We start from the raw sequence: 54,333 nt of genomic DNA, 5'->3' as shown, positions 1-54,333 counted from the left end.
GCAAGTACGTCAAGAACGGCACCGTCGACGGCTTCGAGCTGTGGGACCCGGCGAAGCTCGGCGCCCTCGCCGCGCAGACGGCGGTGGCGCTGGTGTCCGGGCAGATCACCGGCAAGGAGGGCGAGACCTTCACGGCCGGCGGGACCTCGTACACCATCGGCAAGGACGGCGTGATCAACCTCGGCAAGCCGACCGTGTTCGACGCGAAGAACATCGACCAGTTCAACTTCTAGCAGCTCAAGGGGTGTTGATGCAGCGCGTGTGTTTCCTGCTGAAGGTCCGGGCGGACCGCCTCGACGAGTACCGCGAGCGGCACGCCGCCGTGTGGCCCGAGATGCGCGACGCGCTCTCGGCCACCGGCTGGCACAACTACTCGCTCTTCCTGCGCGAGGACGGCCTGCTGGTCGGCTACTTGGAGACCGAGGACTTCGCCGCCGCCCAGGACGCCATGGCGGCCACCGACATCAACTCCCGCTGGCAGGCGGAGATGGCGCCGTTCTTCGAGTCCCTGGACGGCGCCCGTCCCGACGAAGCGATGAAGCCCCTCACCGAGGTCTTCCACCTCGCGTGATCCCCCCACAGGAGTCGCTGACATGAGAAGACGCACCGTGCTCACGACCGCCGTACTCGCCGCCGTGGCGACACCGGGCATCGCACGGGCGGCCGACCCCGGCCCGTCCGTCACCCAGCAGGGCAGCACCCAACTGGACGCCCAGGCCGTCTACTTCGTCTCCTACGACGGCCTGGTCAACAACAACTCGTTCCAGAAGAACGGGCTGTTGACCTACAAGGGCTACCAGTACGCGGCCTGGTACACCTCCACCAAGTACGCCGTCGTCGCCCGGCGCGTCCTCGGCGCCGCCACCTGGTCGACCGTCACCCTCTCCCACCAGCTCAAGAGCGACGACTCCCACAACGTCATCTCCATGGGCGTCTCCAAGGTCGACGGCCGGCTGCATCTCAACATGGACTCCCACAGCGACGGCTTCTTCTACGTCAAGTCGGTCGCCGGTCTCCTCGACGACCCGGCGTCCACCGCCTGGTCCCCGGCCGTCCTCGGCGCCGTACAGACCTCGCTGGACGGGGTGGCGCTCACCTCGCAGTTCACCTACCCGCAGTTCATCGCCACCCCCGAGGGCAGGCTCCAGCTCAGCTACCGCGTCGGGATCTCCGGCAACGGCCGCAACGCCCTCGCGGAGTACGACGGTTCGGCCTGGACCGCGCTGGGGGAGTGGAGCGCCTCGACCGGCACCTACACCAGCACGCACGGCTCCAGCACGGCCCGCAACATGTACCTCCACGGCATCGACTACGACGTCGCCGGCCGACTGCACGCCTTCTTCACTTGGCGCGAGCAGTCCGCCGCCGTGATGTGCAGCAGCGGCGGCATCACCAACCACGACACCGGCTACGTCTACTCGACCGACCGGGGCCGCAGTTGGCGCAACGACGCCGGAACCGTCGTAGGGACGACAGGCGGTTCGGACACCGTCGCGGTCACGGACGACGGACTCGTCGTCGACTCCCTCAATCCCGACCACTCCCTGATGAACCAGGAGAGCCAGGCCACCGACTCCACCGGCCTCCCGCACGCGATCATCAGCTACGTCCCCGGCCGCTTCGGCCAGTGCACCACGAACTACGTCACCGACCGCACCGCCAACGGCCGCGCCTTCCACGTGCGCAAGAACGCCTCGGGCACCTGGCAGAAGACCGAGATCCCCATCGCCCTCGGCTCCAGCCAGCGCACCAGACTCGTCCTGGACAAGTACGACAACGCCTACGCGGTCCTGCCCTACGGCCGCATCGCCGGCGCCTCGAAGGCCTCCGGGTACACCGACTGGGCGCTGCTGTACGACGCGAGCGACCTGAACGCGTTCGGCGAGGTCGTCATCGACGAACCGCGGGTGAGGGAGGACGGCGTGCTGTCGGTCATGTACCAGGAGAAGTCGAGCGGTACGACCCCCTCGGCCCTCCACGTCGTCGACTTCGCCCTGCCCGCGTGAGCGGGGCAGCCGCCGGAGCCGGCGAAGACCATGACGGTAATGTGAAGGTCTTCCCGCCGCCCCATGTCACCCTGGAGGTCTCCGCCTGATGGCCCAGCCGGTGGGTATCAAGGACGTCGCCCGTGTCGCCGGAGTCTCCGTCGGCACGGTCTCGAACGTCATCAACCGCCCGGACACCGTCGCCACGGAGACCCGGGCCCGGGTGCTGTCCGCGATCGACCGGCTCGGCTATGTCCGCAGCGAGTCCGCGCGCCAGCTGCGCGCCGGGCGCAGCCGGATCATGGGGCTGCTCGTCCTGGACATGGGCAACCCGTTCTTCGTCGACGTGGCCCGCGGCGCCGAGCGGGCCGCGCGCGAGGCGGGGCTCGGCGTGATGGTGTGCAACAGCGCGCAGAGCCCCGGCGAGGAGGCCGAGTACCTCTCGCTCTTCGCCGAACAGCGGGTGCGGGGCGTGCTGTTGACCCCGGCCGACGCCACCGGACGCAACATCGAGTCGTTCCGCAGGCACGGCATTCCGTTCGTGCTCGTCGACCGGGTCGCCGAGGGCACCACCGAGTGCTCGGTCTCCGTCGACGACGTCGCCGGCGGCGCGCTCGCCGTGCGGCACCTGATCGACGCCGGGCACCGCTCCATCGCGTACGTCAGCGGTCCGCCCGGCTTCAACCAGGTGCGGGACCGCCGTACGGGCGCCGAGAACGCGCTCGTGGAGGCCGGTCTCGACCCCGGCACGCTGCGCGAGCTGCCCACCGACCGGCTCGACGTGGCCGCCGGGCGGGACGCCGGCGCCCGGCTCCTCGGGCTCGCCGACCGGCCCACCGCCGTCTTCTGCGCCAACGACCTCCTCGCCCTCGGCGTGCTCCAGGCCATGTTCGCGGCCGGGGTCGGCGTCCCGGACGACCTCGCGATCGTCGGCTACGACGACATCGAGTTCGCCGCCGCGGCGGCCGTACCGCTCACCTCGGTCCGGCAGCCCGCCGTCACCATGGGCGCCCTGGCCGCCGAACTGCTCCTGGAGGAGACGGAGGCGGAGGGGGACACGGCGGCCCGCCCGCACGAGCACCGCCGGGTCGTGCTCCAGCCGGAACTGGTGGTGCGCCGCTCCAGCCTCGCCGCCCGCTGATCGGCCGGTCAGTAGGATTTCATGATCCAGGGGTCGGACATCGGACGCACATGTGCTGAACTGTGACGCGGCCCGTCTTCCCGTCCGTCCCAGGAGAACCGTTGTCCGTCAGCTACCGCCAGCCCGGCGTCGTCCTCACCGACCGCCGCTTCACCGTGCCCCTCGACCACGAGGACCCCACGGGCGAGACCATCGAGCTGTACGCCCGTGAGGCCGTCGCGAGCGACAAGGCGGACCGGGAGGACCTGCCCTGGCTGGTCTACCTCCAGGGCGGACCGGGTTTCGGGGCGAATCGTTTCGTCGGCAGGCAGGCCTGGCTCGACCGGGCGCTCGACGACTACCGCGTGCTCCTTCTCGACCAGCGCGGCACCGGCCACTCCACCCCGCTCAACCGCCAGACGCTCCCGCTGCGCGGCGGCCCCGCCGAGCAGGCCGAGCACCTCACGCGCTTCCGCGCCGACTCGATCGTCCGCGACTGCGAGACCATCCGCCCGGCCCTCACCGGCGGCGCCCCCTGGACCGTCCTCGGCCAGAGCTTCGGCGGCTTCTGCACGGTGAACTACCTCTCCACCGCCCCCGAGGGCCTGCGCGCCGCCGTCCTCACCGGCGGCCTGCCGTCGCTGGACGCGCACGCCGACGACGTCTACCGGGCCGCCTACCCGCGCATCGAACGCAAGGTCGCCGCCCACTACGACCGCTACCCGCAGGACGTCGAGCGCGCCCGCCGCATCGCCGAGTACCTCCTGCGCCACGAACCGGTCCTGCCCAACGGCTACCGCCTCACCGCCGAGGCCTTCCAGTCCCTCGGCATCATGCTCGGCGGCAGCGACGGCAGCCACCGCCTCCACTTCCTCCTGGAGCACGCCTTCGTCCGCACCCCGCGCGGCCACGAACTCTCCGACGCCTTCCAGGAAGAGGTCCAGAACTCCCTGTCGTACGCGGGACACCCCCTCTACGCCCTCGTCCACGAGGCCTGCTACGCCCAGGACGCCCGCCCCACCGCCTGGTCGGCCGAGCGGGTCCGCGGCGAGTTCCCGCAGTTCGACGCGGCCAAGACCCTCGCGGGCGACGGCCCCCTCCTGTTCACCGGCGAGAGCATCCACCCCTGGATGTTCGACTGCGACCCCGCGCTGCGCCCGCTCCGCGAGACCGCCGAACTCCTCGCCGCCCGCACCGACTGGCCGCCGCTCTACGACCCGGCGCGCCTGGCCGTCAACGAGGTCCCGGTCGCCGCGGCCGTCTACCACGACGACATGTACGTCGACACGGCCCACTCGCTGCGGACCGCGCGTTCCGTCCGGGGCCTGCGCACCTGGGTGACCGACGAGTTCGAGCACGACGGCGTACGGGCCGGTGGCCCGCGGGTCCTGGACCGGCTGCTGGCCCTCACCCGCGACGAGGTCTGAGCCGACCGACGCGAGCCGGGCCCGGCGACGAGATGTGACCTCGGAATTTCCGACATAAGGTTCATTTCGATGAATACCAAGTCACTCCGCCGGGCCCGCCCGGCCGCCCTGGTCCTCGCCGTCGTCGCGGCGAGCACGGTCGCCCTGGTCTCCTGCGGCGACGACAACAACAGCTCCGGCGGCAGCTCGCAGGCCCCGACCCCGGACAAGGCCTCCTTCTCGGGCATGACACCGTCGGCCCTGAAGTCGGCCGCCGCCTCCGCGGTCGCCTCGGCCCAGGCCAGGGCCTCCGCCCTGGCCTCCTCCGCCTCGGCCGCCGCGTCCTCCTTCGAGGCCTCCGTGTCGGCCGAGGTCGCCCGCGCGAGCAAGGACGCGCAGAACGAACTCAAGAACGTCAGCGGCCAGGGCAACGCGATGTCGGACGTCGCCATGACGGGCAAACCGCGCGCCCAGACCGGCGGACTCCTCGCCGTCCTCGTCACCATCACCAACAAGACCGACAAGAAGGCGTCCTACGCCGTCCAGGTCGACTTCCTCGACTCCTCGGGGAAGGTGGTGGAGACGCGCTACGTCGGCGCCGAGGACCTCGCGCCCGGCGCCAAGGCCCAGCCCGTCGTCATCAGCACCAAGCCGCCGGAGCCCGTGCTGACCCCCAAGTTGGCCAAGGCGCAACGCTATTGAGCGCGCTGTCCGGCAGCAGGGCGGGGCTGCGACCGCAAGGCTTCGCCAACAGGGGCTTCAGCGTTCGGAGTTGAGCGCGGCCACCGCGCCGCCCGCGTCCCCGATCGTCGTGTAGTCGACGGCGACGAAGTTCACCGGCCGACCGCGTTCCCGCTCACAGCGGTGGACGCGGTCGAGCACGAACCGGCGCGCGTTGACCTCGCCCGCGTCCAGGCGGCTGCCGCCGTCGATGGTGATGAAGTGGTTGAGCAGGAACAGCCGTTTGTCGCCGCCACCGCGATACGGTGCGCAACTCATCGCGTCCGGCGTGCGGAACGCGAACGGCGTCTCCATGCCGTAGTCGTAGAAGTTGCGGTACCAGGGCGCCGGACCGTCGGCCCGCTCGGCGAAGACGACGAGCCGGCGCCCGCTGTCGATCAGCTCGCCCAGCGTCGGCCACGGCTTCGCCGGGTCGGGGTCGGGGGTGTGGACGAGGTCGCCCAACCCGGCCTGCGCGAAGGCCTGTCGGGTGTCCTCGCCGCTGATCGCGTCCTGCACGATCAGGGTGATCACCTCGGTCGGATGACCGCGCATCCAGTCGCCGATCGCGCGCAGCGCGGGCACCAGGGCGACGGCTCCCGCCCGGCAGACGGAGTGGCACAGCCACAGTCCCTCGCGCGGCGGGTTGACCTTGTTGACGGCCGCGGCGACGAACTTCCGCTGTTCCGGGGTGAAGTCGGACTCGGCGAGCCGCGCGGTGATCTCGTCCGGGCGCTCCCACCGGTAGGTGTCGATCTGGAGGGCGCGTACCCCGTCGTCCAACTGGGCGGTGATTCCCGGGTCCTGGAGCGGGCCGATGAACCGGTCGACGGTCGTCGACATCGCGTTGTGCGAGGTGAGGTAGGCGACCTCGTCGTAGGACCGGTCGCACAGGTCCGCGCTGCCCTCGCAGGTGCGGGGCGCGGTGGGTGTGACGGCGTACGGCAGCAGCAGGACGCCGGCGAGGGCGGCGCCGCCCGTGGCGAGGGCCAGCCATCTGAGGCGGGGGAGCGCGGGGAGGTGCGGCCGGGCCTGGAGGAGCCGGGCCGCGCCGGTCAGGAGGGCACCGGCCAGGACCGGGACCAGCGCGGTCGTCAGGGCGGTGGCCGTGAGCCGGTCCAGCGCGGTGCGCTGCACGTCGTCGACCAGCCGGGCCAGGCTCGGCGGCCAGGACCCCGGCGGATCGATCACCCGCCCGCCGCTGACCAGCCGTAGGACGACGGTGACGAGCCCCGCCAGCAGTCCGCCGGCCGCGAGCGACCAGCCCATCGGGACGAGCCGGCGGCCCGGGGACGTCGAGCCGCCGCCGGTCCACAGCAGCGCCAGCGCCACCACGAGGAGCGCCGAGGCCAGCGCCTCGGTGAGGCCGAGGCCGACCGCCGTGTACGTGCGGGCGCGGTGCAGCGGGGCCAGGTCGTTGCCGGAGGCGGCGAGAGTGTCCGTGAGGTTCCAGGTCCCGCCCTCCACCGTCGCCCGCAGCCCGGCGGCGGCCGTACGCGTGCGGTCCGACACGGCGACGGGGGCCACGGTGGCGAGCGCGGTCGCCACATCGCCGTCCCGCAGCGCGGCCTCGACCGCCGGGCGCAGGGCGTCCCGGTCCGCGACGGGCAGCCCGCCGACCAGCGTGCGCGCCGCCTGGGCGGCCTGGGCCTCGGTCAACGGGAGCGCGGGCAGCCCGCTCGGCACATGTCCCGAGGTCACGGCCGCCAGGGCGGTGGACAGATCGGCCGAGAAGCGCTCGAAGTCGGGCTCGGGCCGGTGCTGGACCGAGGCGACGAGATCGCCGAAGTAGATCTGCGCGAGGTCGTTCAGGTTGGCCAGCACCGGCCGCAGGTCGACCTTGAGGACCAGGGTGTCGCGCTCGCCGCCCAGATAGCCGACCACGGCGTCGATCTGCTGCTCGGTGAGGTCACGGACCGTCTCCGGCGGCAGCACCAGCTTGAGATTGGAGGTGACCTGGGCTTCCGGCACCGGCAGCCGGGCCAGCAGCTCCCGGGTGACCGCGGCCGTCCGCGGGTCCACCAGCACCTGGCTGTAGAGCCGGTCGTAGGCGTGCTCCTCGACCAGTGCGGACCGGTAGAAACCCGGTGAGACCACGGTGGAGCGGGCCGTGGCCGCGAGGGTGAGGACCGCCGTCGCGAGGACGGCCAGGACCAGGACCGCGACACGCGGCGCTCTGCGGGACGCGACACCGACCGGGTCCATGACTCCTCATCGTGGTCCCGCCCCACCCGCCCCGCAAACGGACACGGGACGCCGGACATCGCGTGGCCGGGACGCGGCCCGGGGGAGCGCGGGCGCCGGGCCGCCGGGGTCAGTCGTCCGCCCGGTGCACCGGGCAGCGGGCGTCCGGGGTGACCTCGTCCGGGACCGCGACCGGCGCGGTCACCGGCCCGGACGGGACACGCCGGTCGAGATGGAGCCGTAGACCCTCGGGCATCAGCGTCAGGCGTTCGGTCACGCGCAGCCGGTAGGCGGGGTCGGGGCGCAGGTCGTAGCGGCGCAGCAGCAGGCCCAGGACGAGCATCGACTCGTGCAGGGCGAACTGGCGGCCGATGCACGCCCGCGCGCCCGTCCCGAACGGCTTGTAGGTGTGCGGGGCGCGGGAGCGGACCGCCTTGGCGTCGAAGCGGTCGGGGTCGAACTCCTCGGCGTCCGCGCCCCACACCTCGGGGTCGCGGTGCAGCATCGGCGTCAGGATCAGCGCCCAGGCGCCCCGGCGCACCGGGTGGAGTCCGGCGACCTCGGTGTCGCGGGTGGCCTCGCGGGCGTAGGCGGGCGCCGTCGGCCACAGCCGCAGCGACTCGTCGAGCACCCGGCGCACGTAGCGCAGCTTGGCGATCTGCTCGTAGCCCGGCACCTCGGTGTCGCCCCACACCTGGTCGATCTCGGCGCGGGCGCGGGCCGCGATCTCGGGGTGGCGGGCCAGGTAGTGCAGGGCGAAGGACAGTGAGCCCGAGGTCGTCTCGTGGCCGGCGACCAGGAAGGTGATGACCTGGCGGCGGACGTTCTCCGCGGAGAGCCGCTCGCTGGTCTCCGGGTGGGTCGTCTCCAGCATCCGGTCGAGCAGATCGCCGTCGCCGCCGCCCGTCGTACGGCGGGTGCGCACCATGTCGTCGACCGTGCGGTTGAGGTAGGCGATGTCGGCCTCGTTGCGCCGGGTCGCGGTGCGCAGCAGGAGCGGGGCCAGCGGTCCCGGCACGGAGTTGAGGCGCTGCGCGTAGCTGAGCGTGCCCACCATCGAGGTGACGAAGGGGTGCGGGCGGTCGCGCTCGAAGGAGCCGAAGTCATGGCCGAAGCCGGTGCGCGCGATCGTCTCCAGGGTCAGCTTGGTCATGTCGCCGGGCACGTCCACCGGCCGTCCGGCGGCCAGTTCGCGGTCCCAGTGGTCGGTGAGGCGTCGCGCCACGGCCAGCATCATCGGGTGGTAGCCCGCCATCGCCTCGCGGCTGAAGCCGGGGGCCAGGACGTCGTGCGCCAGCTGCCAGTTGGGCTCGTGGTTGTACGCCGTGAACAGCCCGTCCCCGGCGACCGGCCGCAGATTGGCGATCCCGAGGCCGACGTGCTTGGCGAACCGCGACTCGTCCGCCATGTCGGCCACCAGGTCGGCGCCCCACACGAACACAAACTCCTTGCCGAAGGCCTTCCGGCGGAAGATCGGGCCCAACTGGCGGGCGTAGCGCAGCGAGTCCTGCACGGGGGTGCGCCGGTCGGCGCCGACGATGTCGCCGAGGAGCGGGATGCGGCGCGGGGGGTGCGGGATGCGGTCGAGCCGGGGCCAGCCCTGCTCGGCGCCCCGGAATCCCTTCGGCAGCGCGGTCGGCGCCACCGTCGTCGTCTCCGCCATGACGCGATCTCCCTTGATCCACCCGCGGGTTCAGCCTGTTGTACGTGGGTTCAATAGCGCGTTCCAGTGTGGTCCCGCTGTTGAACCGGCGTCAAGTAAAGTGCGGGAATGGCCGCCAGTCAGGGAGAGCGCGCACGCCGCCGGCTCAGCACCGGTGAGCGTCGGGAGCAACTCCTCACGGTGGGTGCGCGGTTGTTCTCTGAGAGCCCCTACGACGAGGTGTGGATCGAGCAGGTCGCCGAGATCGCCGGGGTCTCCCGCGGGCTGCTCTACCACTACTTCCCGACCAAGCGGGACTTCTTCGCGGCCGTCGTCGAGCGGGAGAGCCAGCGGATGCTGCGGATGACGGCGGCCGTACCGGGCGTACCGGCGCGCGAACAGCTGGCCGCCGCCCTCGACACGTATCTGGAGTACGTGCACACCCACGCGCACGGCTACCGAGCCTTCCACCGCGCCGACGCGGCCGGGGACCAGACCGTACGGCGGGTCTACCAGCGGGCGTTGGCGGCGCAGGAGCGGCAGATCCTGGCCGCGCTGGCCGCCGACCCCGAGTTCGGGCCGGCCGTGGAGGAGCGGCCCGACACGAAACTCGCGGTGCGCGGGTGGCTGGCGTTCACCACCGCCGTCTGTCTGGAGTGGCTGCGCGGACCGGAGCTGAGCCGTGAACAGGTGCGCGATCTGTGCGCGCGGGCGCTGTTGGGGGTCATCGCGCCCTGAGAAAGGGTGTCCTGGAATTTACGTGGCGTGGTTGGCGCGCGCCCCGATCTTCGGTAAGTTAGGCAAGGCTTACCTAAGGAGGTTCAGGGATGGGTGACAGCCAGACGTGGACGGCCGTGCCTGCCGCGGCCGAGCGAGCCCGCTCGGTGCTCGCCGCCGCATGGTCCTGCGCGGTGACCGCGGAGGGCGGTCGCGAGGAGTTCGTCGGCGCGCACAGCGTCGACGACGACGGCCGGGTGCTCCTTCAAGTACCCGAGGACAGCGCCCTGTTGGCCGCCGCGATCTGCGCGCCGCGCGGCGAGCCGTCCGCCGTGCTGGAGTTCGCGGACGTCGCGCCCGTCCCCGTGCGCAACCGTATCCGGGCCCGCGTGTGGCTGGCCGGCTGGTTCGTCCCCGAGGACGGCGGACTCGCGTTCCGGCCCACCCGCGTGGTGCTGCGCCCCGCGACCGGCGCGGTGGTCATCGACCTCGACGAGTTCGCCGCCGCCGCACCCGACCCGCTGGCCCTGGCCGAGGCCCAGCTGCTCACCCACCTCGCCGACTGCCACTCCGACGCGGTCGAACGGCTCACCCGCCTCGTCGAGCCCGACAGCCTGCACGGCGCGGTCCGCGTCCAGCCGCTCGCCGTCGACCGGCACGGACTGACCCTGCGCATCGAGCGGGCCCGCGCCCACGGCGACGTCCGACTGCCGTTTCACGCGCCCGCCGACACGGTCGCCGACCTCACCGAACGGATGCATGTGCTGCTCACCCAGGCCAGCGCCGCGTCCTGCCCGCGTCCGCTACAGCGGCAGCGCACAGACCGCGACCGGTGACGCGAACGGCACGCCGGCGAGCCGCAGTTCACCGCTCGCGTCGTCCACGAGGAACACACTGACCGTGCCCGACCGCTGGTTCGCGGCGAACAGCAGCGCCCCGTCCGGCGAGAAGGCGATCTGCCGGGGGAAGTCACCGCTCACCGGCACCGTGCCGAGCAGCCGGAGCCGCGCGCCGTCCGCCTCGACGGCGTACCGCGCGAGGGTGTTGTCGCCCCGGTTGGCGAGAAAGGCGTACGACCCGTTCGCCGTCACCAGGATCTGCGCCGGGTAGTTGGTGGCGGTGCCGGTGCTCCCGCTGGGCTGCGGGTCGCCGATCGACAGGGCGCCCGTGGCCGGGTCGTAGGCGCACACCGCGACCGTGTCGTCGACCTCGTTGGCCAGGTACGCGTACCGGCCGCCGGGGTGGAACGTGAGGTGGCGCGGGCCCGCGCCCGGCCGGGTGTGCGCCTGGGAGACCTCGGTGAGCGTGCCCTTCGCGGTGTCCAGGCGGTAGGTGTAGACCGTGTCCGTGCCCAGGTCGACGGCGAGGACATGGCCGCCGTCCGGACTCGTCACGAACTGGTGCGCGTGCGGGCCGTCCTGGCCCGGACCCGGCCGCGGAGTGGAGTGCTCGACGAGCGCGGTGCGTTCGCCGAGCGCGCCGGACGCGGCGATGGGGTGCACGGCCACGCTGCCGGACGTGTAGTTGGCGCTGAGCAGCCAGCGCCCGGTGGGGTGCACCGACAGATGGCAGGGGCCCGCGCCGCCGGTGCCGCGCGCGCCGAGGACCTGGCGGTCCGCGAGGCGTACGGCGGTCACCGCGCCGGCTGGCCGCTCGTCGACCGCGTACAGCGTGCGGCCGTCCGGGTGCACGGCGAGGTACGACGGGTCGGCGATCCCGGTGACTGTTCCGGTGCCGGTGATCCGGCCGGTCGCCGGGTCGTAGGTCGCCAGGCCGATGCCCGTGCCGCCGCCGTCGACCGAGGTGTACGTGCCGAGGCAGAGCGGGCGGGGGCCGGCGGGCTCGCCGGTGCGGTGGGGGCGGTGGGTGCTGGGGGTGGGTGCCGGGCTCGCCGCGGACGTGGACCCGGGCTCGGCCGGGGCCGGAGCCGAGGCCGGTGCGGGGACCGCGACCACGGCCGCGGTCCCGCCCAGCGCGCCGAGGAAACGGCGCCTGCCCCAGCCCGCGCCGGACGCCTCCGCACCACTGCTCATGCCCACACCCTCAGGTCGTCGCTCGTCACGGTCGTCACGGCAACCTTGGCTCGGGTGACCCGCCGAGCGCAAGAACGGCAACGAGCGTTGCGTCAGGCGCAATGGGCGGGTGGCTCACCAGTCGCCGTCCTCCACCGGCTTGCCCTGCGCGTCCTTGAGGGGCTGCACCTGGCCGGGCGCGGGCTGCTGCCAGGGTTCGTGGTCGTCGCCCAGCCAGTCACCGACCGGCTTCACGGCTCCCAGGACGTCGGTGGGGGCGAGATCGTCCGCGTCCTGGTCGTAGTAGTCGAACCAGGGGAGACCCGCCCGGGTGTACGCGGCCCGGTCCACGGGCGAGGGCGGCGGCTCCTCGCCGGTGATCCGGCGCCACTCCGGAGGCGTCACGAGGTGCACGAACACCCGACCGGCCGGCTCCCCGGCCCAGGCCGTCAGCGGGCGGTCGTCCTCGTAGACCTCCTGGCGCATCGAACCGCCGACCCCGAGACCCATCCGGGGCGACGCCCCCGGAGCGCTGCGCATGGGAGCGGCCGGTGCGGCCATCGGCAGGGGAGGAGCGCCGTACCCGCCGGCCGGCGCGGTGATCGCGCGCGCCCGCTCCGAGCGGCGCCGCTCGTCCTCGCGCCACTTGGCCAACTCCCGTACGGAGAGCGGGAAGGACTGCAACTGGACACCGCCCCACACCTCCTCGCCCGTGACCTGCCCCTCGACGGTCGCGCCCAGCCCGAGCGGGACCGCCACGAACTGGCGGACCGTCCCCTTGCCGGAGTTGATGCCGTCGAGCCAGGGCTGACGCGGCAGCACGACATAGTTCTGCGGATCGCGGGAGAGCCGGTCGGTCCACGGTTTCCCGGACACCGCGCACACCTTGCCCACGCCGACCTGGAGGGCGGCCGGCTCCGCCGTGCCCGCGAAGCTCAGCCACATCGCCTCACGCAGATACACCGGCAGCATCACTCCGCCGCGCGCCAGCCACTCCCCGGGCGCCGTGTCCGGGAAGTCCGCGACCCGCCGGACCGGGAACTCGCCGAGCCCCGGCGGCAGCGGATGCGTGCCCGTCTCCGGCAGCCGCAGCGTACGGATGAACCGCACCGCCACCCCACCGGGCAACCGCAAGGTGTTCCCGTCGATCCGTACGGTGCTGTCGGTCGTGCGCCCGGTGCTGTCGGTCATGTGTCCGCCCCCATCGCCGTGCCCGGGAGCGGCGCGCCCCCGGTGACTCCGTCACCTAGAACGATCGGCGGCCCGGTCCCGGTTCCTGCGCAGCCGCTCCGGTACGCCCACCCGCTCCCGCAGCCGGGTCAGCCGCGGCAGGCGTCCGCGCTGCTCAGCGGTGCACCGGTCGAGTTCCTCCAGCAGCCGGCGCGAGCGGTGCTCGGTGTCCAGCTCGTCCAGCATGCGGTCGACCTCGGTCAGCATCGCGCCGAGCAGCTGCCACTGGGCCGCGTCGCGCTGGACCTCCTCCAGGAGCAGCTGCGCCAGCTTGTCGCGGGTCGCGGCGGCCGTGTGCAGCTCGGCGCTCAGCCGGGACTCCGCCGACTCGGCGCTCACGCTCACATCGGTGGTCACCAGCACCGCGAAGCTGACCACGGCGTCCCCGATCTCGGACAGCAACTGCTCCACGGCCGCGCCCGTGTGCGGCGCGAACAAGGGCTCCGGGTCGCGCTGTTTCGCCAGGTCGGTGAAGGTGCGGGCGAGAACGCGGAGGACGACCGTGCAGATCTCCAGGGTGTCCAGACCGGTCCGCAGCACGACTCGGTGCAGCAGCCCCTCCCGCACGCGCGGGTTGAGCCGCAGGCTGTCCTCCGCCTGCCGCAGGGCCGCGTCCACCTCGACGATGTCGTGGTCGAGCCGGCGCGCCTCGTGCAGCCGCGCGGTGGCGTGGTCCACGGGGGTACGGCCGGCCGCCTCCTCGCCCATGCGCCGCAGCAGCCGCCGCAGCCGGCGCGCCAGCCCCTCGATCGATTCGCCGGCCTCGTCCACCCACACCGGGGGAGCCAGCAGCAGATTGCAGCCGAAGCCCACGACCGCGCCGATCAGCGTCTCCACGACCCGTGCCCAGGCCGTGTTCCCGACCGTGGTGACCCCGAGGACCAGCATCGCGCTGATCGCCACCTCGGGGACGTACTCGTCGACCTTGACCAGCCGCCCCACGACCAGCGAGGCCACGATGAGCAGCGCCAGGCTCCACCAGGTCAGTCCGACCAGCAGGCTGAACGCGATGGCGACGAGCACGCCCGCGACCACGGCGTTCACCCGGCGGATGCCGTTGGTGAGGGTGGCGTAGAGCGTGACCTGGACGACGAGGAGCGCGGTGAGGGGAGCGGTCAGCGGCGCGGGCTCGGGGCTCAGCCGCAGTGCGACGACGTACGCGACTGTCGCCGCGGTCGCCGACCGCAGCGTCTGGACGAGCACCGGGTCCCGGTGCCGCCCCACGAACCGCACCAGTGGCGCGGCCCACTCCCGGACAGCTCGCATCCTTGGCCTATTCCCTCCTCGCGAATGCGCTGAACGCACCCATTGAGGACCGTAACTGTCCGCATGGCCGCCTAGATTGTGAGCGACGGACAGGACGAAGGGGAGGGGAACAGGCATGACGAACATCCAGGGCATCGAGGTGCTGACCCGCTCGCACGACTACCTGCGCGAGGTGACCGCCGCCGTGCCCGGGAGCGCCTGGTCGGCACCCACGCCGTGCAGCGAGTGGACCGTACGCCAGGTCCTCAACCACGCCCGCATCGACCAGCAGGCCTACGGCCTGGTGCTGACCGGTGACCGGCCCGACTCGGACCCCTTCCACCCCGAGGACGGCCTCGCCGGGGACCCGGTCGCCGAACTCGACAAGGTGCTCCGCGCGGTGGCCGACGCCTACACCGCGCTGCCCGCCGACGCCGATCAGGTGCCGACCCCGCTCGGCCCGATGCCCCTCGCGCTCGCCGCGGCGACGGCCGCCATGGACGCGGCCGTCCACGCCTGGGACATCGCGGTGGCCACCGGCCAGAACCGGCCACTGGCACCGGAGCTGGCGGACGGGATCTGGCCGGCCGCGGACCGCCTTGTCGATCAACTCCGCGACGCCTACCGGGTGTTCGCCCCGGCGCGCGAGGTCAGGCCCGAGTACGACCGCGCGGAGACGCTCCTCGCCTTCCTCGGCCGCGACCCGCACTGGACGGCTTCCGGGTCCTGAACGGGGACGGCCTCCGGGTCCTGACCCGGTCTCATGCGGTCACGGCCGCCCGGCCGCCCTGCCGCGCGACCGATAGCCCGCGATCTTCGCGAGGTTCCCGCAGCGTTCCATCGAGCACCAACGGCGGCGGCGGGCCTGGGAGTCGTCGAGGAACAGCAGGGAACACTCCGGGTTCTCGCACTCCTTGACCCGCTCCAGCAGGGGACCGCTCACCAGCAGGACGCCGTCCCGGGCCACCGTCGCCAGTGCCGCGCGGGCCGGACGGGCCGACTTCCAGCGCCGCTCGCCCAGTTGGGGCGCGAGGTCGGGGCGTGCGGCGGCCTCGTTGACCCGGTCGACGTCGGCCTGCTCCGGATTCCTGCCGGCCATCGCATCTCGTACGACGCGGTAGAGGGCCTCGCGCAGGGTGCGCGCGTCCGTGAGCTCCCGGGCTGTGATCCGTACCGGCTCGGGGTCCGTCGACAGGTCCGCCTCCGTGATCCAGGCGGCGAGGGCGGCCGGGTCGGGGAGCCGTTCGACGGGGGTGGCGTGCCGTTTGCCGAGGGTCGCCATGAAGTTCAGGCACGGGCGGCCACCGATGAACGGGAACGCGGACGGAGTGGTCATGGCGCCGAGTCTACCTCGCGTACACCGGTTCAAGTGGTGTGAGCGGCTTGTGGGCGGCTTCGGCGGGATGCCTTGACACCGGTTCGTGCGGTGTCGCATGGTGACACCAGTTCAAACGGTGTCGGCCAGGTTCGGTGGCCACGACGGGAAGCGGGTGCGGTATGCGTGCGGTGCGGATCGACGAGTTCGGCGGGCCCGAGGTGCTGGTGCCGGTCGAGGTGCCCGACCCGGTCCCGGGTCCGGGGCAGGTGCTGGTGCGGATCGCCGCGGCGGGCGTGAACCGCGCGGACGCCCTGATCAGGTCCGGGAACTACCACCGGGCCGGACGCCCGCCGCTGATCCCCGGTGTGGAAGGCGCCGGTACCGTCGCCGCGTTGGGCGAGGGCGTCACCCAATTCACGGTCGGCCAGCGGGTCGTGGCCCTCGACGGAGTGAACTCACCCGGTTTCTACGCCGAGTTGGCGGCCGTGCCCGCGTCCCGCGTGACGGCCCTGCCCGACGGGATCGAGTTCACGCACGCCGCCGCGCTGCCCGTCGCCTGGCTGTCGGCCTGGTACTGCCTGCGCCATCTCGCCCGGGTCACGAAGGAGGACACGGTGCTCGTGAAGGCCGCCGCGAGCGGCGTCGGCAGCGCGGCGGTACAGATGGCTGCCGAGGCGGGCGCCCGGGTCATCGCCCTCGCCGGATCGCCCGAAAAGGCTTCCTGGGCGGCGGAGTTCGGCGCCCACGCCACCCTCGACACCTCGGCCTTCCCGGACGACGCCGAGGTCGACGAGGTGCTACGGCTCACCGGCGGACGCGGCGCGGACGTCGTCCTCGACACCGTCGGCGGCCGGGCCTTCGGGCGCAGCCTGCGCGAGATCGGACACGGTGGGCGGGTCGTCGCCCTCGCCAACGTCGCCCTGGAGGCCGGCACGGTCGACACCCGCGACTTCTACCCGAAGAACGCCTCGGTCCTCGGCTTCCAGCTCACCAACCTCCAGATCCACGGCGGCTACGACCCCCGCCCGGACCTGCGCGAACTGGCGGAGCGGGTCGCCGCCGGCACCTACCGGGTCCCGATCGAGACGGTCGTACCCCTGGCACAGGCGCGTGCCGCCCACGAGCGGCTGGAGCGGCGCGACAACCGGGGCAAGATCGTCATCGCGGTGCCGGGGGAGTGACGCAGGACCCGCGGCTCGGGGGCCGACGTCACACGTACAACTTGTCGAGGAAGGCGGTCAGATGGGCCACCGTCCGCTCGATCTGCTGCTCCACCGTGAGGCTCTCCTCGATGCGGATGCCCGACTCGGGGATCTTCCTGCCGCGCACATAGAGGGAGCACGCGAGGTCGGTGCACATGTACAGGCCGACCGAGTTCCCCTCGCGGCCCGCCGGGCCCGCCTTGCGCGCGGTCATCAGGGAGACCCCGCCGCCCGGATGGGTCGTCACGCACAGCGAACACATGCTCCGGTGCAGAAAGCCGCGCTGCGCGGACGGGAACCGCAGAGTGACCCCGACCGGCCCGTCCGCCCGCTCGGTGACGAGGTAACTGCGGTCCGGCGCCCCCGGATCCCGCCAGCCCAGGAAGTCCAGGTCGTCCCACGGGCGGTCGTCGAGATCACGGGGGACCGCCAGCCGCTTAGCCTCGCCCTTCGAGCAGTTGACGAAGGAGCCGCGGATGTCCTGCTCGGTGAGTGATCTCATGGGGGGAGTCTCCTGGGGCGGTGTCCGTATCCGAAACCTAGAGGGTCTAGGTTTTGGTCCAGGGTAGTGAGGTGAGCGGTGCGGGAGCCAATGGATTTCGCGGACGTCGGGGGACACCGGGCGCGGGCGGCCCTGCGGCACGTTGCGGCCGGGTCGTCGGGCCCGGCCGTCGACCCGCGCCTGCGTGTCACCCTCAACTTCCATCCCGACCGCACGGCGGCCGGACGCCCCATCCTCGAAGCGCTGGCGCGGGACGGCGGCTACCACTCGCAGTTCGTCACCGGCACCAGCAACGGCGGACTCACCGCGCACCCCGGCGGTGACCGCTGGCGCTGGGAGAGCCGGATCTTCGCCGGTGCCTACGACGGGGCGCCCGCCGCCGAGAGACCGGTGTACGGCGCGCTGAACTTCCGGCACCAACTGGTCGGCGCCGCACCGAGGTTCGGCTCCTCGCATTTCCGGCTGACGGGTGCGGTCCTCGCCCGCGCCACCTTCTGCTACCCCGACAGCGCGGCCGAACCGACCGACTTCGGCGTCGCCACGGGCATGTCCCTGATCGCGCTCGCCGAGGCCGACGAGCGGGACGCCCTCGACGACTACATCGAGACTCAGGTGCACGGCGGAGTCGACCTCGCCCGGGACGTCGAGGCCCTCGTCCTGGACGCCGGCTACCGCGGCACCCCGGTCGAAGTCGCCGCCCGCCGCCTGCCCTGCCCCGTCGAATGGCACCCCGGCTACCGCCTCACCGTGCCGCGCCTGTGGCAGCACGCGGACTACCGGGGCCGGGAGTTCGCGGATCTCGGGGCCCTCATCGCGGAGAAGGGCGTCATCGACCCCCGGATCATCGGCGACGCCGCCCGCACAGGCCGTCATGAACTCCAGGACCTGAAGATGGTCTGGCACACCCTTGCCCGCTTCGGGGCGCCCGAGGGAGCGGAGGACCACCCCTCCGCCGTCGTGGCCACCGGTGGTGTCGTAGGTGACAGGTGACGCCGTCGGGTGTCAGGCCTGTCTCGCGGGTCGCGTGGGTGGTGGTGGCGCCGGCCGCGAGCAGTGCCGGGACGCGGGCCTCGACGGGGGTGACCTTCGCGGGGGCGAGGTCGCCGGGCTCGGACTCGCCCTGGACACGCAGCATCACCGGCAGCGCCGGAGCGGTCTCGCTCCGCCCGGCCTTCAGCGCCGCTCCGGAGGGCGGGATCACCTTCGTGCAGCACCGGGTCGCCGCCGAGGCGGACGAGGTGCGGGCCCTGCTGGACGCGGGCGCCCGGGTGTTCGTGTGCGGCGACGGGGCGCGCATGGCGTTCCGTACCCTGTACCGGGACCGCACGCCCGGCGCCGACGAACAGTCCGCCGAGCGGTGGCTCAACACGCTGATGGCGGACGGGCGTTACGTCGAGGACGGGTACGCCGCCGGCTGACCGAGACGGAGAGGTGGGCGCGCGGTGACGGAGTCCTGGGAGCGGGTCCGGCGGATCCTCGGCGCGGCCGGCATCCCACCGGCCCGCCTCGGCCGCCTCCGCCCGATGGGCGGCGGCACCTACAACACCGTCGAGGAACTCACCCTCACCGACGGCAGCCGCTACGTCCTCAAGACCGCCCCCACCGTCCCCGGCCTGTCCCACGAGCGCCGACTCCTCGTCTCCGAGGCCGACTTCTACGGCGCCGCCGCCGAGGCCGGGGTGGCCGCACCGCGTGTCGTGGCCCTGGACGGTGACGCGCTCCTGATGACCCGCTGCCCCGGAGAACCCTGGGACGACTCGCTCGCGGACACCGAAGTGCCCGCCCTGCGTACGGAGTTGGGCCGACAGCTCGCCCACCTGCACGAGATCACCGGCCCCGGCTTCGGCTACCCCTCCGGCGCCCTCGGCCCCCTCGCCCCCGACTGGCGGGCCGCGTTCACCACGCTCTACGACGCGGTCCTCGACGACGCCCGCCGCTACCAGGCCTGGCTGCCGCTGCCCGCCGACGACATCGCCCGCACGGCCCGCGCCGCCTTCACCGCGCTGGACGAGATCACGGTCCCCCGCGCCGTCCACTTCGACCTCTGGCAGGGCAACATCCTGGTCGACCGCACGGGCGACACACCGCGCATCGGCGGACTCATCGACGGCGAGCGGATGTTCTGGGGCGACCCGCTCGCCGACTTCGTCTCCCTGGCCTTGCTCGGCGACATCAGGAAGGACGACGCGTTCCTCGCGGGCTACCGGGAAGCGGGCGGCCGGGTCGAGTTCGACCGGTCGGCCCGCCTCCGCTACGCCCTCTACCGCAGCTACCTCTACCTGATCATGCTCGCCGAGGCGGTCCCCAGGGAGTTCGGCCCGGAAGAGAACCGCTGGCGGCGCGAGCGGGTCGGCCCCGAGCTCCTCGCCGCCCTCGGAGAGATCGACGGGACGGCTTCCACCACGTAGTGTGCATTCCAATGGCCCTTAGTTCAGAGCGTGAATTAAGAGGGTGCGGGGTCGGAGGGAGCCACATGGCGGGGCGGAACGGACGCACGGTACGCGACCTCAGGCGGGGCAACCGCACGGCCGTGCTGCAACGTCTGTACTTCGACGGACCCCTCAGCCGCTTCGAACTGGGCCCGGTGACCGGACTCAGCTCCGGCTCGGTGAGCAATGTCGTCGCGGACCTCGTCGCCGACGGCCTGGTCGAGGAGGCCGGCAGTGTCGACTCCGACGGCGGCCGTCCCCGCACCCTCCTCCAAGTCGCCCCGCACAGCGGCCACATGATCGGCGTCGACGTCGGCGAGACCCGGGTCCGCGTCGAGCTGTTCGACCTCACCCTCACCGAAGTCGCCCGCGCGGAACGCCCGTTGGAGCAGCAGCGGTACGAGGTCGAGGTCATCGTCGGCCACATCCGCGACGGCATGGCCGAAGTCCTCGCCGCCGCCGACATCGCACCCGAACGGCTGCTCGGCGTCGGCATCGGCGTCCCCGGCATAGTCGAGCACACCCCGGACCGCGGCGCGGTGGTCCACGGCCAGACGATCGGCTGGGACGCGGTCCCCCTCGAAGAACTCCTCCGCTCCACCTCGCAACTCCCCGACACCGTGCCGTACTTCATCGACAACGGCGCCAAGACCCTCGGCCAGGCCGAGATGTGGTTCGGCGGCGGGCGCGGCGCGCGCAGCGCGATCGTCGTGCTCTTCGGCTCCGGCGTCGGCGCCTGCCTGGTGACACCCGAGGTGGAGAACGGCCGCGCGGTCGAGTGGGGTCATCTCACGGTACGGGTCCGCGGTCGCCGCTGCCGCTGCGGAGCCCTGGGCTGCCTGGAGGCCTACGCGGGCGCCGAGTCGCTGCTCGACCGCTGGCGCGAGCAGGGCGGACGCCCGCCGGAGGGCACCGACGAGGAGACCGCGATGACCGCGCTGCTGGTCGCCGCCCACCCGGCGGACGGCGCCGAGGCCGACCCGGTCGCCCTCGCCGTCCTGGAGGAGACCGCCGAGTACCTCGGTGCCGGTCTCTCCGACCTGATCAACCTCTTCCAGCCCGAACGCATCCTCATCGGCGGCTGGGCCGGACTCCAGCTCGGCTCCCGCTTCCTCCCCGCCGTCCGCCACCACGCCACCGCGTACGCCCTGCGCCACCCCGCCGGACGCGTCACCATCGACCTGGGCCTCCTCGGCCCCGACGCGGTCACCGTCGGCGCCGCGATCCTCCCCCTCGCCGACTTCTTCGCCCGGGGCGGGCGCCGCGCCGAGCCCGAACCGCAGGGCCCACCGCCCGCCTGGCGCACGGCACTTGAGGAGCGCACCCCGCACTGAGGCGACGGCCGGGAGGATGCGCGCACCCTGGAGAAGCCGTGTCCGGAACTAACCGGCGAAGGCGTTCACACCAGTTAGGTCCGCGGACAGCTTCCAGAGGCGTGCGGCCTCCTCCGGATCGGTCGCCCAGGACTTGACGCCCGTGCGCTCGTCGCCGTCGGGGGCGGGCTCCGCGATGTCGCAGTCCTCCAGGTAGACGCCGCCCATGTCGGCCAGCTGCGGGGAGGTGGCCGCCCAGACCTCGGTGGCCGCGCCCTGCTGAGGGGTCTTGAAGCCCTCGGGGTTCAGGACGTTGCCCTGCTCGTCGATCCAGCCGCGCTCGATAATCTCCTCCTTCGGGAGGTGGCGCTGGAGCGGGGTGATGATGCCACCGGGGTGCAGCGAGAAGGCGCGGACACCGCGGTCGGCGGCGAGCCGGTCGAGGTGGACGGCGAAGAGGACGTTCGCGGTCTTCGCCTGGCCGTACGCCTCCCACTTGTCGTAGCCGTGGGTCCACTGGACGTCGTCCCAGCGCATTCCGGAGAAGTGGTGGGCGCGCGAGGACACCGAGACCACGCGGGCGCCACCCGGCTCGATGGCCGGCCACAGGCGGTTGACGAGGGCGAAGTGGCCGAGGTGGTTGGTGGCGAACTGCGCCTCCCAGCCGGGTCCGACCCGGGTCTCGGGGCAGGCCATGATCCCGGCGTTGTCGATCATGAAGTCGACGGTGCGGCCGGAGGCCAGGAACCGCTCGGCGAAAGCGCGCACGCTCTCCAGGTCGCCGAGGTCCAGTTCGTCCACCTCGACGCCGGGCAGCCCGGCCACGGCCTCCCGGGCCGCGTCCGGGCGCCGCGCGGGGACGACCACCCGGGCGCCCGCCTTGGTGAGCGCGCGGGTCGCCTCCAGGCCGAGGCCGGAGTAGCCCCCCGTGAGGACGGCGAGCTTCCCGTCGAGGTCGAGGCCCTCCAGGACGTCGTCGGCGGTGCTCCGCGCGTCGAATCCCGAACCGATCTTGTGCTGTGCAGTGGTCATGAAGGGAACGCTACGAATTGAAGTGCGCTCGAAGTCAAGCGGAGTCACTTGCCGGTGGTCCAGGCCAGTAGCTCGTCCGCCGACCACGTCGTCAGCACCCGTTCGGCCGGCACCCCGCACTCCTCCGCCCGCGCGCAGCCGTTGATCTGCCAGTCGAGCTGGCCGGGCGCGTGCGCGTCGGTGTCGACCGAGAACAGCACCCCCGCGGCCACGGCCTTCCGCAGCAGCCGCCTCGGCGGGTCCAGCCGCTCCGGACGGCTGTTGATCTCCACGGCCGTACCCGACTCGGCACACGCGGCGAACACCTCGTCCGCGTCGAAGGCCGACTCGGGCCGCGCGGCACCCCCGTCCCGCCCGATGAGCAGCCGCCCGGTGCAGTGCCCGAGGACGTCCGCGTGCGGATTCCGTACGGCGGCCACCATGCGGCGGGTCATGGCGCGGGCCTCCATGCGCAGCTTGGAGTGCACGGAGACCACGACCACGTCGAGCCGTTCCAGCAGCTCCGGTTCCTGGTCCAGCGAGCCGTCGTCGAGGATGTCGCACTCGATGCCGGTGAGCAGCCGGAAGGGCGCCCAGGTCGCGTTCAGCGCGGCCACCACGTCCAGCTGTTCGCGCAGCCGCTCGGGGGAGAGGCCGCGGGCCACGGTCAGCCGGGGCGAGTGGTCGGTCAGCACCGCCCACTCGTGGCCGAGCCGGGCCGCCGTACGGCCCATCTCATCGATCGGGCTGCCGCCGTCCGACCAGTCGGAGTGGAGGTGGCAGTCCCCGCGCAGCAGGGCCCGCAGCTCCTGGCCGCCGGGGCCGGCCGGGGCGGGGGCCTCGGCCTCCAGCTGCTCCAGATAGGCGGGGACCCGCCCCTCCAGGGCCTCGCGGGCCACCTGCGCGGTCTTGGGGCCGATGCCCTTGAGGGACTCCAGCGTCCCGGCCGCGGCGCGTTCGGCGACCTCGCCCTCGGGGAGTGCCGCCAGCACCCCGGCCGCCGTACGGAAGGCGCGTACGCGGTACGTGGGGGCCAGGGAGCGTTCCAGCAGGAAGGCGATCCGGTCCAGTGCCTGCGCGGGATCCATCGAGCCTCCTCCCGCGAGGGCCCCTGGCCGGGCGCCTTGGACCGCTCGCGTCCGCGTGATGCGTTCTAGGCTCTATTGCATGACCGAAATCGCCAGCCCGCACATCTCGACTCCACGGATCATGGTGCTGAAGGTGCAGCCGGGCACCCCGCCGTTCCGCATCGTGGAGATCGACGGGGAGATGGTCTGCGAGGCCACCGGGATCACCGACGTCCTCCAGGTCGCGGCCGTGTGCGGCATCACGGTCCACGACCTGGACGATCCGGACGTCGTCCGCTGGGTCGGCGGGGACAAGTTCACCTGGTTGCCGCACTAGCCCCTACGGATTCAGCCGACGGTCCATTTCTGGTTGGCGCCGCCGGAGCAGGTCCAGATCTGCAACGGGGTGCCGTTGGCGGAGTTGTTGCCGGTCACGTCCAGGCACTTGTCGGCCTGCGGGTTGACGATGTCGTGCGCCGAGCTGACGGCCCACTTCTGGGCGGCGGAGCCGTTGCAGTCGTAGAGCTGGACCCTGGTGCCGTCGGCGGTCCCGCCGCTCGCCACGTCCAGGCACTTGCCGAGCGCGCGGATCGTGCCGTCGGAGCCCACGGTCCACTGCTGGGCGGCCGTGCCGTTGCAGTCGTAGAGCTGTACGGCGGTCCCGTTGGCGGTGTTCGCGCCGTTGACGTCGACGCACTTGCCGGCGAGGCCCTTGATCGCCACCCCGGTGGCCGTGTCGCTCGTGGTGACCGAGACCGAGTCCACCACCAGCTGGGCCGGGAAGGCCGTGGCGCTGTTCGGGTCGCCCGGCCAGTCGCCGCCGACCGCGAGGTTCAGGATCAGGAAGAACGGCTTGTTGAACGCCCAGGTGTTGCCGCCCACGTCGGCGGGCGTACGGGTCTCGTAGACGACACCGTCGACCGACCACTTGATCGAGCCGGGCGCCCAGTCGACGGCGAAGGTGTGGAAGGCGTCCGCGAAGGCGGCGCCGTTCGCCGGCGTGTAGGCGGCGCCTATCCCGTTCGCGCCGGAGTAGCCGGGGCCGTGGATGGTGCCGTGGACCGTGGAGGGCTCGAAGCCGACGTTCTCCATGACGTCGATCTCGCCCGAGTTGGGCCAGCCGACCGACCCGATGTCGGTGCCGAGCATCCAGAACGCGGGCCACATGCCCTGCCCGCGCGGGATCTTCATCCGGGCCTCGGCATGCCCGTACTGCGCGCTGAACTTCCCGGAGGTGTTCAGCCTGGCCGAGGTGTACTGGCAGGTTCCGTACCAGCACTGGTAGTTGGCGGGGTTCTCCTTCTTCGCCGTGATCACCAGATGGCCCTGGCCGTCCAGGGCCGCGTTGTTGGTGCCGGACGTGTAGTACTCGCGTTCGTGGTTGTTGACGTTGTCGCCGGTCTCCTGCGTCCACTTCGAGGAGTTGACGGCACTGCCGGCCGCTCCGTCGAAGGTGTCGGAGAACGTGACGGCGTCGGCCTGGGCGTCCGCCGAGGCCGACGCTCGCGCCGGACCGGTCGCGGCGGTCGCGACCAGTGCGGCGGAGAGAGCGGCGAGGAGACAGCTGCGCAGTACGTGTGGGGAGGCCACGGCATTCCCTTCTGCGCGGCGCACGTGGGGACCGGTGCGCCGACCGAGGTGGGGGGTGAAAGCGTCGCCTCTTGATTTAAGAAGTGAGATAAGGGCAGCGTCAATACCTTGGTACGGACCAGTAGTTGAAGGCTGCGGGCCGGTGGTCGCTCGTCACGAGGCGGCCTTCGGTGCTTTGGCCGCCTTGGCCGCCTTGGCCGCCTTGGCCGTCTTCGTCGTCTTCGCCGCCTTCGGTGTCCTCGCCGTCTTCGCGACGGGCTTGCGCGCGTGCACCGTCCGGCCCAGCCGCCGTCCCAGCAGCAGCCAACCCACCAGCGCGCCCGTGGTGTTGAGGATGACGTCGTCGATGTCGAAGGCCCGCCCGGTGATCAGCGCGCCCTGCGCGAACTCCACCATGAGCATCACGGTCGCCGTCAGCAGCAGCACCCGCAGCACACCGCGCGCCCGGGGCGCGAGCACCGGCACCAGCACGCCGAACGGGATGCCGAGCACCACGTTCCCGCCGATCTGCTTCACGGCGTCACGCATCGCCGGCTGGTCGAGATAGGCCTTCAGGGAACGGCCCGGGTGCAGATTGGTATGCACGAGCGCCTTCGACGCGGGGGACGGCTCCAGGGTCAGCTTGGCCAGGACGACGGCGAACGCCACCATGAAGACGAAACCGAGCAGCATCGACAACAGCCGCAGCGGGAGCGGGAGTTGGTAGCGCTGCGGAGGCGGTGCGGGCTTCGACGGACGCGGGGTGCGGGCCGTCTTCGGCCCGGCCTCGGTCTTCGGCTCGGTCCTGGTGCGGCGCAGACGTGCGGCGGTACGGCCCATGCGTAAGGTCCTCCGGTCTTCAACTTCCCTGTCTGGCAAGGCGATTACCCCCGAATCGGCGGAGGATGCCATGGCGGTGGAAGCGACCCGGGTGCGCCGCACCTGCCCGCACCCGGGTCGCCGGTCGGCTGCTCAGGCCGCGTAGGAGATGGTCACCGTGGTGAAGCCCAGCGAGCCGAGCAGGCCCTTGAGCATGTTGGTGGTGTTGGTCTCGGCGCGGGCGGTCAGACCGCTGGTCTTGGCCGCCGAGGCGATGTGCTTGGAGGCCAGCTTCTGCACGGCCTGCTCGCTGTTGGGGTTGTCGGAGAAGATGTCGCCGAGCCGGTCCAGCAGACCGCGCTGCTTGGAGACCGTGTACGAGTGGTCCGGGTCCAGCGCCGGCTTGCCGAGCGTGGCGTGCGGCAGCCTGATGGTGGCCGAGGTGCGGTCGTCGTTGACCGTCACGTCCTGCTTGCCGAGCTTGCCCAGGTCGACGTAGCCCTCGACGGTGCCCGCGCCGACGTACAGCGTGCGGGTGCCGCGGATCGCGGCCGGCAGGAACTTGGCGTCCTTCTCCAGGTCCACGACGACCTGGAAGTTGCCGGAGGCCGCGTCGTAACGGCTCATGTCCTGAATGGACTTGAGCAGCGCCGGACCCGAACGGTCGTGGGTCTCGGTGCCGAAGATGTCCCGCAGTCCCGGGAGCACGGCGAGCCGGAGCCCGGCGAACAGCACGGCGATCACAACGACGACGGCGGTGAGCACCTTCGCCCAGCCCGGCATGCGCCGGGGTATACGGCTGATGGAAGTCGTCATGGGGACGGCCCTCCCTTCCTCGGTATCCGCATGCCCCCCAAACGCCCTGTCAGACCGACGCGTTGGCACAACGGTCGCGCTGACGGGGGCACGGAGGGCGCACGGGCGTGAAAGTCACTGTTCCGGCCGCCAGGAGCCCTGGCCGACCGCGCAGACAGCATTTCCCGGCCGGGCCGCCCCATGCGTCCCGTGACCTGTCCGGAGCACGGTCCGGTCCATGTCGTGACACGGACACGGACACGGACGTCGACATGGATGGGGCACGGCCCGAACGGGCCTCAGTGCGGCCGGAGTTCGCGGTCGCCGGCGGGACGCGACCACCACACCCCCTCGCCGCGCGTCAGTCCGGGCAGGGCCGACTCCACGTCCCGCACCCGCCGGGCCGGCAGCTCACCGGTGATCACCCAGGTGTCGACGCCGGCCGTGGTGCCCGTGAACTCGGCCTGGCAGGAGGCGAGTCGCGCGGTCACCGGGGCGAGCGCGTCGTGCGGAACCTCCGTCTCGAACGCGACGTACGGCTCGTAGAGCCGTGTCCGCGCGGACCGCAGTGCCTGGCGCAGCACGATGGGGGTGAGGCCGCGGAAGTCGGCGGCCGTGCTGAGCGGGCCGACGAATCCGGACCGGATGAGGGTCACCCGGTAGTCCGTGACGGGCGCGCCGTGCAGCCCGCTGAGCAGGGTGGAGTGGACCGTGTCCTCGACGGCCTGGTGGAACGCGCGGGGGAGCGCGCCGAGTTCGGTCTCGTAGGTGAAGACCCCGCCGGAGCCGCGCGGCCCCGGTTCGACACGCAGCCCGATCGTCGCCCAGTGGCGGCGGCCGTCGTACCACGGCCGTTCCTCGCAGGCCTCGCCGGTCCCGGCCGGGCGTTCCAGGAACCGCACCCGGCTCGGCTCGAAGTCCGCCTCGACGCCGAAGTCCTGGACGAGGGTCGCCGCCAGGACCTCCTTCTGGACCTCGCCGTACAGGAGCAGCGCGGTCGCCCCGGAGGCGGCGGGCCGCGCGTGCAGCAAGGGGTCCTGGTCGGCCAGCGCCAGCAGCGCCGAGCGCAGGACCGCCGACTGCCCGGGACGCCGGGCCCGTACCACCGTCTCCAGGGTCGGCGGCGCGAACTGCGGTGCCCGGTCGGTGAGTTCACCGAGCCGGTCGCCGACCCGGATGTCCTTCGGGCCGGTCAGCGCGCCGATGTTCCCGGCGGTGAGCGGTCCGGTCCGCCCGATCACATCGAGGCGCGTGACCCGTCCGCAGACCTCGACGGCCCGTCCGTCCGCCCCGTGCCGGCGGAACGTGAGCCGCTGCTGCGGGACGACCTCGCCGTCGTAGAGCCGCAGATACGCCGTCCGTTCGCGGCCGGGGCCGGGGCGTACCGCGAACACCGTGCCTCGCGGGGTGCCCTGGCCGGTCGGTGCGGGCGGGATCAACTGGACGAGGCGCGCGACGAGTTCGGGGATTCCCTGGCCGCCGAGGGCCGAGCCGAAGAGGAGCGGGTGGATCGAGCCGTCCGCGGTGCGGGTGGCGAGGGCCTCGCTCAGGTCGTCGGGGGTGGGGGGCGGGCCGTCGACGACCGCCGCGAGGACGGCCGGGTCGACGTCGGCGAGTGCCTCGGCCAGGTCCGGGTCGCCGGGCGGGCGGGGCAGCACACGGGCGCCGGGCGTGCCGAGGCCCGTCACGTCGGTGAGGGGGACGACGTGCGGGGTCAGCCGGCGGCGGACGTCCGCGAGGAGGTGGTCCGCGCGGGCGCCGGCCCGGTCGATCTTGTTGACGAAGACCAGCGTGGGCAGCCGCAGCCGCCGCAGGGTCCGCAGCAGGACCCGGGTCCGCGCCTGGACGCCCTCCACGGCGGACAGCAACAGGACCGCGCCGTCGAGGACTTCGAGGGCGCGCTCGACCTCCGCGACGAAGTCCGCGTGGCCGGGGGTGTCGATCAGGTTGATCTGGGTGTCGCCGCAGGTGAAGGCGGCGACCGCCGAACGGATGGTGATGCCGCGCTGTCGCTCGATCGCGCCGTCGTCCGTACGGGTGTCGCCCGCGTCGACGCTGCCGAGCCGGTCGATCGCGCCGTGGTCGAACAGCAGCCGCTCGGTGAGGCTGGTCTTACCGGCGTCGACGTGGGCCAGAATTCCGATGTTCAGGGTGTGCATGCGTGGTCGAGTCCTCAAGAACCGTCGTCCGGTGGGAAGGGCGGTGGATTCCGAGGAGTCGGCGCATGTGAGGGTTCCTGACGGGAGAGGACACGGACGCGGCCATCATCGCGCCCCTCCGCGGTCGGTCCGCAACCGGTTTTCGGGGTCAGCGGCGTGAGGCGAGGCCCTGCCGGCGGTGCGGCGCATTCACAACGGTGAGTCCGTCGGCGCCCTGTTCGACGCGCCGCCCAACGAATAGACATGAAGGGACGGAGCGACTCGGCAGCACCGAGCTGATCAGGAGGACTCGCCGTGGCGAAGGCGAAGTTCGAGCGGACGAAACCCCATGTGAACGTCGGCACCATCGGTCACATCGACCACGGCAAGACCACCCTCACGGCGGCCATCACGAAGGTGCTGCACGACCGGTTCCCCGACCTCAACCCCTTCACCCCGTTCGACCAGATCGACAAGGCGCCCGAGGAACGGCAGCGCGGCATCACGATCTCCATCGCCCATGTCGAGTACCAGACCGAACGACGGCACTACGCGCACGTCGACTGCCCCGGGCACGCCGACTACATCAAGAACATGATCACCGGTGCCGCCCAGATGGACGGCGCGATCCTGGTCGTCGCGGCCACCGACGGACCCATGCCGCAGACCAAGGAACATGTGCTGCTGGCCCGGCAGGTGGGGGTGCCGTACATCGTCGTCGCGCTCAACAAGACGGACATGGTCGACGACGAGGAGATCCTGGAACTGGTCGAGCTGGAGGTGCGGGACCTGCTCACCGAGTACGAGTTCCCCGGCGACGACGTGCCGGTGGTGAAGGTGTCCGCGCTGAAGGCCCTGGAAGGCGACCCCGAGTGGACCGCCTCGGTGCTCGAACTCCTCGACGCCGTCGACGAGTTCGTGCCGCAGCCGACGCGGGACGTGGACCGGCCGTTCCTGCTGCCGATCGAGGACGTCTTCACCATCACCGGGCGCGGCACGGTCGTCACCGGCCGGATCGAGCGCGGGGTGCTGAAGGTCAACAACGAGGTCGAGATCATCGGCATCCACGAGCAGAAGACCAGGACGACGGTCACCGGCATCGAGATGTTCCGCAAACTCCTCGACGAGGGACGGGCCGGCGAGAACGTCGGACTGCTGCTGCGGGGCGTCAAGCGCGAGGACGTGGAGCGCGGCCAGGTCGTCATCAAACCGGGATCGGTCACCCCGCACGTGGAGTTCGAGGCGCGTGCCTACATTCTCTCCAAGGACGAGGGCGGCCGGCACACGCCCTTCTTCCACAACTACCGCCCGCAGTTCTACTTCCGCACGACGGACGTGACGGGTGTGGTGACCCTGCCGAAGGGCACCGAGATGGTCATGCCGGGCGACAACACGACCATGCACGTCGAGCTGATCCAACCCATCGCGATGGAGGAGGGGTTGAAGTTCGCGATCCGCGAGGGCGGCCGGACGGTGGGCGCGGGCCAGGTCACCCGCATCGTCAAGTAGCCCTCGTCACCTACAGGTAGCGCTCCTCAACCGGGCGTGGTCTCCGTCTGCTCCAGGGCCGCGTCCAGCGTGGGTCGGGGCGGCAGCAGCTGCGCGAGTCCGGTGATCCGCAGGATGCGCAGGGTCAGCGGATGGGTGCACACGAGGTGCACGCTGCCGCCCCGGTCCAGCACCCGACGCCGGGCGCGGAAGAGCAGGCGCAGGCCCGAGCAGTCGAAGAACTCGACCTGCCGCAGGTCCAGCACGACGCGCGCCTCCGGCCTGCCGGTCACCCGGTCCAGATACGGGACGATCTGCGTCGCCGCGGCGATGTCGATCTCGCCGCGCAACTCCAGCACCGTGAACCCCCGGTCCTGGTGGATGCGCAGATGCCGGGTGAGCGGTGTGGGTTCCTGCTGCACGACCACATCCCCTCCAACAGTCCCCGCCCTGCAAGTTACCCTCGATGGAGTGAATTTGAGCATGTTCGATTGACATATGTCTTCGAATCGAGCCAGAGCTTTCTGAGATGTTGGGGACGGGCCTACGACAGCGCGTGCCAGGCCTTGGAAAGTGCCTGGCGGAACTGCTCGCTCTGGTGCGCTGTGAGCTCGCGCACCATCCGCTCCTCCAGCGCCCGCACCTGCCCCGCGCACCCCGCCAGCAGCTCGCGTGCCTCGTCGGTGAGCAGGATCAGCAGTTCGCGCCGGTTGCGCGGATTGCGCTCGCGGCGGACCAGCCCGCGCCCCTCCAGTGAGCGGACCAGATCGGCGATCGACTGCGCGGTGACGAAGGAGTCCCGGGCCAGCTGTGCGGCCGACAGGCCGTCGTGTCGCTCCAGGACGGTGAGAGCGGTGTACTGGAGAGCGGTGATGCCGTACGGCCTGACCAGCTCGTCCAGTCGTGAGCGGACGACCAGCTCCACCTGCTTGACCATGTACAGCAGGGACGGGAGCGCCTTTGTCGCGGGGGCGCCAACCAGGGATTCAGCCATGGATTCACCCTAGAGCATTGACAGGAAACCTGTCTGTAATGAGACTGCGGACCAGACGAGAAACCAACAGGAATCCTGTTGGTTGAAATCTTGGCAACGATGCTGAGGAGTGGCGATGACCGCCTTCGAGATCGAACCCGGCCGCCTGTTCGTCGGGGGGCAGTGGCGCGAGGCCGCCGACGGAGCGCGCACCGAGGTGGTCGACCCGTCCCGGGGCCGGGTCGTCACCACCGTCGCCGAGGCCGGCCCCGCCGACGTGGACGCGGCCGTCCGCGCCGCCCGCGAGGCCTTCGACAGTGGCCGCTGGTCCGGGCTCAGCGGCCGGGAACGCGGCCGGATCCTGCACCGCGTCGCCGAACTCATCCGCGAGAACGCCGACGAACTCGCACGGCTGGAGAGCCTCGACGTCGGCAAGCCCATCACCCTGTGCCACGCCGTCGACATCACCAACGCGGCCAACGACTACGAGCACTACGCCGCCCTCGCCTTCTCCCTCGACGGCGCCACCCGCGACACCCCGCTCAACGCCCTCGCCTACACCAAGCGCGAGCCGCTCGGCGTGGTCGCCGCGATCACCCCCTTCAACTTCCCCCTGATCCTCGCCGGTTCGAAGCTCGCCCCCGCCCTCGCGGCCGGCAACACCGTGGTCCACAAGCCCGCCGACGAGACCCCGCTCAGCGCCCTCTACATGGCCGGACTGTTCCAGCGGGCCGGCGTCCCGGACGGGGTCGTCAACGTCGTCACCGGCACCGGACCGGTCGCCGGCGAGGCCCTGCTGCGGCACGCGGGCGTCGACAAGATCGCCTTCACCGGCTCCACCGCGGTCGGCCGGCACGCCGCGAGCGTCGCGGGCGAGCACCTCAAGCCCGTCACCATGGAACTCGGCGGCAACGCGGCCCACATCGTCTTCGAGGACGCCGACCTGGAGAAGGCCGTCGGCGCGGTCATCAAGGGCTTCGTCTTCAACACCGGCCAGTTCTGCATGGGCGGGCCCCGCCTCCTGGTCGCCCGGCCCGTCTACAGCACCCTCCTCAACATCCTCGCCGACGCCGTCCCCGGCGTACCGCTCGGCGACCCCCGGCTGCCCGAGACCGTCGTGGGCCCGATGGCGGGGGAGCGGCATCTGCGCAAGGCCGAGGAGTACGTCGACCTCGCCCGCAAGGAAGGCGCCCGCATAGTCTGCGGCGGCGAACGCCTCGACCTCGACGGCGGCTACTACTACAAGCCCACCGTCATCGCCGACCTCGCCAACGACTCCCGGGTGATCCAGGAGGAGATCTTCGGACCGGTCCTCACCGTGCAGCCCTTCGACACCGAGGACGAGGCCGTCGCACTCGCCAACTCCACGCCCTACGGCCTGGCTTCGGGCGTCCAGACCGGCAACCTCGCCCGCGCCCACCGCATCGCCGACCGCCTCCAGGCGGGCATCGTCTGGGTCAACGACTGGGCGATGCTCGACCCCAACGTCCCCTTCGGCGGCGTCAAGGACTCCGGCTTCGGCCGCGAGTACGGCCCCGAGGGCCTGGCCGCCTACACCCGGACCAAGTCCGTCGTCGTCTCGCTCGACTGACCACGCCCACCTAGGAGTTCCCACGATGTCCACCACCACGCGCGCGGCCGTCGTCGAGTCGGGCGGCGCGCCCTTCCGGCTCACCGACGTCGAACTGACCGAGCCCGGCCCGCACGAGGCGCTCGTCCGGGTCGTCGCGACCGGCCTGTGCCACACGGATCTCGGAGTGGCGAGCGGCGGACTGCCCTTCCCGCTCCCTGGAGTTCTCGGTCACGAGGGCGCCGGTGTCGTCGAGGAGGTCGGCTCCGCCGTCACCGGGGTCGCACCCGGCGACCATGTCGTGCTGTCCTTCACGTCCTGCGGCGACTGCCGTAACTGCCAGGGCGGACACCCCGCCTACTGCGCGACCTGGCTGCCGCTCAACCTCATCGGCGGTCGCCGCGCCGACGGCAGCAGCACCATCAGCCGGGACGGACAGCCCCTCGGCGGCCACTTCTTCGGCCAGTCCTCGTTCGCGGAGCGGGCGTTGGTCGACGAACGCAGCCTCGTGAAGGTCGACCCGGATGTGCCGTTGGAGTCGATCGCCCCGCTGGGCTGCGGAGTTCAGACCGGCGTCGGTGCCGTCTGGAACGTCCTCAAGCCCCGGCTCGGCGACACGATTGTGGTGCTGGGCGCCGGAGCGGTCGGCCTGTCGGCCGTGATGGCCGCCGCGCTGACGCCCGCCACCCGGATCATCGCCGTCGACAAGGTCGCCGAACGCCTGCTGCTGGCGAAGGAGTTGGGTGCCACCCACACCGTCAACGCCGGTGAGGCCGACCTCGGTGAGACCCTCGCGGTGCTGACCGACGGGCAGGGTGCCGACGGCATCGTCGAGACCACCGGCAGTGTCGCCGTCCTCCGCCAGGGCGCCGACGCGCTCGCCGCCCGGGGCACGCTGGTCGTCGTGGGGGCGCCGCCGTTCGGCAGCGAAGTCGCCCTGGACGTCAACGGGTTGATCCCCGGGAGGCGGATCGTGGGACTCACCCTCGGCGACAGCGAGACGCAGAGCTTCATCCCCGCGCTGGTGCGGCTGGTGAAGGAGGGGCGGCTGCCGCTGCACCGCCTGATCAGCACCTATCCGTTCGCGGACATCGACCGGGCGGTACGGGACATGAGCGCGGGCAAGGCCATCAAGCCCGTGCTCACGTTCTGAACCCATCGGTCCGGCCGACTCAGTCGACCGTCAGCACCAGCTTGCCCGTGGTGCGGCCGGTGTCACCGAGCGCGTGCGCCTCGGCGGCACCGGCCAGCGGGAACGTCCCGGCGATCGTCGCCCGCAACTTCCCCGCCTCGACGAGGTCCGCGACGGCCTGGAGATCGGCGCGGTCGGCGTCCACGAGCATCCGCACCGCCCGCACCCCCAGCCGCTCGGCCTCCTCATGGAATTCCGCGCCGCCGATCGGCAGGATCGAGATCACCACCCCGCCCGGCCGCAGGACCCGCAGTGAACTGACCGCGTTGTCACCGCCGAGCGTGTCCAGGACGACGTCCACGTCCTTCACGGCCTCGGTGAAGTCCGTCTCGCGGTAGTCGATCACCTCGTCCGCGCCCAGCTCGCGCAGGAAGTCGTGCTTGCCCGCGCTGGCCGTGCCGATGACGTACGCGCCGTGCGCCTTCGCGATCTGCACGGCCACATGACCGACCCCGCCGGCCGCCGCGTGGATCAACACCCGCTGCCCCGGCCGGAGTTCCGCGTTCTCCACCAGCGCCTGCCACGCGGTCAGCGAGACCAGCGGCAGCGCGCCCGCCTGGACGTGGTCGACGGCGGCCGGCTTGTGGACGAAGCCGCGGGCCGGGGCGGCGACGTACTCCGCGTGCGAGCCGTGGCCCCACGGGTAGGACAGCATCCCGAAGACCTCGTCGCCCGCCTTGAAACGGGCGACCCCGACGCCCACCGCCTCGACGACGCCGGAGACGTCCCAGCCCAGGACGAACGGCGGTTCGCCGAGGAATCCGCCGGTCTGGCGGTGCTTCCAGTCGGTGGGGTTGAGTCCGGCGGCCCGTACCCGGATCAGGATCTCGTTGGCCCGCGGGGCGGGCTTCGCCACCTCGACCGCTTCGAGGACCTCGGGACCGCCGAGGACTTGCTGACCGACGGCTCGCATGGTGTTCACAGTGCTCATGGTCGACCAGCCTGCCGGGAGCCGCCCGCCAAGAAAATGGCAGGATGGTCAGTCTTCGATAGGATCGTGCCATGCAGCAGCGTGTGGAACGGGTCGTGGTCCTGGCGCTCGACGGCGTCTACCCCTTCGAGCTGGGCATCCCCAGCCGCATCTTCGGCGCCGCCGACGGCCGCTACGAGGTGCTGACCTGCACCGTCGACGGCCGCCCGGTGCGCACCAACGCGGACTTCTCGATCACCGTCGAGCACGGCCCCGAGATCCTGGAGACGGCCGACACGGTGGTGGTCGCGTCCATGGCGTCCGACCGCATCCCGATCGGACTGCCCGACGAGATCGCCGCCGCGCTGGCCCGCATCCGCCCGGACGCGCGGATCGTCTCGATCTGCACCGCCGCCTTCGTGCTGGCCGCGGCAGGCCTCCTCGACGGTCGCCGCGCCACCACCCACTGGTACTCCGTGGACCGCTTCCGGGCCGAGTATCCGCAGGTCGACCTCAACCCGGACGTGCTCTTCGTCCACGACGGCCGTATCCTCACCTCCGCCGGAGCGGCCTCCGGTGTCGATGTCTGCCTGCACATCGTGCGCACCGACCACGGCAGTGAACTCGCCAACTTCGTCGCCCGCTGCTGTGTCGTCCCCCCGTTCCGGGACGGCGGCCAGGCCCAGTACATCCGACGGCCGGTCCCCGAGACCGGCGCCACCGGCACGGCCGCCACCCGCGAGTGGGCCCTTGCCCGCCTGGACGAGCCCCTCGCCCTGAACGACCTGGCCCGCCACGCCGGCATGAGCCTGCGCACCTTCGCCCGCCACTTCAACGACGAGGTCGGCCTCAGCCCCGGCCGCTGGCTGATCCAGCAGCGGGTGGCCCGTGCCCGCGACCTGCTGGAGGGCAGCGACCTCTCGGTCGACCAGATCGCCGGCCGCGTCGGCTTCGCGACGGGCGCGTCCCTGCGCCAGCATCTGCACGCGGCGATCGGGGTCTCCCCGCAGGCCTACCGGCGGACGTTCCAGGAGACCCGGTGAGCCGGCGAACCGGTCAGCTGCTGACCCGCTGACCCGCTGACACCAGGTCCCAACCGGCCTTACGTCAGCGGCTCATGTGCAGCGCGACCAGCAACTGCCAGACCTGGTCGGCGATTTCCTCCGGCGTCCCCTCCAACAGCCCGTGCAGCCAGTCGGCCAGCACCCCGCCGAAGGTCCCGGCGACCGCCGAGGCGACCAGCGGGGCGTCGGCCGCGCCCGCGAGTTCGCGCTCGCGGAGGCTGTAGGCGCGCAGGTCCCGGTGCAGCACCAGACCCAGCGGACCGCCCCCGCCCGCGCTCAACAGGGCGCGGTACAGGGCCGCGTGGGGGAGCAGACCGGTGAAGAACTCCGACAGCGCGGGCGGCGCGTGCACCGGGTCGGGCCGGCCGCGCCAGGCGTGCAGTGCCTCCACCGCGTCCCGTACGACATCCGCGCAGGCGTCGACCGCGAGCGCCTCCAGGCCGTCGTAGTGGACGTAGAACGTGGCCCGGCCGATCCCGGCCCGGCGGACCAGGGCGGCGACGCCGACCTCCGCCAGGGGGTGTTCGGCGCACTCGTCGAGGAGGGCCTGGCGCAGCCGGGCCCGGGTGCGGGCGGCCCGCGGGTCCTCGGGCTCGGCGCGGCTCACCGCGCGATCAGTACGGCGGCCAGGGCCAGCGCGCCAGGCAGCGCCTGCGCGAACAGGATGCGCCGGTTCGCCGTCACCGCGCCGTAGACGCCCGCGACCACGACACAGCTCAGGAAGAAGACCTGGGCGCGGAAGCCGGTCGGGTCGGCGGCGATCAGGCCCCAGATCAGGCCCGCGGCGAGGAAGCCGTTGTACAGCCCCTGGTTGGCGGCCATCGGCGCGGTGGCCCTAGCCATCTCGGGGTCGAAGCCGTGCAGACCGCGCCCGGGCTTCTTCTGCCACAGGAACATCTCCAGCACCAGGATGTACAGATGCAGCGCGGCCACCAGGCCCACCAGCACGTTCGCGAGCGTTTCCACGATCAGCCGACCCCTCGTCGTATTGGACAGGTGTCCACTATAGCTGGACACCTGTCCATGTACGACCGCTCGGGTCAGGCGCCGTCCGCCGCGTACACCTCCGCCCCGCCCACGTAGGTGAGCGCCACCCGCGCCTGCGCGATCTCCTCCGGCGGCGCCTCGAACGGGTCGCGGTCCAGGACCACCAGATCCGCCAGCGCGCCCACCGCCACCCGGCCGGTGTCGTCCAGATGGTTCGCGTACGCCGAACCCGCGGTGTACGCCGTGAACGCCTCGGCGAGCCCGATGCGCTCGCCCGGCAGGAACACCGGACCGGTGCCGCCCGGCTCGACCCGGTTGACCGCGACATGGACGCCGTGCAGCGGATCGGGACTGCTCACCGGCCAGTCGCTGCCCGCCGCGAGAGTGGCCCCGGACCGCAGCAGCGCCCCGAACGGGTACTGCCACAGGACGCGTTCGGGCCCGAGGAACGGAATCGTCAGCTCGTCCATCTGCGGTTCGTGCGCGGCCCACAGCGGCTGGATGTTCGCGACCGCGCCGAGCCGCGCGAACCGCGCCACGTCGTCCGGGTGCACGACCTGGAGATGCGCCAGATGCGGCCGGGTGTCACTCGGCCCGTTCGCCTCCCGCGCCGCCTCGACCGCGTCCAGCGCGCCGCGTACGGCCCGGTCGCCCAGCGCGTGGAAGTGGCACTGGAACCCGAGCGCGTCCAACTCGACGACGTACTTGGGCAGTTGCTCCGGGTCGATGAAGCTGGTGCCCCGATTGGCCGTGGCGCAGCCGCACTTGTCGAGGTACGGGTCGAGCAGAGCGGCGGTGCCGGTCTCGGCGACCCCGTCCAGCATCAGCTTCACACTGCCCGCGCGGAACCGCCCGTGGCTCAACGCGGCTCGCCGCTCCACGAGTTCGGGTATCTGCTCGGCCCCGCGCTCGCGGTCCCACCACAGCGCGCCGACCACCCGGGCGGTGAGCGAGCCGTCGCGGGCCGCCGTCAGATACGCGTCCGACGGATCGGCCATCCCCGCGAACCTGCCGACGATCGCGTCCTGCCAGGCCGTGACGCCGAGCGCGTGCAGATGCCGCTGGGCGTGCAGCAGCGCGGCCAGCCGGTCGGCGGGCGTGGTCGCCGGCGTGAGCCTGCCGACCAGCTGCATCGCCCCTTCCTGGAGCGTCCCGGCCGGTTCGCCCGCCGCGTCCCGCTCGATCCGCCCGTCCGCCGGATCGGGCGTGTCCCGGGTGATCCCCGCCAGTTCCAGGGCCCGGCTGTTGACCCACGCGCCGTGGTGGTCCCGGTTGGGCAGATAGACCGGCCGGTCCGGTACGACCGAGTCCAGCTGCTCCTTCGTCGGCGTGCCGCCCTCGAACGCCTCCATCGACCACCCGCCCCCGGTGATCCACTCCCGCTCGGGATGCGCGTCCGCGTAGGCGCGCACCGCGGCGAGCGTGTCCGCCGCGGTCTTCGTCCCGGTCAGATCGCACTGGGTCAGCTCAAGCCCCGCCGGCACCGGATGCACATGGGCGTCCTGGAACCCGGGCAGCAGCAACCGCCCCGCCAGATCGACGACTTGGGTGCCCGGTCCGGCGAGTTCGCGCACCTCGCCGTGGCCCACGGCGGTGATGCGGTCGCCGGTGACGGCCACGGCGTTGGCGGTGCGGCCCTCGGGGGTGAGGACATGGCCGTCGGTGAAGAGGAGGTCTGCGTGCATGGTCCGTTTCCTTGCGGGGGTCATGAAGAGGTGACGAGCAGCTGCGGCGCGTCGGCGTCGGTGCCCCGGCCGGACTGGAAGTAGGGCGACTTGCGTACCCACTTCGCCCAGGCGGCGGCCACGAAACCCGACGCGATCATCACGGCCGGGGTGAGCAGCAGGAACCAGCCGTTGTCCGCGCTGACTTCGAGGTGGTCGGTGGAGGTGTAGAAGGACCAGGCGAGATAGCCGCCGAGCCCCAGCAGCGCCAGCGCGCTCAGGGTGGGCAGCACGACCGCGCGGATGCCCTGCCGCCAGTCCTCCTGGAGGAGCGAGCGGAAGCGCACGGCGGCGGCGAGGGCGGTGAGCGCGTAGGAGAGGGCGACGACGATGCCCACGGCGTTCACCGTCGCCATGATCATGTCGGCGAGACGCGGAATCACCAGGGCCAGTGCCGCGACCGCCGTCGCCAGCGCGCCGATCAGCAGGGTGCCCAGGGCCGGAGTGCCGTAGCGCGCGCTGACCTTGGACCAGACGGGGCCGAGGGTGCGGTCGCGGCTCATCGCGAACATGCCCCGCGCGGTGGGGATCACGCCCGACTGGAGGGAGGCGACCGCCGAGAACATCAGGGCCACCAACGGCAGCGCGGCCAGCGGTTGCGAGGCGAGGCGGTCGCCGAAGTAGGCCAGGCCCTGAGCGCCGTGGCCCGCCAACTCGCCCTCGGACAGCACCCGTTGGAAGGCGATCGAACCGAGCAGGAACAGCCCCAGCATGGTCACGAGGGTGATCAGCCCGGCCCGGGAGGCGTCGCGCGGGTCGCGCACCTCCTCGTTCACGGTGAACGCGGCCTCGAATCCCCAGTAGCAGAACACCGAGAGCAGCAGGCCCTGCGCGAGCGCCGACGCCGAGGGGATCGCGAAGGGGTCGAACCAGCTCAGGCTGAAGGAGTGCGGGCCGGTGACGATGCCGTAGCCGCAGAAACCGAGCAGGACGACGTACTCGAAGATCAGCAGTCCGGTCTGGAGGCGGGCGGCGGTGCGGACGCCGGTGACCGCGGTGAGGGTGACCGCGACCAGCACGACGATGCCGACCGCGGTCGTCTGCGCCGTCGAGCCCGGGTCGAGCGCGAGGCCGGCCAGCCGGTGCACTCCGGCCTCCCCGGCGAGCTGGATCATCGCCGAACCGGTGACCGCCGTGGTGTACGCGAGGAACGCGATCGTCGCGACGATGTTCACCCAGCCGACCAGGAAGCCCAGCCACGGAGTGAGCGAACGGCCCACCCACACATAGCCGTTGCCCGCGTTCGGCTCGACCTTGTTGAGCCGGGAGTAGGCGCCCGCGATGCCCAGGATCGGCAGGAAGGCCAGCAGCATGATGGCCGGCAGATGCAGCCCGACCACCCCGGCGGTCACACCGAGACCGATGCCGATGCTGGTGGTCGCGGCCGTGCTGGACGCGGCGATGGCGACGCCGTCCAGCAGACCGAGGGACTTGCGCAGTGCGGGCCCCGACGGGGGTGGCGTGTCGATCATGGCGTGCTCTCCGCTCGCACCGGGGGGCCCGAACGGCCCCGGTGAACGCACATGAAACTGCGCGGGCCCTTAACAGGTCAACGGTGTTGTCATAAGGTGCGGACACCCGGAACCGAACAGCGAGGAGGTGCCGGATGAGCGACCGTGTCGTCCCGGCCGCCGACCGGCGGCGCAGACGCCCCACCAAACAGGGTGTCGTCCTGTCCGAGGAACTGATCGTCGAGACCGCCCTCAGGCTCATCGAGGAGCACGGCGTCGAGGCGCTCTCGGTCCGCCGGCTCGGCCGCGCCCTCGGCGCCGACCCCAGCTCCCTGTACCGCTACTTCCGGCACACCGACGACCTGATGCTGGCCGTCGCCGACGAGCTGATCGGCCGCACCCTGCGCGTCTGGCGGCCCACCGGCGACTGGCTGGCCGACCTGCGGGACCTTGGCCTGCGCATGCACGCGGGCGCCCTCGCGCACCCGAGGGCGGCGATGCTCAGCTCCTACCGGGTGACCGGGCGGGTCTACGAGATCCAGGCCGTGGAGACCATCCTCGGGGTGCTGCGCGGGGCCGGCTTCCCCGACGCCGACGCGGTGCGGATCTACCACGCCTACGTCGACCAGGCCCTCGCCTTCGGCGCCCTCGACTCCGCGAACACGGCGCTGCCGAAGTCCGCCCGCGAGGCCGAGGCCGCCGTATGGCGGGCGATGTACGCCCGGCTGCCCGCCGACACGCATCCGCACATCGCGGCCACGGCCCGCCATCTCGTGGCCACCATGCGGCACAGCTCCTACCCGGCGGCGCAGGACATGCTGCTGAGCGCGGCGGCGGCGCGGCTCGCCGAGATCCGGGCGGCCGGGACGGACTGAACGCCCACCGCTCCTGTGCGGGGCTCCGGCATCAACTGACCGAACGGGGATACCCGTTGGGTGCGCCGCAACCGGACCCGACGCTTGCGCGCCCGGACTCTCGGAGGAACCATGCCACTCGTCAACGCAAGCTTCGTGGTGCTCGACGCGGTCGAGCCGGAGAAACTCGCCGTGTTCTACACGGAGTTGCTCGACGGCGAACAGACGGACATCTCGCTCGACCAGGTGGAGATCCGGGGCGCCGACGGCACCCGGCTGGCCTTCCGTCGCGACGCCGGCGCCATCCCGCCGAGCTGGCCCCGCGCCGAGAACAACCAGCAGGTCCATCTGGACTTCCTGGTGGAGGACCTGGACGAGGCGGAGCGCAGGATCATCGGCCTCGGCGGACGGGCGCTGGAGACCAAGGACATGCCGGGCCCCTACGAGGAGCGCGTGTACGCGGACCCGGCCGGCCACTCCTTCACCCTGCGCCCGACGCCTGAACAGGCCTGAGCCTCCTCGGCATCCGGCGCCTCGACACCCCTACTCCCGAACACCCCTACTCCCGGCCGCCCTTGTCCTTCGCCGGCCAGACACCGGTGGAACGCTCGATGGCCTTCGCGCCGGTCCGGTCCGCCGCGCTGCGGGCCACCGCGAACAGGGCGCCCTGGAGCGCGGCGGCGAACAGGATCTCGCCCCAGCCGCGGTTGCGGTCCAGCGGGTCGGGAGCGTCCTCCTCGTGCCGGATCGCCTTCCACGCGGCACGGAAGGCACGGCCCGCGAGGGCGCCGCTGACCATGCCCAGGACCAGGCCGACGGGCTGGTAGACGAGGGGGAGTTTCTTCTTCTTGGTCTTGGCCACGAGTGTCTCCTTCTGCGCACGTGCCGGTCGGCACCCCGACGGTGTCATCGAAACCGGGGCTCCGGTAGAGGGTGTGACCACCACCCTCGGGACCCGCGTCACCGTCCACGTGGCACTCGGTGGCCGACAGCCTCGACGATCACCTGCCGGGTGGTGCGGGAGGCAGCGGAAAGCCCCGCCGCGACGGGGGAGCGCGGCGGGGCCTGAACGTCGGGTGCCCGGCGGGCACCCGTTCATGCGCCTCGGGACGGGAAACTTCCCGGCGGACGCGGAACCGCTCCCGGCGTCAGCTCTCGTCGGCCGGTTCGAGGACGAAGACGGGGATCTGCCGGTCCGTCTTCGTCTGGTACTCGGCGTAGGGGGGATACGCGGCGACCGCCCGCTCCCACCACTCGGCCTTCTCGTCGCCGGTGACCTCGCGGGCGGTCAGGTCCCACTTCTGCGGGCCGTCCTGAAGCTCCACCCGGGGGTCGGCCTGGATGTTGAAGTACCAGACCGGGTGCTTGGGCGCGCCGCCCTGCGAGGCGACCACGGCGTACTGCCCGTCGTGCTCGACCCGCATCAGCGGGGTCTTCCGGATCTTCCCGCTCTTGGCGCCCACGGTCGTCAGCAGGATGACGGGCAGGCCCGTGTCCATCAACGTCGTCCCCTTGGTGCCACCGGAGCTCTCGTACAGCTCCACCTGGTCGCGCACCCACTGGCTCGGGCTGGGTTCGTACTCGCCCTCAAGAGGCATGGCATCCGTCCCATCTCGCGTTCTACGGCTGTCTCGCACCGTGATTCAACACCAGCCGCCGCCCGATTCATCCGCACCGCGACTCTCTTCGGCCACGCCCCCTCCATCGGACGACGCCGGGGAAAACACGCCGTCGACCAGGACACGCGCGATCTCGGCGAGATCCGGCTGGCCCGCAGGTCCGTCGGGCGGCCGGATCGCGCCAGGTTCGCCCGGCGGCCCGGCGGCCGGGGGAGGGCGATCGTCCGGTGTCACACGCACGCGGACAGCCTCGCCGCGGCCCGTGCCTTCAGCGGCGGACCGGGTGCGCGGTGATCGCGGGACCGGACGAACCGGACCGTCGGGTTCAGCCAGATTGTAGGGACCACCGATCTGGCCGAACTTGAGGTGGCCCTATAGGTGCCTCGGGCATCTAATGAAGATCGGCACGACGCACTTCTTCGTCTGCGAGGTCTTCCATGACGGATCTGACGGATCTGACAACTCCGACCGACCCGACCGTCCCGACCGAACCCGTCGCCTTCCCCCAGAGCCGCACCTGCCCGTACCACCCGCCATCCGGTTACGACCCCCTCCGCGCCGACCGTCCGCTGAGCCGCGTCACCCTCTACGACGGCAGCCCGGCCTGGCTGGTCACCGGTCACGCCGTCGCCCGCGCGCTCCTCGCCGACCAGCGCCTGTCCTCCGACCGCACCCGCCCCGGCTTCCCCGCCACCACCCCGCGCTTCGCGGCGTTCCGGGAGCGGACGGCGGCCCTGGTCGGCGTCGACGACCCCAAGCACCGCACCCAGCGCCGCATGATGATCCCCGGATTCACCGTCAAACGCGCCACGGCGATGCGGCCCGACATCCAGCGGATCGTCGACGAACGGCTCGACGCGATGACCGCCCGGGGCGGGCCCGTCGACCTGGTGCCCGCGTTCGCGCTGCCCGTGCCCTCGATGGTGATCTGCGCGCTGCTCGGCGTCCCGTACGCCGACCACGAGTTCTTCGAGGCGCAGTCCCGACGGCTGCTGCGCGGACCCGGGGCCGAGGAGACCCGGGACGCGCGCGCCCAACTCGACCAGTACCTGGGCGAGTTGATCGACCGCAAGCAGCGGGAACCGGGCGACGGACTGCTGGACGACCTGATCCGGGAGCAGTTGCACGAAGGCGCCCTGGACCGGGCCGAGTTGGTATCGCTCGGGCTCATCCTCCTGGTCGCGGGGCACGAGACGACCGCCAACATGATCTCCCTCGGCACCTTCACACTGCTGCGCCACCCCGAGCGGCTGGCCGAACTCCGCGCCGATCCACGGTTGTTGCCGGACGTGGTCGAGGAACTGATGCGGATGCTGTCGATCGCGGACGGCCTGATGCGGCTGGCCGTCGAGGACATCGAGGTGGACGGCGTGACCATCCGGGCCGGCGAAGGCGTGCTCTTCTCGACCTCGGTCGTCAACCGCGACGAGGCCGTCTACCCCGCCCCGGACGCCCTGGACTGGCACCGCCCCACCCGCCACCACATCGCGTTCGGCTTCGGCATCCACCAGTGCCTCGGCCAGAACCTGGCCCGCGCCGAACTGGAGATCGCCCTGCGCAGCCTCTTCGACCGGCTGCCCACGCTGCGCCTGGCCGCACCGGCGGAGGAGATCCCCTTCAAACCGGGCGACACGATCCAGGGGATGCTGGAACTCCCCGTGACCTGGTAAGAGGCTGCGCTCCATGCACACCGAAAACACCGAAATCCACATCGACAAGGACCTCTGCATCGGGGCGGGCCAGTGCGCCCTGGCCGCCCCGGGCGTGTTCACCCAGGACGACGACGGCTACAGCACGGTGCTGCCCGGCAAGGAGGACGGCGCCGACGACCCGATGCTCCGCGAGGCGGCCCGCGCCTGCCCGGTCACCGCGATCACGGTGACCGGCTGACCCGGCGGGCCGACTCGGCGGGTCGACCGGGCGGGCCGACCGGGGTTTCCCGTGGGGCCCGCCGGAGCTTCCCGTGCGGCCCGGCCGGAGCTTCCCGTCCGGGCCGGTCAGCCCGCCGTCCCCAGTACGGCCACTTCCACACCCCGCAGCCGCTCCCGGTCCGCGATCACCTCGTACGCCGTGACCCGCCCGCCCTCGACGCTCACGCGAAGCGCGAGCAGCAGTCGTCCGCCCGGGGCGACCACGATGCCCGCGTCCCCGTCGACGAGGGCGAGCGCGGCGAACCGGGTCCGGGCGCGCAGCAGCACCGTCCCCTCGGCGACCGCGCGGGCCCCGCGCAGCTCGGCCGGGACGCCGGGCGGCAGCGCGGCCGGTTCGGCGTGCCGGACCACGTCCGGGGCCAGCACGTCGAGCAGCGCGCCGAGGTCACCGCCCCGCGCGGCGGCGAGGAAGGCCCCGACGACCTCCCGGTGCCGGTCCAGTTCCGCGCCCGGCACCACGGGCGTGCCCCGCACCTTGTGCCGGGCCCGGCTGGCGAGCTTCTTCGCGGCGGGCAGTGAACGGTCCAGCACCGCCGCGATCCGGTCGAACGGCACCGCGAACAGATCGTGCAGCACGAACGCGACCCGCTCGGCCGGCCCCAGCGCGTCCAGCACCACCAGCAGCGCGAGCCCCACCGAGTCGGCGAGCACGGCCTCGTCCTCGGGCAGTTCACCGGTACTGGGCTCGGGCGGCCGGTCGCCGTAGGGGTCCTCCCGGCGGGACGCGCGGGCGCGCAGCATGTCGAGGCAGATGCGGGAGACGACCGTCGTCAGCCAGGCGGGCAGGTTGTCGATGCCGTCGCCGCCCGCGCGGCTCAGTCGCAGCCAGGCCTCCTGGACCGCGTCGTCCGCCTCGCCGAGCGAGCCCAGCATGCGGTAGGCGACGGCCCGCAGCCGTCCGCGCTCCGCCTCGAACCGCTCGGCCAGTTCGTCGTGCCCGTGCATGGGTCACCTTTCCTCGTCGTGCTCCGTCACCCCTGTGACGCATCCGAACCGACCGAGGTGACCACGTCATGCTGCTGCACATCGACTCCAGCGCCGATTCGACCGCCGACTCCGTGACCAGGCGACTCACCGAGACCTTCGTACGGGCCCACGGCGCGGCGGACCACCGGCACCGCGACCTGTCCGCCGAACCGGTGCCGCCGATCACCCCCGCCTACACCACCCTCGGCCGCCGCGTGGAACGCGAGGGCTTCGTTCCGCCGGCGAAGGTCCCCGCCCTGATCGAGACCGCCGCCGAGCGGCGCGAGTGGGACCTGACCCGCCCGTACATCTCCGAACTCCTCGCCGCCGACACCCTGTTGCTCGGCGTCCCGATGTACAACCTCTCCGTCCCCGCGAGCCTGAAGGCGTGGATCGACCGCGTCACCTTCCCCGGCGCGCTCACCGATCCGGACACCGGCGAGAGCCTGCTGCGGGACACCCGGGTGGTCGTGGTCATGGCCCGCGGCGGCGGTTACGGCCCCGGCACCCCGCGCGGGCACCTCGACTTCCAAACGCCTTATCTGAAGGCCTACTTCGGCAACCTGGGCGTACCGCCGGAGCATCTGCACCTCGTCGCCGCCGAGCTGACCCGGGTCGACGTGATGCCCCGCCTGGCGGGCCTTGAGCATGTGGCGGCGGACTCTCTCGACCGGGCCCGCGCCACGCTCACGACCCTCGCCGCCGTCTGACCTCAGCAGGCCCGCAGCAGTGTCCGGACCGCCTCGCGCGCCTCCGCCGCGGGCTCCGCGTCGCCGGTGATGCCCGCTGTGACCATGGCCCCCTCGGCGAGCAGGAACACCTGCCCGGCCAGTGCGGCGGGCAGGTGCGCGTCCGCCACGAGACCGGCCAGATAGTCGCGGAACGCCCCTTTGTGCGCGCGGACTTGGGCCACCACCCGCTCCGAGCTCGCGCCCAGTTCGCCGTAGGAGTTGATCCACGCGCAGCCGCGGAAGCCGGCCTCGCCGAACCACTCCTCCAGCCAGTCGAAGACGGCCGGAATCCGCTCCCGTGGATCTTCGTGCCGTTCGACGTGCTCGGCGAGGCGTGCACGCCAGCGCAGGTCACGGCGTTCGAGATACGCCTCCACCAACTGGTCCTTCGCGGGGAAGAGTTGGTAGAGCCGCTTGAGTGAGAGCCCCGAAGCGGTGCGCACGGCGTCCATCCCGACGGCCTGCACACCCCGGCCGTAGAACAGTTCCTCGGCGGCGTCCAACGCCTGCTCCCGGGCGACCGCGCTGTCCATCGAAGAACTCCTCCTTGACCTGAGAACGACCGTTCTCTACGTTAGCAGTCGTCCGGAGAACGCACGTTCTCGCTCTCGTTCCCCCTCTGGAGACGACCATGGCCGACCGCCCGCCCCTCCCGCCCTTCACCCGCGAGACCGCAGCGCAGAAGGTGCTGGCCGCCGAGAACGCCTGGAACACCCGCGACCCGGAACGCGTCGCGCTCGCCTACTCGGAGGACTCCGTCTGGCGCAACCGGGACACCTTTGTCACCGGCCGCGCCGAGATCGTCGCCTTCCTCACCGCCAAGTGGGAGCGCGAGCACGAGTACGCCCTGCGCAAGGACCTCTGGGCCTACGACGGCAACCGCATCGCGGTCCGCTTCCAGTACGAGTGCCGGGACGCCGACGGGCAGTGGTGGCGGTCGTACGGCAACGAACTCTGGGAGTTCGACGAGCACGGCCTGATGACCCGGCGCGAGGCGAGCATCAACGACGTGGCCATCGAGGAGAGCGACCGCCGCATCTTCGGAACCCGCCCCGAGGCCGAGCGCGAGGACACCTTCCCGCTGCACTAGTCCTAAGCTCCCCGGATGACCGCACAGGACTCGAAACCCTTCCTCTACGTCGTCGTCTGCGCCGCCGGTGTCGCCGTGGACGTCGGCAGGCTGATCGCCGCCGCGCAGGAACGGGGCTGGGAGGTCGGGGTGTTCGCGACCCCGGTCGCGATGGGCGGGTTCTTCGACACGGCCGCCGTCGAGGCGCGGACCGGCCGCCCGATCCGCTCGGCGTGGCGAACTCCCGGGGATCCGCGCCCCTTTCCGCCCCCGGACGCCGTGATCGTGGCGCCCGCCACCTTCAACACGATCAACAAATGGGCGTCCGGAACGGCGGACACCCTCGCCCTCGGTACCCTCTGCGAGGCCTACGGCCTCGGTGTCCCGACCGTCGTACTCCCTTGTGTGGGCGACGCGTTGGCCGCCCACCCCGCCTACCGGGCGAGCACGGCCAGGTTGCGCGAGATGGGCGTCCGCTTCGGGGAGCCGTACTCCGGCGCGGCCCAGGAGGACGGCGGGCGGCCGGAGTTCGGCTGGACGAAGGCGCTGGACCTGCTCCAGGAACGGGATCAGGAACAGGAACAGGAACAGACCTAGGAGCAGGTCACCGTGGGTCCGGCCAGCATGCCCCCGGTGTAGAGCGTCTGGCCCTGCGGCATCCAGTACCCCAGCTTCGAAACCACCGTGGAACAGCGGGACTTGAGGGCGACCCGGACCACCACGGTGTCCGGGTGCCCCGGCTGGAGGTCGGTCAGCGCGCAGTCCAGGGCGTGCGGGAGCCGGTCCTGCGCGGGATGGCGGCCGATCAGCGGATTGACGCAACGGGCGTCGCTCGTGGTCAGTTCGGCCCCCGTGCCCTCCTCCGCGATGAGCCCGAACCGCGCGCTGCCGTCGCCCTCGGCACTGTGCCGTTCGACCGTGTACGTCAGCGTCGTCACGGAGTCCGGCCGCAGCGTGCTCCGGTCGACCGTGATGCCGTGCGTCGCCCTCGGCCTGGGCGCGGTCAGTGTGAGCGACGCGCGGACCGTGCCCTGCACATCCACTCCCTCGGGCAGCGAGCGGACGCGTACGGTGGCCGTGAAGTCGTACGTCCCCGGCCCCGGATACTGCCCCGAGCCGGGCAGCGTGCCCGACGCGACGATCTCGCCGCCGCGCCGCGCGGTCCAGGTGCCCGAGGTGCGGCACGCGTACTGGACGGTCGACCGGAGCCGCCGGCAGGTCGCGGGCGCCGACACCGCCATGGTCGGCGTGCCGCTGCCCGCGCAGAGACCGATCACGGCATGCGCCCCGCGCGGCCCGTGCAGGGTGCCCGCGGGCGCGCACAGCGTCGACGGCGGCTCGGGCGCGGGCGGCACCGGGTCCGTGTCACCCCACGCGGGCGACATCAGGGCCAGCGGCAGCACGGCCGCCCCCAGCAGGATCCTCAGTCTGGTCCAAGCTCTCGGCACCGCGTTCCTCCCGTACGGCGACGACCGGCCGGGTGCCGGATCGTCCGCACCGAGGATGCGTGCCCCCGCGCACGGCCCGACCGCTCCCACGCCGGGCGGCCGGGGCCGGTCACACCAACGCCGGACGCCGTCCGGCGCCGCCCGCCGCCCCGCCCCGACGAAGTCGTACGCTCCAGAGCGGTACCGAACTCGACGGCAGGAGCAGCAACGATGCAGTACGTGAAGCTCGGTTCGACCGGCCTGGACGTCTCGCGGATCTCGCTGGGCTGCATGACCTACGGACTCCCGGACCGCGGCACCCACGAGTGGACCCTCGACGACGAGGCGTCGCGCCCGCTGATCCGGCAGGCGCTGGAGGCCGGGATCAACTTCTTCGACACCGCCAACGTCTACTCGGACGGCACCAGCGAGGAGATCACCGGCCGGGCGCTGCGCGACTTCGCCCGCCGCGACGAGGTCGTGCTCGCCACCAAGGTGCACGGCCGGACGCACCCGGGACCCAACGGCGCCGGGCTCTCCCGCAAGGCGATCATGGCGGAGATCGACCACAGCCTCGAACGCCTCGGCACCGACTACGTGGACCTCTACCAGATCCACCGCGCCGACCCGCACACTCCCGTCGAGGAGACCATGGAGGCGCTGCACGACCTGGTGAAGGCGGGCAAGGTCCGTTACATCGGGGCGAGTTCGATGTTCGCCTGGCAGTTCGCCAAGCACCAGCACATCGCGGAGCGGCACGGCTGGACCAAGTTCGTGTCCATGCAGAACCACTACAACCTCCTCTACCGCGAGGAGGAGCGCGAGATGCTGCCGCTCTGCGCGGACCAGGGCGTCGGCGTGCTGCCGTGGAGCCCGCTGGCGCGGGGCCGCCTCACCCGGGACTGGGGCACCACCACCGAGCGCAGCAGCAACGACAACTTCGGCAACCGCCTCTACCAGGACGGCGACCGGACGATCGTCGAGGCGGTCACCCGGATCGCCGCCGACCGGGGCGTCCCGCGCGCCCAGGTCGCCCTCGCCTGGCTGCTGGCCCAGGGCACGGTGGCCGCACCGATCGTCGGCGCGGCCAGGCCGCGGCACATCGAGGACGCCGTCGCCGCCGTCGAACTGGAGCTGAGCGACAAGGAGATCGAGGAACTGGAGCAGCCCTACACCCCGCACGCGATCAGCGGCCACTCCTGACGTATCGTCAACAAAGGCTGTCGTAGGCCTAGTTGATGTGGGACGTCAGTGCGGACCGGGCGGTGCGAACTCCGTGCCGCACGGGCCCGCGCCGGCGCTCTCGGCCAGCGGCACCCGTTCGCCGCTCATCGCGATCGTGCGGTAGAACGTCCCGATGCGGTCGGCCGAGCGGCCCACATAGTGCCCGATGAAGGAACGGCGGAAGCGGTCCGCGCTGCGATTGGGCTGCGAGCCGTGCACCAGGCTGCCGTTGAAGAACAGCACGTCCCCCGGCGCCATGTCGACCGGTACCGCCGACAGCCCGGGCGGCGGGGGAACGTACTCGCGCGCGAACGACACCCCGGGATCCGCCTCCTCCGGACAGAACACGTCCATGCGATGCGTGCCGGGCACGACCTCCAGGCCGCCGTTCTCCCGGTCGATCTCGTCGCAGGCGATCCACGCGGCCACACAGGTGCCCGGCTCGGCCCGCAGATAGAAGTTGTCCTGGTGCAGCGCCTGGCCCCGCGCCCCCGGCGGCTTGAAATAGAACATGCTCTGCGCGGCCAGCACCTCCTCGCCGAACAGGGCCTCCAGGACGTCCCGCAGCCGCGGATCCAGCAGGACGCGCAGCGCGAGGTCGTCGATCTCGTGCGGGTGCATCACCCTCGGGTGGGCGAGCAGCGGGTCGTCGCCGGGGCGTGGCGCGAAGTGGCCGGGCACCGGGCCCGCCGCGTGCAGTGCCGTGAACCGGGCGCAGAGCCGGTCGATTTCGTCGTAACTGAACAATCCGCGCGCGACCGTGAACCCGTCCTCCTCGAACGCGCCGATGTCCGTGGCTGTCATGCGGGACCTCCTCGGTGTGGTGTCACCACCACACTCTCAGGAGGCCGGGCGCCCGCCTATTGGTTGGTCATGAACTCCCCATCGGTGGGGGAGTGGCAGGTGTCAACTCCCGTGGCGGCAGTGTCCCGTCCGGCCGGGAGCCCGGCCGCTCGAACATGACCTGGGAAGACGGGAGAAAAGGCGGTCCCGGCGCCCGGAGCGGCGTTGGCGCCGGGCGGCCACCGGTCAATGGTTTTTGGATTTCCCGTGCGGATACGATGGCAATCCCGTAACGGACCGCATTGACGAATCGTCAAATGAATGGTCCCGGAACGCAATGCACAAAACGGAGGGAGACCTTGTTCCGTCTCGCTGACCTGTGCAAAGGTGTGCCTGTCGGCGTGCGGACAGCAGAATGATTCCCCCTCTGCGCGCACGAGGCCGCTCCCGTACGCCACCCCCCTTGCTTCAAAAGAGCTGCCCCAGGCGGATGTTGGAGTTGCCGTCAATCGGGCGGGCGGACCCTGTCGGCTCGTCGGCACAGTCGCATACCCGCCGGTATGGACCAATTCCGTGTTTCACCTGGAGGAATGCAGCCGTGACGGACCCAGGTCCCTCGAATTCCCCGACTTCCGCTCACCACTTCGAAGTGACCGACGAGCAGCTCAGCGCCGAGCTGAAGAAGTGGACGGGGACGACACCAGCGCTGCAACCGGTCGGCGAACTGCTGGACCGGCACTGGGAAGCCGCCTTCGCCTATGCGGGGCTGTGCACCGACGGGCCGCATCACGCCGGAATGCTCACCACGGCCGCTTTCACCCGGCTCTTCGGTGAATCCCTGCGGCAGTCCGGACCGACCGCCGCCTGGCGGCCCCAGGTACTGGTCACCGTCCGCCGTATCGCCGCGGAATGGGACACCGACCGCCGCCAGGAAATGCTCCACCCCGACCTGCGCTCGGTGGCCGGTGACGGCGACCGCGTCGCGGCCCGGCTGCTCCCGGTGCCCGAACGGCGGCTGCTCTCCCGGGCGTTCCAGCGGCTGCCGCACACCGCGCGCACCCTGCTGTGGCACCTTGAGGTCGAGTCCGAGCCGACCGCGACGGCCGCCGGACTCGTCGGCCTCGACGAGGAGGGCGCCCGCATCGAACTCGGCCGCGCCGTCGTCCGGTTGCGCGAGGAATGCCTCCAGGTCCACCGCGAACTCGCCCACGACGACGAGTGCCAGCTCTACATACGGCTGCTGGACGTCACCTTCCGGCGCGGCGGCGCCGAGGTCGACCCGGACCTCGGCATGCACCTCACGGTCTGCAAGCACTGCCGGTACACCGCCGACCAGCTCAACCAGTTCAACGCCGGACTCGGCGTGGCACTCGCCGAAGCGGTGCTCGGCTGGGGCGCCCGCGCCTATCTGGAGGTCAGGGCCGGCAGCCGCAACCTGCCCGCCGAGGTGTCGTCCGCCTCGACCGAACTCGCCCTGCGCCCCGGACCGCGCCGCGGCGAACTCAGAACGGCCCACAAGGCGGCCCGCCGGGTCCGCCGCCGCAACCTCACCGCGGCCGTACTGACCGTCAGCGGACTGGTCGTCCTCCCGCTCGTCCTGTGGTCCGCGGGCGGCTCGGGCGGTGCCAAGAGCACCACGGGGAACCAGGCCACCGGCGCCTCCGGCACCGGCAAGGAGTCCGCCAACCCCTCCTGGGTCGGCGCCAACGACACCACGCAGGGCACCCTCAGCGGCCGGCTGCACAACGTGGACTCGGGCCTGTGCATCGGCATCGAGGGCAACAAGATGGTCAAGGGCGCCGAGGCCGAACTGCAGACCTGCTCGTCGGCGGCCGGCCAGCAGTGGTCGTACGAGACGGACGGGCAGCTGCGCAGCACCGCCGACCCCGGACTGTGCCTCGACTCGCACCTCGCCTACGAGGTGCAGCTCGCGCCCTGCACGAGCGCGTCCTCGGCGACCGGCAAGAACATCCGCTACGACTTCACCTTGCAGGGCATCCTCGTCCCGCGCTGGAACCAGGACCAGGCACTGACCCCCGCCTCCACGGACGGCGGCGGCGCGCTCGTGCTGAAGACGCGGGCGGACGGCACGGCACAGCGCTGGGTCTTCGACACGTCCAAGGCCGACCCGCAGATGCAGGTCGTCAACTGGGACACCGACAGCAGCGACGCGCCGACCGCCACCACCAAGAAGGCGACCCCGACGCCCACGCCGACCCCCAAGGCCACCCCCACCCCCACGCCGAGCGCGTCGACCCCGGCGTCCACGCCGACGACGTCCTCGCCGAGCTCAAGCTACTGCGACTACTACCCCAGCTACTGCTCGGGCGGCGGCCAGAGCGGCTGGGGCGGCGGCTGGGGCGGCGGGTACGGCGGCGGCTACGGCTACGGCGGCGGCTGGTCCGGCCGCTGACCTTCAGCGCGGAGGGTGCGGCGGTGGCGGCGGCAGGGTCGAGATGCCCGGCGCCGCCTCCGGCCACACCAGCAGCACCGGACAGGGCGCGTGATCGACGGCGAACCGGACGGCGGGCCCCAGACTGTGCGGGCCGAGCCGGGCCCGGTCGCCGTCGCGGGCCAGCACCAGCAGATCGGCGTCCCCGGCGGCGGCCACCACCTCCCGCTCGACCCGTCCGGCCCGCTCCACGCGCTCGCACGGACGGCCCAGCCGCTCGGCCGCCGCGTCCAGCAGCTCCGCCGCCGAGGTACTGCCCAGATCCTCAAGACGGGTCCCGGGATCACGCCCCGGACCACCCCGCCCGAGCAGCCCGGCGAACGCCCCGTGCGCCAGACCCGGCACATCGGGCCCGCTGACATGCAGCAGCACGACGTCGGCATCCTCCGGCGCATGCGTCCGTACGGCGTCCACACAGGCCGGCCAGGTGCCCTCGACCAGCCAGGCGATCACACGCATTCGGTCTCCCTCGGTGTCAGAGAACCTGGAGCGACACCCACAGTGCCACCGTCGCGGGGACCAGCGCCGACGGCACGGCGAGCAGCCCCAGCTTCGTGAACTCCTTGAGATCCACGCCGTGTTCGTGCTGATGCACGATCCGCCGCCACAGCAGCGTCGCCAGCGACCCGGCGTAGGTCAGGTTCGGCCCGATGTTCACCCCGAGCAGCACGGCGAGCACGGCCCCCGGCCCGGACTGCGCGGTCAGCGGCAGCAGGACCAGCACGGCCGGCAGATTGTTGATGAGATTCGCCAGTACGGCGGCCAGCGCGGCGATCCCGAGCAGGGCCGCGATCCCGGTCCCGCCGGGCAGCACATGGCCGAGCGCGGCGGAGAGCCCGTTGTCCACCACCGCGCGCACCACGATCCCGAGCGCCAGCACGAACGCCAGGAAGGACGGCGCGGCGGCCCGCACGACCGCCAGCGGTGTCGCCTGCCGCCGCAGGAGTCCCCGGCCGGCCATGACGAGCGCCCCCGCGAACGCGGCCCACGCCGGATCGACGCCGATCGCCGAGGTCAGCACGAACCCGGCGAGGGTGCAGGCCACGGTCGCCAGCGCGAACACCGGCAGCTCGGGAGCCTCGCCGACGGCCGGCGAGGGCGCCGCCGCGGCCAGGTCGCGGGCGAAGAACCGCCGGAACACCAGGTACTCGGCGCCGATCGCGACCAGCCAGGGCAGCGCCATCAGCCCGGCGAACCGGGTGAAGCTCAGACCGCTCGCCGCGAACGCGAGGAGGTTCGTCAGATTGGAGACCGGCAGCAGCAGCGAGGCCGTGTTCGACAGATGCGTGCAGGCGTAGACGTGCGGCTTGGGGCGCACCCCCATCCGGGACGCCGTCGCGAACACGACCGGCGTCAGCAGCACGATCGTGGCGTCCAGGCTCAGTACGGCCGTGATCGCGGAGGCCAGCGCGAACACCGCCGTCAGCAGCCGGCTCGGACTGCCCTTCGCCCACTCGGCCATCCACGCCCCGCAGGCCCGGAACAGGCCCTCCA

General features: G+C 72.0%; 55 protein-coding genes and 1 pseudogene (2 of these 56 running past the window's edge). 28 read left to right on the top strand and 28 right to left on the bottom strand.

Annotation, left to right across the window (positions count from 1 at the left end):
• The 6 genes from rhaS to ACIQPR_RS39780 all read left to right on the top strand — a co-directional run.
• A protein-coding gene (gene rhaS / locus ACIQPR_RS39805) for a rhamnose ABC transporter substrate-binding protein (protein WP_403659224.1) crosses the window boundary here: on the top strand, positions 1-233 show its end. It extends 850 nt beyond the left edge of the window; only the last 233 of its 1,083 coding nucleotides appear in the window; its start codon lies off the left edge, out of view; the stop codon is at positions 231-233.
• A 17-nt stretch (positions 234-250) separates the two neighbouring features.
• Complete coding sequence (locus ACIQPR_RS39800) at positions 251-571, top strand: L-rhamnose mutarotase (protein WP_403659221.1); 321 nt, start codon at positions 251-253, stop codon at positions 569-571.
• A 22-nt stretch (positions 572-593) separates the two neighbouring features.
• Positions 594-2,006, top strand: coding sequence for a BNR repeat-containing protein (locus ACIQPR_RS39795; RefSeq protein WP_403659218.1), 1,413 nt, complete (start codon positions 594-596; stop codon positions 2,004-2,006).
• Positions 2,007-2,094: 88 nt separating this feature from the next.
• Entirely contained in the window at positions 2,095-3,126 is a 1,032-nt protein-coding gene (locus ACIQPR_RS39790; RefSeq protein WP_403659215.1) for a LacI family DNA-binding transcriptional regulator, read from the top strand.
• A 101-nt stretch (positions 3,127-3,227) separates the two neighbouring features.
• Positions 3,228-4,532 (top strand): alpha/beta fold hydrolase, encoded by a 1,305-nt coding sequence (locus ACIQPR_RS39785; protein ID WP_403659211.1) that lies wholly within the window; start codon positions 3,228-3,230, stop codon positions 4,530-4,532.
• 69 nt (positions 4,533-4,601) lie between these two features.
• Positions 4,602-5,213 carry an FxLYD domain-containing protein gene (locus ACIQPR_RS39780; protein WP_403659208.1) on the top strand — a complete coding sequence of 204 codons (612 nt, stop codon included), beginning with the start codon at positions 4,602-4,604 and terminating at the stop codon, positions 5,211-5,213.
• 57 nt (positions 5,214-5,270) lie between these two features.
• Here the strand turns inward: ACIQPR_RS39780 and ACIQPR_RS39775 are convergent, their stop codons facing one another.
• Both ACIQPR_RS39775 and ACIQPR_RS39770 read right to left on the bottom strand, forming a co-directional pair.
• A complete protein-coding gene (locus ACIQPR_RS39775; protein ID WP_403659206.1) occupies positions 5,271-7,436 on the bottom strand; it encodes a hypothetical protein in 2,166 nt (721 codons plus the stop codon).
• Positions 7,437-7,545: 109 nt separating this feature from the next.
• On the bottom strand, positions 7,546-9,078 hold the full coding sequence (locus tag ACIQPR_RS39770) for a cytochrome P450 (RefSeq protein ID WP_403659203.1): 1,533 nt from the start codon (positions 9,076-9,078) through the stop codon (positions 7,546-7,548).
• A gap of 108 nt (positions 9,079-9,186) precedes the next feature.
• Between ACIQPR_RS39770 and ACIQPR_RS39765 the strand changes: the two genes are divergently transcribed.
• Positions 9,187-9,795, top strand: coding sequence for a TetR/AcrR family transcriptional regulator (locus ACIQPR_RS39765; protein ID WP_403659200.1), 609 nt, complete (start codon positions 9,187-9,189; stop codon positions 9,793-9,795).
• Positions 9,796-9,884: 89 nt separating this feature from the next.
• Complete coding sequence (locus ACIQPR_RS39760) at positions 9,885-10,610, top strand: DUF2470 domain-containing protein (protein WP_403659197.1); 726 nt, start codon at positions 9,885-9,887, stop codon at positions 10,608-10,610.
• Here the strand turns inward: ACIQPR_RS39760 and ACIQPR_RS39755 are convergent.
• The 3 genes from ACIQPR_RS39755 to ACIQPR_RS39745 all read right to left on the bottom strand — a co-directional run bounded on the left by ACIQPR_RS39755 (position 10,578) and on the right by ACIQPR_RS39745 (position 14,282).
• Entirely contained in the window at positions 10,578-11,807 is a 1,230-nt protein-coding gene (locus ACIQPR_RS39755) for a lactonase family protein (RefSeq protein WP_403659194.1), read from the bottom strand. The genes ACIQPR_RS39760 and ACIQPR_RS39755 overlap by 33 nt on opposite strands.
• A 114-nt stretch (positions 11,808-11,921) precedes the next feature.
• Positions 11,922-12,977 (bottom strand): hypothetical protein, encoded by a 1,056-nt coding sequence (locus tag ACIQPR_RS39750; protein WP_403659191.1) that lies wholly within the window; start codon positions 12,975-12,977, stop codon positions 11,922-11,924.
• Between the two features lie 51 nt (positions 12,978-13,028).
• Positions 13,029-14,282, bottom strand: coding sequence for an aromatic acid exporter family protein (locus ACIQPR_RS39745; RefSeq protein WP_403659188.1), 1,254 nt, complete (start codon positions 14,280-14,282; stop codon positions 13,029-13,031).
• Between the two features lie 115 nt (positions 14,283-14,397).
• On the opposite strand from ACIQPR_RS39745, the gene ACIQPR_RS39740 reads away from it, so the two are divergent.
• On the top strand, positions 14,398-14,991 hold the full coding sequence (locus ACIQPR_RS39740) for a TIGR03086 family metal-binding protein (protein ID WP_403659185.1): 594 nt from the start codon (positions 14,398-14,400) through the stop codon (positions 14,989-14,991).
• A gap of 39 nt (positions 14,992-15,030) precedes the next feature.
• Here ACIQPR_RS39740 and ACIQPR_RS39735 read toward each other — a convergent pair whose 3' ends face one another.
• The gene (locus ACIQPR_RS39735) at positions 15,031-15,597 is read right to left on the bottom strand and encodes a CGNR zinc finger domain-containing protein (protein WP_403659182.1); all 567 of its coding nucleotides are present in this window, start codon (positions 15,595-15,597) and stop codon (positions 15,031-15,033) included.
• Positions 15,598-15,758: 161 nt separating this feature from the next.
• Between ACIQPR_RS39735 and ACIQPR_RS39730 the strand changes: the two genes are divergently transcribed.
• Positions 15,759-16,760, top strand: a complete 1,002-nt coding sequence (locus tag ACIQPR_RS39730; protein ID WP_403659179.1) for a zinc-binding alcohol dehydrogenase family protein — start codon at positions 15,759-15,761, stop codon at positions 16,758-16,760.
• 28 nt (positions 16,761-16,788) lie between these two features.
• Here the strand turns inward: ACIQPR_RS39730 and ACIQPR_RS39725 are convergent, their stop codons facing one another.
• A complete protein-coding gene (locus ACIQPR_RS39725) occupies positions 16,789-17,283 on the bottom strand; it encodes an FBP domain-containing protein (protein ID WP_403659176.1) in 495 nt (164 codons plus the stop codon).
• Between the two features lie 90 nt (positions 17,284-17,373).
• On the opposite strand from ACIQPR_RS39725, the gene ACIQPR_RS39720 reads away from it, so the two are divergent.
• The 4 genes and pseudogenes from ACIQPR_RS39720 (at position 17,374) to ACIQPR_RS39705 (ending at position 21,046) form a co-directional block, all read left to right on the top strand.
• Complete coding sequence (locus tag ACIQPR_RS39720) at positions 17,374-18,273, top strand: DUF3626 domain-containing protein (RefSeq protein ID WP_403659173.1); 900 nt, start codon at positions 17,374-17,376, stop codon at positions 18,271-18,273.
• 155 nt (positions 18,274-18,428) lie between these two features.
• Positions 18,429-18,701, top strand: a pseudogene (locus tag ACIQPR_RS39715) (hypothetical protein); the annotation flags it as partial.
• Between the two features lie 24 nt (positions 18,702-18,725).
• On the top strand, positions 18,726-19,691 hold the full coding sequence (locus tag ACIQPR_RS39710) for a phosphotransferase family protein (protein WP_403659170.1): 966 nt from the start codon (positions 18,726-18,728) through the stop codon (positions 19,689-19,691).
• Positions 19,692-19,756: 65 nt separating this feature from the next.
• Positions 19,757-21,046: an ROK family protein gene (locus tag ACIQPR_RS39705; protein ID WP_403659167.1), complete on the top strand. Its 1,290-nt coding sequence runs from the start codon at positions 19,757-19,759 to the stop codon at positions 21,044-21,046.
• 48 nt (positions 21,047-21,094) lie between these two features.
• Here ACIQPR_RS39705 and ACIQPR_RS39700 read toward each other — a convergent pair whose 3' ends face one another.
• Both ACIQPR_RS39700 and ACIQPR_RS39695 read right to left on the bottom strand, forming a co-directional pair.
• Entirely contained in the window at positions 21,095-22,057 is a 963-nt protein-coding gene (locus ACIQPR_RS39700) for an SDR family NAD(P)-dependent oxidoreductase (protein WP_403659164.1), read from the bottom strand.
• A 44-nt stretch (positions 22,058-22,101) separates the two neighbouring features.
• The gene (locus ACIQPR_RS39695) at positions 22,102-23,124 is read right to left on the bottom strand and encodes a PHP domain-containing protein (RefSeq protein ID WP_403659161.1); all 1,023 of its coding nucleotides are present in this window, start codon (positions 23,122-23,124) and stop codon (positions 22,102-22,104) included.
• 79 nt (positions 23,125-23,203) lie between these two features.
• On the opposite strand from ACIQPR_RS39695, the gene ACIQPR_RS39690 reads away from it, so the two are divergent.
• Positions 23,204-23,440 (top strand): hypothetical protein, encoded by a 237-nt coding sequence (locus tag ACIQPR_RS39690; RefSeq protein WP_403659158.1) that lies wholly within the window; start codon positions 23,204-23,206, stop codon positions 23,438-23,440.
• A gap of 11 nt (positions 23,441-23,451) precedes the next feature.
• On the opposite strand, the gene ACIQPR_RS39685 is transcribed toward ACIQPR_RS39690, so the two are convergent.
• From ACIQPR_RS39685 to otr(A), 4 genes are all read right to left on the bottom strand, one after another.
• Positions 23,452-24,693, bottom strand: a complete 1,242-nt coding sequence (locus tag ACIQPR_RS39685) for a lectin (RefSeq protein WP_403659155.1) — start codon at positions 24,691-24,693, stop codon at positions 23,452-23,454.
• Between the two features lie 153 nt (positions 24,694-24,846).
• Complete coding sequence (locus ACIQPR_RS39680) at positions 24,847-25,512, bottom strand: VanZ family protein (protein WP_403659153.1); 666 nt, start codon at positions 25,510-25,512, stop codon at positions 24,847-24,849.
• A gap of 132 nt (positions 25,513-25,644) precedes the next feature.
• The gene (locus ACIQPR_RS39675) at positions 25,645-26,307 is read right to left on the bottom strand and encodes a DUF4230 domain-containing protein (protein ID WP_403659150.1); all 663 of its coding nucleotides are present in this window, start codon (positions 26,305-26,307) and stop codon (positions 25,645-25,647) included.
• A gap of 278 nt (positions 26,308-26,585) precedes the next feature.
• Positions 26,586-28,445 carry a tetracycline resistance ribosomal protection protein Otr(A) gene (gene otr(A), locus ACIQPR_RS39670; RefSeq protein ID WP_403659147.1) on the bottom strand — a complete coding sequence of 620 codons (1,860 nt, stop codon included), beginning with the start codon at positions 28,443-28,445 and terminating at the stop codon, positions 26,586-26,588.
• 294 nt (positions 28,446-28,739) lie between these two features.
• Between otr(A) and tuf the strand changes: the two genes are divergently transcribed.
• Positions 28,740-29,933 carry an elongation factor Tu gene (gene tuf / locus ACIQPR_RS39665; RefSeq protein ID WP_403659144.1) on the top strand — a complete coding sequence of 398 codons (1,194 nt, stop codon included), beginning with the start codon at positions 28,740-28,742 and terminating at the stop codon, positions 29,931-29,933.
• A 26-nt stretch (positions 29,934-29,959) separates the two neighbouring features.
• Here tuf and ACIQPR_RS39660 read toward each other — a convergent pair whose 3' ends face one another.
• Together ACIQPR_RS39660 and ACIQPR_RS39655 are read right to left on the bottom strand one after the other, a co-directional pair.
• Complete coding sequence (locus ACIQPR_RS39660) at positions 29,960-30,397, bottom strand: anti-sigma factor antagonist (protein ID WP_403659141.1); 438 nt, start codon at positions 30,395-30,397, stop codon at positions 29,960-29,962.
• 59 nt (positions 30,398-30,456) lie between these two features.
• Positions 30,457-30,906 (bottom strand): MarR family winged helix-turn-helix transcriptional regulator, encoded by a 450-nt coding sequence (locus ACIQPR_RS39655; protein WP_403659138.1) that lies wholly within the window; start codon positions 30,904-30,906, stop codon positions 30,457-30,459.
• A gap of 115 nt (positions 30,907-31,021) precedes the next feature.
• Between ACIQPR_RS39655 and ACIQPR_RS39650 the strand changes: the two genes are divergently transcribed.
• A complete protein-coding gene (locus ACIQPR_RS39650) occupies positions 31,022-32,476 on the top strand; it encodes an aldehyde dehydrogenase family protein (RefSeq protein ID WP_403659135.1) in 1,455 nt (484 codons plus the stop codon).
• A gap of 25 nt (positions 32,477-32,501) precedes the next feature.
• The gene (locus ACIQPR_RS39645) at positions 32,502-33,608 is read left to right on the top strand and encodes an NAD(P)-dependent alcohol dehydrogenase (RefSeq protein WP_403659132.1); all 1,107 of its coding nucleotides are present in this window, start codon (positions 32,502-32,504) and stop codon (positions 33,606-33,608) included.
• A 19-nt stretch (positions 33,609-33,627) separates the two neighbouring features.
• On the opposite strand, the gene ACIQPR_RS39640 is transcribed toward ACIQPR_RS39645, so the two are convergent.
• On the bottom strand, positions 33,628-34,578 hold the full coding sequence (locus ACIQPR_RS39640; RefSeq protein ID WP_403659129.1) for an NADP-dependent oxidoreductase: 951 nt from the start codon (positions 34,576-34,578) through the stop codon (positions 33,628-33,630).
• 71 nt (positions 34,579-34,649) lie between these two features.
• Between ACIQPR_RS39640 and ACIQPR_RS39635 the strand changes: the two genes are divergently transcribed.
• Positions 34,650-35,600 (top strand): GlxA family transcriptional regulator, encoded by a 951-nt coding sequence (locus tag ACIQPR_RS39635; RefSeq protein ID WP_403659126.1) that lies wholly within the window; start codon positions 34,650-34,652, stop codon positions 35,598-35,600.
• 64 nt (positions 35,601-35,664) lie between these two features.
• Here ACIQPR_RS39635 and ACIQPR_RS39630 read toward each other — a convergent pair whose 3' ends face one another.
• The 4 genes from ACIQPR_RS39630 to ACIQPR_RS39615 all read right to left on the bottom strand — a co-directional run bounded on the left by ACIQPR_RS39630 (position 35,665) and on the right by ACIQPR_RS39615 (position 39,804).
• The gene (locus ACIQPR_RS39630; protein ID WP_403659123.1) at positions 35,665-36,228 is read right to left on the bottom strand and encodes a TetR/AcrR family transcriptional regulator; all 564 of its coding nucleotides are present in this window, start codon (positions 36,226-36,228) and stop codon (positions 35,665-35,667) included.
• Positions 36,225-36,587: a DUF1304 domain-containing protein gene (locus ACIQPR_RS39625; protein ID WP_355911344.1), complete on the bottom strand. Its 363-nt coding sequence runs from the start codon at positions 36,585-36,587 to the stop codon at positions 36,225-36,227. The genes ACIQPR_RS39630 and ACIQPR_RS39625 overlap by 4 nt, the downstream gene beginning before the upstream one ends.
• Positions 36,588-36,661: 74 nt before the next feature.
• Entirely contained in the window at positions 36,662-38,293 is a 1,632-nt protein-coding gene (locus tag ACIQPR_RS39620; RefSeq protein WP_403659119.1) for an amidohydrolase, read from the bottom strand.
• Between the two features lie 20 nt (positions 38,294-38,313).
• Positions 38,314-39,804 (bottom strand): APC family permease, encoded by a 1,491-nt coding sequence (locus ACIQPR_RS39615; RefSeq protein WP_403659116.1) that lies wholly within the window; start codon positions 39,802-39,804, stop codon positions 38,314-38,316.
• Between the two features lie 134 nt (positions 39,805-39,938).
• On the opposite strand from ACIQPR_RS39615, the gene ACIQPR_RS39610 reads away from it, so the two are divergent.
• Together ACIQPR_RS39610 and ACIQPR_RS39605 are read left to right on the top strand one after the other, a co-directional pair.
• Entirely contained in the window at positions 39,939-40,658 is a 720-nt protein-coding gene (locus ACIQPR_RS39610) for a TetR/AcrR family transcriptional regulator (protein ID WP_403659114.1), read from the top strand.
• Between the two features lie 111 nt (positions 40,659-40,769).
• Entirely contained in the window at positions 40,770-41,150 is a 381-nt protein-coding gene (locus ACIQPR_RS39605; RefSeq protein WP_403659111.1) for a VOC family protein, read from the top strand.
• A 46-nt stretch (positions 41,151-41,196) separates the two neighbouring features.
• On the opposite strand, the gene ACIQPR_RS39600 is transcribed toward ACIQPR_RS39605, so the two are convergent.
• Together ACIQPR_RS39600 and ACIQPR_RS39595 are read right to left on the bottom strand one after the other, a co-directional pair.
• Positions 41,197-41,499: a DUF4235 domain-containing protein gene (locus tag ACIQPR_RS39600; protein WP_403659108.1), complete on the bottom strand. Its 303-nt coding sequence runs from the start codon at positions 41,497-41,499 to the stop codon at positions 41,197-41,199.
• 286 nt (positions 41,500-41,785) lie between these two features.
• A complete protein-coding gene (locus ACIQPR_RS39595) occupies positions 41,786-42,235 on the bottom strand; it encodes a nitroreductase family deazaflavin-dependent oxidoreductase (protein ID WP_403659105.1) in 450 nt (149 codons plus the stop codon).
• 458 nt (positions 42,236-42,693) lie between these two features.
• On the opposite strand from ACIQPR_RS39595, the gene ACIQPR_RS39590 reads away from it, so the two are divergent.
• Together ACIQPR_RS39590 and ACIQPR_RS39585 are read left to right on the top strand one after the other, a co-directional pair.
• Positions 42,694-43,926 (top strand): cytochrome P450, encoded by a 1,233-nt coding sequence (locus ACIQPR_RS39590; RefSeq protein WP_403659102.1) that lies wholly within the window; start codon positions 42,694-42,696, stop codon positions 43,924-43,926.
• A gap of 13 nt (positions 43,927-43,939) precedes the next feature.
• On the top strand, positions 43,940-44,146 hold the full coding sequence (locus ACIQPR_RS39585) for a ferredoxin (protein WP_403659099.1): 207 nt from the start codon (positions 43,940-43,942) through the stop codon (positions 44,144-44,146).
• Between the two features lie 107 nt (positions 44,147-44,253).
• Here the strand turns inward: ACIQPR_RS39585 and ACIQPR_RS39580 are convergent, their stop codons facing one another.
• Entirely contained in the window at positions 44,254-45,132 is an 879-nt protein-coding gene (locus tag ACIQPR_RS39580) for a sigma-70 family RNA polymerase sigma factor (RefSeq protein ID WP_403659096.1), read from the bottom strand.
• Between the two features lie 68 nt (positions 45,133-45,200).
• Here ACIQPR_RS39580 and ACIQPR_RS39575 point away from each other — a divergent pair, with 68 nt between their 5' ends.
• On the top strand, positions 45,201-45,863 hold the full coding sequence (locus ACIQPR_RS39575) for an FMN-dependent NADH-azoreductase (RefSeq protein ID WP_403659093.1): 663 nt from the start codon (positions 45,201-45,203) through the stop codon (positions 45,861-45,863).
• 2 nt (positions 45,864-45,865) lie between these two features.
• On the opposite strand, the gene ACIQPR_RS39570 is transcribed toward ACIQPR_RS39575, so the two are convergent.
• The gene (locus ACIQPR_RS39570) at positions 45,866-46,417 is read right to left on the bottom strand and encodes a TetR/AcrR family transcriptional regulator (RefSeq protein WP_403659090.1); all 552 of its coding nucleotides are present in this window, start codon (positions 46,415-46,417) and stop codon (positions 45,866-45,868) included.
• Between the two features lie 98 nt (positions 46,418-46,515).
• Between ACIQPR_RS39570 and ACIQPR_RS39565 the strand changes: the two genes are divergently transcribed.
• Together ACIQPR_RS39565 and ACIQPR_RS39560 are read left to right on the top strand one after the other, a co-directional pair.
• Positions 46,516-46,974, top strand: a complete 459-nt coding sequence (locus ACIQPR_RS39565) for a nuclear transport factor 2 family protein (RefSeq protein WP_403659087.1) — start codon at positions 46,516-46,518, stop codon at positions 46,972-46,974.
• Positions 46,975-46,989: 15 nt separating this feature from the next.
• Positions 46,990-47,550, top strand: coding sequence for a flavoprotein (locus ACIQPR_RS39560; RefSeq protein ID WP_403659084.1), 561 nt, complete (start codon positions 46,990-46,992; stop codon positions 47,548-47,550).
• Here ACIQPR_RS39560 and ACIQPR_RS39555 read toward each other — a convergent pair.
• A complete protein-coding gene (locus ACIQPR_RS39555; RefSeq protein WP_403659081.1) occupies positions 47,547-48,401 on the bottom strand; it encodes a hypothetical protein in 855 nt (284 codons plus the stop codon). The genes ACIQPR_RS39560 and ACIQPR_RS39555 overlap by 4 nt on opposite strands.
• A 210-nt stretch (positions 48,402-48,611) precedes the next feature.
• Here ACIQPR_RS39555 and ACIQPR_RS39550 point away from each other — a divergent pair, with 210 nt between their 5' ends.
• Complete coding sequence (locus ACIQPR_RS39550) at positions 48,612-49,583, top strand: aldo/keto reductase (RefSeq protein ID WP_403659078.1); 972 nt, start codon at positions 48,612-48,614, stop codon at positions 49,581-49,583.
• Between the two features lie 45 nt (positions 49,584-49,628).
• Here ACIQPR_RS39550 and ACIQPR_RS39545 read toward each other — a convergent pair whose 3' ends face one another.
• Positions 49,629-50,408: a phytanoyl-CoA dioxygenase family protein gene (locus ACIQPR_RS39545; RefSeq protein WP_403659075.1), complete on the bottom strand. Its 780-nt coding sequence runs from the start codon at positions 50,406-50,408 to the stop codon at positions 49,629-49,631.
• 577 nt (positions 50,409-50,985) lie between these two features.
• Here ACIQPR_RS39545 and ACIQPR_RS39540 point away from each other — a divergent pair.
• The gene (locus ACIQPR_RS39540; RefSeq protein ID WP_403659072.1) at positions 50,986-52,800 is read left to right on the top strand and encodes a ricin-type beta-trefoil lectin domain protein; all 1,815 of its coding nucleotides are present in this window, start codon (positions 50,986-50,988) and stop codon (positions 52,798-52,800) included.
• A 3-nt stretch (positions 52,801-52,803) separates the two neighbouring features.
• Here ACIQPR_RS39540 and ACIQPR_RS39535 read toward each other — a convergent pair whose 3' ends face one another.
• Both ACIQPR_RS39535 and ACIQPR_RS39530 read right to left on the bottom strand, forming a co-directional pair.
• Complete coding sequence (locus ACIQPR_RS39535; protein ID WP_403659069.1) at positions 52,804-53,298, bottom strand: universal stress protein; 495 nt, start codon at positions 53,296-53,298, stop codon at positions 52,804-52,806.
• Between the two features lie 16 nt (positions 53,299-53,314).
• On the bottom strand, positions 53,315-54,333 hold the 3' portion of the coding sequence (locus ACIQPR_RS39530; protein ID WP_403659663.1) for an arsenic transporter. 232 nt of this gene lie beyond the right edge of the window; only the last 1,019 of its 1,251 coding nucleotides appear in the window; its start codon lies beyond the right edge, outside the window; the stop codon is at positions 53,315-53,317.

Source organism: Streptomyces sp. NPDC091280 (assembly GCF_044768565.1).
Classification (GTDB): domain Bacteria; phylum Actinomycetota; class Actinomycetes; order Streptomycetales; family Streptomycetaceae; genus Streptomyces.
Note: the sequence above shows the minus strand (reverse complement) of the source record. Positions and strands in the feature narration are given on the sequence as shown.

Excerpts from the sequence above, each read along its gene's own strand:
- ACIQPR_RS39580 (WP_403659096.1), bottom strand. The coding sequence starts at position 45,132 with ATGCACGGGCACGACGAACTGGCCGAGCGGTTCGAGGCGGAGCGCGGA.
- ACIQPR_RS39705 (WP_403659167.1), top strand. The coding sequence starts at position 19,757 with ATGGCGGGGCGGAACGGACGCACGGTACGCGACCTCAGGCGGGGCAAC.
- ACIQPR_RS39745 (WP_403659188.1), bottom strand. The coding sequence starts at position 14,282 with ATGCGAGCTGTCCGGGAGTGGGCCGCGCCACTGGTGCGGTTCGTGGGG.
- ACIQPR_RS39660 (WP_403659141.1), bottom strand. The coding sequence starts at position 30,397 with ATGCTCAAATTCACTCCATCGAGGGTAACTTGCAGGGCGGGGACTGTT.
- ACIQPR_RS39645 (WP_403659132.1), top strand. The coding sequence starts at position 32,502 with ATGTCCACCACCACGCGCGCGGCCGTCGTCGAGTCGGGCGGCGCGCCC.
- ACIQPR_RS39725 (WP_403659176.1), bottom strand. The coding sequence starts at position 17,283 with ATGAGATCACTCACCGAGCAGGACATCCGCGGCTCCTTCGTCAACTGC.
- ACIQPR_RS39800 (WP_403659221.1), top strand. The coding sequence starts at position 251 with ATGCAGCGCGTGTGTTTCCTGCTGAAGGTCCGGGCGGACCGCCTCGAC.
- ACIQPR_RS39585 (WP_403659099.1), top strand. The coding sequence starts at position 43,940 with ATGCACACCGAAAACACCGAAATCCACATCGACAAGGACCTCTGCATC.
- ACIQPR_RS39795 (WP_403659218.1), top strand. The coding sequence starts at position 594 with ATGAGAAGACGCACCGTGCTCACGACCGCCGTACTCGCCGCCGTGGCG.
- ACIQPR_RS39655 (WP_403659138.1), bottom strand. The coding sequence starts at position 30,906 with ATGGCTGAATCCCTGGTTGGCGCCCCCGCGACAAAGGCGCTCCCGTCC.
- ACIQPR_RS39740 (WP_403659185.1), top strand. The coding sequence starts at position 14,398 with ATGACGAACATCCAGGGCATCGAGGTGCTGACCCGCTCGCACGACTAC.
- ACIQPR_RS39760 (WP_403659197.1), top strand. The coding sequence starts at position 9,885 with ATGGGTGACAGCCAGACGTGGACGGCCGTGCCTGCCGCGGCCGAGCGA.
- ACIQPR_RS39640 (WP_403659129.1), bottom strand. The coding sequence starts at position 34,578 with ATGAGCACTGTGAACACCATGCGAGCCGTCGGTCAGCAAGTCCTCGGC.
- ACIQPR_RS39635 (WP_403659126.1), top strand. The coding sequence starts at position 34,650 with ATGCAGCAGCGTGTGGAACGGGTCGTGGTCCTGGCGCTCGACGGCGTC.
- ACIQPR_RS39615 (WP_403659116.1), bottom strand. The coding sequence starts at position 39,804 with ATGATCGACACGCCACCCCCGTCGGGGCCCGCACTGCGCAAGTCCCTC.
- ACIQPR_RS39550 (WP_403659078.1), top strand. The coding sequence starts at position 48,612 with ATGCAGTACGTGAAGCTCGGTTCGACCGGCCTGGACGTCTCGCGGATC.
- ACIQPR_RS39545 (WP_403659075.1), bottom strand. The coding sequence starts at position 50,408 with ATGACAGCCACGGACATCGGCGCGTTCGAGGAGGACGGGTTCACGGTC.
- ACIQPR_RS39620 (WP_403659119.1), bottom strand. The coding sequence starts at position 38,293 with ATGCACGCAGACCTCCTCTTCACCGACGGCCATGTCCTCACCCCCGAG.
- ACIQPR_RS39765 (WP_403659200.1), top strand. The coding sequence starts at position 9,187 with ATGGCCGCCAGTCAGGGAGAGCGCGCACGCCGCCGGCTCAGCACCGGT.
- ACIQPR_RS39590 (WP_403659102.1), top strand. The coding sequence starts at position 42,694 with ATGACGGATCTGACGGATCTGACAACTCCGACCGACCCGACCGTCCCG.
- ACIQPR_RS39790 (WP_403659215.1), top strand. The coding sequence starts at position 2,095 with ATGGCCCAGCCGGTGGGTATCAAGGACGTCGCCCGTGTCGCCGGAGTC.
- ACIQPR_RS39535 (WP_403659069.1), bottom strand. The coding sequence starts at position 53,298 with ATGCGTGTGATCGCCTGGCTGGTCGAGGGCACCTGGCCGGCCTGTGTG.
- ACIQPR_RS39570 (WP_403659090.1), bottom strand. The coding sequence starts at position 46,417 with ATGGACAGCGCGGTCGCCCGGGAGCAGGCGTTGGACGCCGCCGAGGAA.
- ACIQPR_RS39750 (WP_403659191.1), bottom strand. The coding sequence starts at position 12,977 with ATGACCGACAGCACCGGGCGCACGACCGACAGCACCGTACGGATCGAC.
- ACIQPR_RS39560 (WP_403659084.1), top strand. The coding sequence starts at position 46,990 with ATGACCGCACAGGACTCGAAACCCTTCCTCTACGTCGTCGTCTGCGCC.
- ACIQPR_RS39735 (WP_403659182.1), bottom strand. The coding sequence starts at position 15,597 with ATGACCACTCCGTCCGCGTTCCCGTTCATCGGTGGCCGCCCGTGCCTG.
- ACIQPR_RS39755 (WP_403659194.1), bottom strand. The coding sequence starts at position 11,807 with ATGAGCAGTGGTGCGGAGGCGTCCGGCGCGGGCTGGGGCAGGCGCCGT.
- ACIQPR_RS39680 (WP_403659153.1), bottom strand. The coding sequence starts at position 25,512 with ATGGGCCGTACCGCCGCACGTCTGCGCCGCACCAGGACCGAGCCGAAG.
- ACIQPR_RS39780 (WP_403659208.1), top strand. The coding sequence starts at position 4,602 with ATGAATACCAAGTCACTCCGCCGGGCCCGCCCGGCCGCCCTGGTCCTC.
- ACIQPR_RS39565 (WP_403659087.1), top strand. The coding sequence starts at position 46,516 with ATGGCCGACCGCCCGCCCCTCCCGCCCTTCACCCGCGAGACCGCAGCG.
- ACIQPR_RS39595 (WP_403659105.1), bottom strand. The coding sequence starts at position 42,235 with ATGCCTCTTGAGGGCGAGTACGAACCCAGCCCGAGCCAGTGGGTGCGC.
- ACIQPR_RS39720 (WP_403659173.1), top strand. The coding sequence starts at position 17,374 with ATGGATTTCGCGGACGTCGGGGGACACCGGGCGCGGGCGGCCCTGCGG.
- ACIQPR_RS39700 (WP_403659164.1), bottom strand. The coding sequence starts at position 22,057 with ATGACCACTGCACAGCACAAGATCGGTTCGGGATTCGACGCGCGGAGC.
- ACIQPR_RS39675 (WP_403659150.1), bottom strand. The coding sequence starts at position 26,307 with ATGACGACTTCCATCAGCCGTATACCCCGGCGCATGCCGGGCTGGGCG.
- ACIQPR_RS39695 (WP_403659161.1), bottom strand. The coding sequence starts at position 23,124 with ATGGATCCCGCGCAGGCACTGGACCGGATCGCCTTCCTGCTGGAACGC.
- ACIQPR_RS39690 (WP_403659158.1), top strand. The coding sequence starts at position 23,204 with ATGACCGAAATCGCCAGCCCGCACATCTCGACTCCACGGATCATGGTG.
- ACIQPR_RS39730 (WP_403659179.1), top strand. The coding sequence starts at position 15,759 with ATGCGTGCGGTGCGGATCGACGAGTTCGGCGGGCCCGAGGTGCTGGTG.
- ACIQPR_RS39775 (WP_403659206.1), bottom strand. The coding sequence starts at position 7,436 with ATGGACCCGGTCGGTGTCGCGTCCCGCAGAGCGCCGCGTGTCGCGGTC.
- ACIQPR_RS39650 (WP_403659135.1), top strand. The coding sequence starts at position 31,022 with ATGACCGCCTTCGAGATCGAACCCGGCCGCCTGTTCGTCGGGGGGCAG.
- ACIQPR_RS39575 (WP_403659093.1), top strand. The coding sequence starts at position 45,201 with ATGCTGCTGCACATCGACTCCAGCGCCGATTCGACCGCCGACTCCGTG.
- ACIQPR_RS39610 (WP_403659114.1), top strand. The coding sequence starts at position 39,939 with ATGAGCGACCGTGTCGTCCCGGCCGCCGACCGGCGGCGCAGACGCCCC.
- ACIQPR_RS39770 (WP_403659203.1), bottom strand. The coding sequence starts at position 9,078 with ATGGCGGAGACGACGACGGTGGCGCCGACCGCGCTGCCGAAGGGATTC.
- ACIQPR_RS39605 (WP_403659111.1), top strand. The coding sequence starts at position 40,770 with ATGCCACTCGTCAACGCAAGCTTCGTGGTGCTCGACGCGGTCGAGCCG.